This is a genomic window from Streptomyces muensis, assembly GCF_021474425.1.
Taxonomy (GTDB): Bacteria; Actinomycetota; Actinomycetes; order Streptomycetales; family Streptomycetaceae; genus Streptomyces; species Streptomyces muensis.
In genome coordinates, this window is record NZ_JAKEIP010000048.1 from 1 (window position 1) to 45107 (window position 45107).

35 protein-coding genes and 1 pseudogene are annotated in these 45107 nt (G+C 70.0%); 13 read left to right on the top strand and 23 right to left on the bottom strand.

Translation table 11 applies throughout. The annotated features are described in order from the left end of the window. Positions 1-77 precede the first annotated feature (77 nt). From L0P92_RS14860 to L0P92_RS14880, 5 genes are all read right to left on the bottom strand, one after another. Positions 78-917: a carbohydrate ABC transporter permease gene (locus L0P92_RS14860; RefSeq protein WP_234763145.1), complete on the bottom strand. Its 840-nt coding sequence runs from the start codon at positions 915-917 to the stop codon at positions 78-80. Next, positions 914-2278 carry an ABC transporter permease gene (locus tag L0P92_RS14865; protein ID WP_234763146.1) on the bottom strand — a complete coding sequence of 455 codons (1365 nt, stop codon included), beginning with the start codon at positions 2276-2278 and terminating at the stop codon, positions 914-916. The genes L0P92_RS14860 and L0P92_RS14865 overlap by 4 nt, the downstream gene beginning before the upstream one ends. Positions 2279-2284: 6 nt before the next feature. Further along, entirely contained in the window at positions 2285-3622 is a 1338-nt protein-coding gene (locus L0P92_RS14870) for an ABC transporter substrate-binding protein (RefSeq protein ID WP_234763153.1), read from the bottom strand. Positions 3623-3680: 58 nt separating this feature from the next. Beyond that, positions 3681-5315 carry a glycoside hydrolase family 13 protein gene (locus tag L0P92_RS14875; protein WP_234763155.1) on the bottom strand — a complete coding sequence of 545 codons (1635 nt, stop codon included), beginning with the start codon at positions 5313-5315 and terminating at the stop codon, positions 3681-3683. 135 nt (positions 5316-5450) lie between these two features. After that, positions 5451-6722 carry an ABC transporter substrate-binding protein gene (locus L0P92_RS14880; protein ID WP_234763157.1) on the bottom strand — a complete coding sequence of 424 codons (1272 nt, stop codon included), beginning with the start codon at positions 6720-6722 and terminating at the stop codon, positions 5451-5453. 126 nt (positions 6723-6848) lie between these two features. Here L0P92_RS14880 and L0P92_RS14885 point away from each other — a divergent pair, with 126 nt between their 5' ends. From L0P92_RS14885 to L0P92_RS14895, 3 genes are all read left to right on the top strand, one after another. Further along, positions 6849-7364 carry a PadR family transcriptional regulator gene (locus L0P92_RS14885; RefSeq protein ID WP_234763158.1) on the top strand — a complete coding sequence of 172 codons (516 nt, stop codon included), beginning with the start codon at positions 6849-6851 and terminating at the stop codon, positions 7362-7364. A 125-nt stretch (positions 7365-7489) separates the two neighbouring features. Continuing rightward, complete coding sequence (locus tag L0P92_RS14890) at positions 7490-8221, top strand: ABC transporter ATP-binding protein (RefSeq protein ID WP_234763200.1); 732 nt, start codon at positions 7490-7492, stop codon at positions 8219-8221. A gap of 1 nt (position 8222) precedes the next feature. Beyond that, positions 8223-10511 (top strand): FtsX-like permease family protein, encoded by a 2289-nt coding sequence (locus L0P92_RS14895; protein ID WP_234763160.1) that lies wholly within the window; start codon positions 8223-8225, stop codon positions 10509-10511. Positions 10512-10649: 138 nt separating this feature from the next. Here L0P92_RS14895 and pgi read toward each other — a convergent pair whose 3' ends face one another. From pgi to uvrC, 12 genes are all read right to left on the bottom strand, one after another. Then, positions 10650-12305 (bottom strand): glucose-6-phosphate isomerase, encoded by a 1656-nt coding sequence (gene pgi, locus L0P92_RS14900; RefSeq protein ID WP_234763161.1) that lies wholly within the window; start codon positions 12303-12305, stop codon positions 10650-10652. A 52-nt stretch (positions 12306-12357) separates the two neighbouring features. Further along, on the bottom strand, positions 12358-13644 hold the full coding sequence (locus L0P92_RS14905) for an MFS transporter (RefSeq protein ID WP_234763163.1): 1287 nt from the start codon (positions 13642-13644) through the stop codon (positions 12358-12360). Between the two features lie 137 nt (positions 13645-13781). Next, the gene (locus L0P92_RS14910; RefSeq protein ID WP_003976875.1) at positions 13782-14117 is read right to left on the bottom strand and encodes an RNA polymerase-binding protein RbpA; all 336 of its coding nucleotides are present in this window, start codon (positions 14115-14117) and stop codon (positions 13782-13784) included. A gap of 201 nt (positions 14118-14318) precedes the next feature. Beyond that, a complete protein-coding gene (gene secG, locus L0P92_RS14915) occupies positions 14319-14549 on the bottom strand; it encodes a preprotein translocase subunit SecG (protein WP_009300451.1) in 231 nt (76 codons plus the stop codon). A 102-nt stretch (positions 14550-14651) separates the two neighbouring features. Beyond that, positions 14652-15407 (bottom strand): triose-phosphate isomerase, encoded by a 756-nt coding sequence (gene tpiA, locus L0P92_RS14920; RefSeq protein ID WP_234763165.1) that lies wholly within the window; start codon positions 15405-15407, stop codon positions 14652-14654. Between the two features lie 42 nt (positions 15408-15449). Further along, positions 15450-16661, bottom strand: a complete 1212-nt coding sequence (locus L0P92_RS14925) for a phosphoglycerate kinase (protein WP_234763167.1) — start codon at positions 16659-16661, stop codon at positions 15450-15452. 155 nt (positions 16662-16816) lie between these two features. Further along, positions 16817-17827 (bottom strand): type I glyceraldehyde-3-phosphate dehydrogenase, encoded by a 1011-nt coding sequence (gap, locus tag L0P92_RS14930; protein WP_062713766.1) that lies wholly within the window; start codon positions 17825-17827, stop codon positions 16817-16819. Between the two features lie 229 nt (positions 17828-18056). After that, positions 18057-21011 carry a M14 family metallopeptidase gene (locus L0P92_RS14935; RefSeq protein ID WP_234763168.1) on the bottom strand — a complete coding sequence of 985 codons (2955 nt, stop codon included), beginning with the start codon at positions 21009-21011 and terminating at the stop codon, positions 18057-18059. A gap of 149 nt (positions 21012-21160) precedes the next feature. Further along, on the bottom strand, positions 21161-22150 hold the full coding sequence (whiA, locus tag L0P92_RS14940) for a DNA-binding protein WhiA (RefSeq protein WP_234763169.1): 990 nt from the start codon (positions 22148-22150) through the stop codon (positions 21161-21163). Further along, complete coding sequence (locus L0P92_RS14945) at positions 22141-23208, bottom strand: gluconeogenesis factor YvcK family protein (RefSeq protein WP_234763171.1); 1068 nt, start codon at positions 23206-23208, stop codon at positions 22141-22143. The genes whiA and L0P92_RS14945 overlap by 10 nt, the downstream gene beginning before the upstream one ends. After that, positions 23205-24221, bottom strand: a complete 1017-nt coding sequence (gene rapZ / locus L0P92_RS14950) for an RNase adapter RapZ (RefSeq protein WP_234763173.1) — start codon at positions 24219-24221, stop codon at positions 23205-23207. Before rapZ ends, L0P92_RS14945 begins: the two co-directional genes overlap by 4 nt. Beyond that, a complete protein-coding gene (gene uvrC, locus L0P92_RS14955) occupies positions 24218-26335 on the bottom strand; it encodes an excinuclease ABC subunit UvrC (RefSeq protein ID WP_234763174.1) in 2118 nt (705 codons plus the stop codon). Before uvrC ends, rapZ begins: the two co-directional genes overlap by 4 nt. Before the next feature lie 630 nt (positions 26336-26965). Here uvrC and L0P92_RS14960 point away from each other — a divergent pair. From L0P92_RS14960 to L0P92_RS14970, 3 genes are all read left to right on the top strand, one after another. Further along, entirely contained in the window at positions 26966-27922 is a 957-nt protein-coding gene (locus tag L0P92_RS14960) for a hypothetical protein (RefSeq protein WP_234763176.1), read from the top strand. 276 nt (positions 27923-28198) lie between these two features. Continuing rightward, positions 28199-29248, top strand: coding sequence for a LacI family DNA-binding transcriptional regulator (locus tag L0P92_RS14965; protein ID WP_234763178.1), 1050 nt, complete (start codon positions 28199-28201; stop codon positions 29246-29248). Beyond that, on the top strand, positions 29245-30156 hold the full coding sequence (locus tag L0P92_RS14970) for a carbohydrate kinase family protein (RefSeq protein ID WP_234763180.1): 912 nt from the start codon (positions 29245-29247) through the stop codon (positions 30154-30156). Before L0P92_RS14965 ends, L0P92_RS14970 begins: the two co-directional genes overlap by 4 nt. Positions 30157-30349: 193 nt before the next feature. Here the strand turns inward: L0P92_RS14970 and uvrA are convergent, their stop codons facing one another. Further along, on the bottom strand, positions 30350-33406 hold the full coding sequence (uvrA, locus tag L0P92_RS14975; RefSeq protein WP_234763182.1) for an excinuclease ABC subunit UvrA: 3057 nt from the start codon (positions 33404-33406) through the stop codon (positions 30350-30352). Positions 33407-33655: 249 nt separating this feature from the next. Here uvrA and L0P92_RS14980 point away from each other — a divergent pair, with 249 nt between their 5' ends. From L0P92_RS14980 to L0P92_RS15000, 5 genes are all read left to right on the top strand, one after another. Continuing rightward, entirely contained in the window at positions 33656-34342 is a 687-nt protein-coding gene (locus tag L0P92_RS14980) for a maleylpyruvate isomerase family mycothiol-dependent enzyme (protein WP_234763184.1), read from the top strand. 86 nt (positions 34343-34428) lie between these two features. Further along, positions 34429-35085, top strand: coding sequence for an MBL fold metallo-hydrolase (locus L0P92_RS14985; protein WP_234763185.1), 657 nt, complete (start codon positions 34429-34431; stop codon positions 35083-35085). 343 nt (positions 35086-35428) lie between these two features. Further along, a complete protein-coding gene (locus L0P92_RS14990) occupies positions 35429-36319 on the top strand; it encodes an ABC transporter substrate-binding protein (RefSeq protein WP_234763187.1) in 891 nt (296 codons plus the stop codon). Next, positions 36316-37233: an amino acid ABC transporter permease gene (locus L0P92_RS14995; protein WP_234763188.1), complete on the top strand. Its 918-nt coding sequence runs from the start codon at positions 36316-36318 to the stop codon at positions 37231-37233. Before L0P92_RS14990 ends, L0P92_RS14995 begins: the two co-directional genes overlap by 4 nt. A gap of 35 nt (positions 37234-37268) precedes the next feature. Then, positions 37269-37997: an amino acid ABC transporter ATP-binding protein gene (locus L0P92_RS15000; RefSeq protein WP_237695634.1), complete on the top strand. Its 729-nt coding sequence runs from the start codon at positions 37269-37271 to the stop codon at positions 37995-37997. 53 nt (positions 37998-38050) lie between these two features. Here the strand turns inward: L0P92_RS15000 and aroQ are convergent, their stop codons facing one another. Next, positions 38051-38524: a type II 3-dehydroquinate dehydratase gene (gene aroQ / locus L0P92_RS15005; protein ID WP_234763190.1), complete on the bottom strand. Its 474-nt coding sequence runs from the start codon at positions 38522-38524 to the stop codon at positions 38051-38053. Positions 38525-38627: 103 nt separating this feature from the next. Between aroQ and L0P92_RS15010 the strand changes: the two genes are divergently transcribed. Next, complete coding sequence (locus L0P92_RS15010) at positions 38628-39674, top strand: S66 family peptidase (RefSeq protein ID WP_234763192.1); 1047 nt, start codon at positions 38628-38630, stop codon at positions 39672-39674. 95 nt (positions 39675-39769) lie between these two features. After that, entirely contained in the window at positions 39770-41041 is a 1272-nt protein-coding gene (locus L0P92_RS15015) for an MFS transporter (protein ID WP_234763194.1), read from the top strand. A 26-nt stretch (positions 41042-41067) separates the two neighbouring features. Here the strand turns inward: L0P92_RS15015 and L0P92_RS15020 are convergent, their stop codons facing one another. From L0P92_RS15020 to L0P92_RS15035, 4 genes and pseudogenes are all read right to left on the bottom strand, one after another. Beyond that, positions 41068-42168, bottom strand: a complete 1101-nt coding sequence (locus tag L0P92_RS15020) for a calcium:cation antiporter (protein ID WP_234763196.1) — start codon at positions 42166-42168, stop codon at positions 41068-41070. A gap of 103 nt (positions 42169-42271) precedes the next feature. Continuing rightward, positions 42272-42574: a hypothetical protein gene (locus L0P92_RS15025; protein ID WP_234763202.1), complete on the bottom strand. Its 303-nt coding sequence runs from the start codon at positions 42572-42574 to the stop codon at positions 42272-42274. 141 nt (positions 42575-42715) lie between these two features. After that, positions 42716-43717 (bottom strand): TerC/Alx family metal homeostasis membrane protein, encoded by a 1002-nt coding sequence (locus L0P92_RS15030; RefSeq protein ID WP_234763199.1) that lies wholly within the window; start codon positions 43715-43717, stop codon positions 42716-42718. A 224-nt stretch (positions 43718-43941) separates the two neighbouring features. Then, positions 43942-45107: pseudogene (locus L0P92_RS15035) on the bottom strand (TerD family protein); the annotation flags it as partial.

A 45107-nucleotide genomic window follows, 5' to 3' on the forward strand; every position in this document is an offset into this window, starting at 1 on the left:
GAAGAACAACGCCCGGGGTCGAAGGGGCGGAGCCCCTGGGGATGGGACGGGTAGGGGCGGCGGGGGCGAGTAACCCTCTACTTGACCGAGCCCGCCATCATCCCCTGCACAAAATGCCGCTGGAACGCGAAGAACACGACCACCGGCACCACCAGCGACACGAACGCCCCCGGCGCCAGCACATCGATGTTGCTGCCGAACTGCCGTATCTGCGACTGGAGTTCAACGGTCAACGGCTGCGACGCACTGTCGGCGAACAGCAACGCCACCAGCATGTCGTTCCACACCCAAAGGAACTGGAAGATGGCCAGCGAGGCAATCGCGGGCCGCCCCACCGGAAGCACCAGCCGCGTGAAGATCCGCCACTCACTCCCCCCGTCCATCCGAGCCGCCTCCAGCATCTCCTTCGGCATCTCGGCAAAGTAGTTCCGCAACAGGAACACCGCGAACGGCAACCCGTACGCCACATGGAAGAGGACAACCCCGGGAATCGTGCCGAACAGCCCGAGCTGACCGAAGAGTTTGGCCACAGGAAGCAGCCCGATCTGCACGGGCACCACCAGCAACGCCACCACGACCAGGAAGATCGCCTCACGCCCGGGAAAGTCCAGCCACGCGAACGCGTACCCGGCGAGCGCCGCGAGGACGACGACCAGCACGGTCGCCGGCACCGAGATCAGCACGGTGTTCCAGAAGGCCTGACTGATCCCGGCGTTCCCCAGCAGTGCCGAGTAGTTGTCGAAGGACAGCTGCCCGGGACTGGTGAACACGGTCCACCAGCCACCCGTCGCCGTGTCCTCGGCGGACCGCAGCGACGACAGGAACAGCCCGGCGAGCGGCGTCAGCCACACCAGCCCGACCACCACGAGAAGCGCCTGGACGACCCCGTTGCCCAGCCCGCGCCTGACCGCGTTCATCGCTGACTCCCTCGGAAACGGCGGACGTTGAAGACCATGGCGGGGATCACCAGCAGCAGCAGAAGCACACCCAGCGCGCTGCCGAGCCCCTGGTTGTTGCCGCCGCCGAACGACACCAGCCACATCTGTGTCGCGAGCACGGTCGCGTCCTCCTGCACCGGCCCGGGCGCGATGATGTAGACGAGGTCGAAGACCTTCATCACGTTGATCACGAGGGTGACGAAGACGACCGTGAGGACGGGCGCCAGCAGCGGCACCGTGATCCGCCGGAAGATCTGCCACTCGTTGGCGCCGTCCATCCGCGCCGCCTCCAGCGCGTCCCTCGGCAGCGCCGCCAGCCCCGCGCCGATCAGGACCATCGCGAACCCGGTCCAGATCCACAGGTACGCCCCGATGATCGCCGGTGTCACGAGCGTGGGCCCGAGCCAGGAGACGCCCTCGTAGGGGGCGGCGAAGTTCGAGGCCGGCAGCTTCACCGTGTACGCGCCCTCGTCCAGCCCCTCGAAGCGGAAGGAACCGTCGGACGCCGTGGTCGTCGACGCGACCGCCTTCCCGGCCCGCACCGCCTCGACCTTCATCTCCGGCAGCCCGCTCTCCCGCCGGTCCACCTTGCCCTGCTTCCCTCCTCCACCGGGCGTGAAGTCCAGGTACACGACGCCCCGCAGCTCGCCGGGGCTCGCCTTCCGCTCCGCGGCCGCGGACGCCGGCTCGGTGCCCCCGGGCAGGTCGTCGGGCAGTACGCCGACCAGTCCCAGCGTGACCGACTCACCCGGCGAGACGGTGGCGCTCGTGCGGTACGAGCCGTCCGTTCCCTTCGCCAGCCCCTGCCCGTCACGTGCCCGGGCCGTCGGATACGTCGAGGTGCCCTGGAAGGCGTCGTGCACGGAGACGACGGCGGCGTTGAGCACGCCCTTGTCCGGGTCCTCGTCGTAGGCGAGGCGGAAGATGATGCCGGCGGCGAGGAAGGACACGGCCATCGGCATGAACAGCAGCAGCTTGAAGGCGGTGGCCCAGCGGATCTTCTCCACCAGCACGGCCAGGATCAGGCCGAGGCCGGTCAGCAGGGCCGGGGCCACCACCACCCAGATCGTGGTGTTGCGGATGGCCTTGAGGGTGGCCGGGTCGCGGAACATCTCGGCGTAGTTCTCGCCGCCCACGAAACGGGTGCCGGAGGCGTCGAAGAAGCTGCGGCCGATCGAGAACAGCACCGGATACACGACCAGCGCGCCCAGCAGGAGCAGCGCGGGGAAGACGAAGAGCAGGGCGATGATCCGCGCGCGCCGCCGCGAGCGCCGGGCACGTTCCCTGCCCGGGCTCACGGCGGCCCCGCGGCTCGCCTCTTTCAGGAGAGTGGCGGTCATGTCGGGTCAGCCCTGGCCCTCGTACGCCTTGGCCGCCGCGGCCTCCAGCTTGGCCGCGGTGCCCTTCGGGTCGGACGGGTCGCGCAGGAAGTCCTGGAGGAGCTTCCACTCGCCCGCGCCCTTGGTGCCGCCGAACGCGGCCGGGGCCTGGTCGGACATGTCGAAGCGGACCGAGTCGGAAGCACCCGCCGCGACAAGGGACTTGGCGGTCGCCCGGGTCACGTCGTCGCCGTACGAGGCGAGGTCGACGTTCTTGTTCGGGGACAGGAAGCCGCCCGCCTCCGCCCACACGGCCGCGGCCTCGGGTGTCGCCAGGTACTCCAGCAGGGCCATGCCGGCCTTCTGGTTCTTGCCGTCCTTCAGCACGACGGCCGCGTCGCCGCCGCTGACGACCGGCGCCTTGCCGCCGCCGACGGCCGGGAAGGGGAAGAAGTTCGCGTCCTCGCCGATCTTCTTGCCGAACTGGTCCTTGGCGACGCCCGCGACGAAGTCGCCCTCGTAGACCATGCCCGCCTCGGGCTTGGGCCCGAACACCTTCTCCACCGAACCCGGGAAGTCGGTGTTCAGGGCGCCCTTCTGGCCGCCCGCGATCAGCTGCTTGTCCTTGAACAGCTTGCCGAGGGTGGTGAGCGCCTCGACGACGGACGCGTCGGTCCACTTCAGCTCGTGCGCGGCGAGCGCGTCGTACTTCTCGGGTCCGGCCTGGGAGAGGTAGACGTTCTCGAACCAGTCGGTGAGGGTCCAGCCGTCCTGTCCGGCGACCGAGAAGGCGGCGAGGCCGGAGTCGGAGACCGTCTGTCCGGCCTTCAGCATGTCGTCGTACGACTTCGGCGGCTCGACGCCGGCCTGGGCGAGGGCGTCGGGGCTGTACCAGACGGTCGACTTGTGGGCGGCCTTGAAGTAGAGGCCGTAGAGGGTGTCGTCGACGCTGCCGTAGTCCTTCCACACGGGGGCGAAGTTGGCGTCGACAGACTGCTGGGCGGTCTTGGACAGCGGCTTGAGCCAGTCGTTCTTCGCGAACTGCTGGAGGACGCCGACCTGCGGGACCATCACCACGTCCGGGGCGTTGCCGCCCTCGATCTTGCTGCCGACGACGGTGGAGACGTTGTCCCCGGTGGACACGAACGTCGTCTTGGCGCCGGTCTTCTCGGTGAACGCGTCCAGGACCTTCTGGAAGTTCTTCTGCTCGGTGCCGGTCCACACGCCGGCCACGGTGACCGTCTGTCCGCTGAGCGCCTTGTCACCGCCACCGGCCGAGACCGGTCCGCCGCCGCAGGCGGTCGCGCCGAGTGCCAGGACGAGGGCGGTGCAGCCGGTGAGCAGGGTGGTACGTCGTCGCATCATCGTTGATGTCCCTTCGGGGAGGTGGGAGTTGACGGGAGCTCGGGGCTCCTGGGGGGCTTCAGAGGTCGGCGTCGTCGCCGATCCACCACGCGGCGGTGGAGCCGGGCAGCACCCCGGCCGGGCAGGGGCCGCTGGACAGCAGCGGGGTGCCGGAGACCGGCGCCGGGGTGGGTGCCGTACCGAAGTTGACGGCGCAGACGAGGCCGTCGCCGCGGACGAAGGCCAGGACGCCGGGCGGGCTGTCCAGCCAGCGCAGCGTGCCCTCGCCCAGCTGGGGCAGGGCGTCGCGGAGTTGGAGGCCGTCGCGGTACAGGTGCCAGAAGGAGCGGGTGTCGGCGAGGGCGCGGTCGGTGGCGTACTCGGCGAAGTACTCGGGCTGCGGCAGCCACGGCTTGGCGCTCTCGGCGCCGGAGGTGAAGCCGAACGGGGAGGCCTGGCCGGACCACGGCAGCGGCACCCGGCAGCCGTCGCGGATGCGGGCCCTGCTGCCGGTGCGGTGGAAGATCGGGTCGGTGAGGACGTCGTCGGGCAGGTCGACGACCTCGGGCAGGCCCAGCTCCTCGCCCTGGTAGATGTACGCGGCTCCGGGCAGCGCCAGCATCAGCAGCGCGGCGGCGCGGGCGCGGGCCGTGCCCAGGCCGCTGCCCTCCGGCGCGGGTTCGCCGTAGCGGGTGACGGTGCGGACCTGGTCGTGGTTGTTGAGGACCCAGGTGACCGTCGAGCCGGTGCCGGCGATGTCCTGCATGGCCTCGGTGATGACCTTGCGGAAGGCGTCGGCCTCCCAGGGGGCGCTGAGCAGGTCGAAGAAGAACGCCTGGTGGAGTTCGTCGTCGCGGACGTACAGGGCGTGTTCGCGCGCGGTCGGCACGGAGACCTCGCCGACGAGGAGGCGCTCGCGGCCGTCGCGGGCGGTGTACTCCTCGCATATGGAGCGCCACTTGCGCCACACGGCGTGCACCTCGGGCTGGTTCCAGGCGAGCGGGTTGACCGAGTCGCGGGTGCGGGCGTCGGCCTCCGGGTCGTCGGAGTCGGGCAGTTCCGGGTGCTTGAAGAGGCCGGCGGCGACGTCGATACGGAAGCCGTCGATGCCCCGGTCCAGCCAGAACCGGAGAATGCGGTCGAACTCGGCGCCGATCTCGGGGTTGCGCCAGTTCCAGTCGGGCTGCTCGGGCGCGAACATGTGCAGGTACCACTGGCCGGCCCGCCCGTCCGCCTCGGTCACCCGGCTCCAGGCCGGGCCGCCGAACATGGAGTGCCAGTTGTTGGGCGGCTCCTCGCCGGCGGCCCCCCGGCCGTCGGCGAAGTGGAAGCGGGCGCGGGCGGCGCTGCCGGGCTCGGCGGACAGCGCCTCCTCGAACCACGGGTGCTCGCTGGAGCAGTGGTTCGGGACGATGTCGAGCAGCACCTTGATCCCGAGCCGCCTGGCCGCGGCGACCAGCAGGTCGAACTCGGCGAGATCACCGAAGAGCGGGTCGACGTCGCAGTAGTCGGCGACGTCGTAGCCGTGGTCGTGCTGCGGCGAGGGATAGAAGGGGCTCAGCCAGATCCCGTCGACACCCAGCTTCTTCAGGTACGGCAGCCCGGCCCGGACCCCGGCGAGATCGCCGACACCGTCGCCGGTGCTGTCGAGGAAGCTGCGGACGTAGACCTGGTAGATCACCGCGTCACGCCACCAGTGGTACTTACTCAGCATGCATGCATGTTAAGTAGTGGTTTCAGGAGGGTGTCAATGAACTGGGCGTAAGCTACCGAGGAGTCGGGGCTTTATATCCGCCTATTTCAGGCCAGAGCGACCAGAGAAGAGACCTCGGCGTTACTTAACAAGTAACTAGCGAGAGGAGACGGCGGCGAGCTCTCTCGCCAGTCGTCGCACAGCTGCCGCGGGCGTCTCGTGCCCGGTCATCGCGTCGTGCACGACCGCCTGCACCACCAGGCTCACCTGGTCGTAGCGGGGGCTCTTGGGGCGCGGCGCGGCCGTGCGCACGCTCTCGCGCAGGGTCGGCAGATACGGGAACGCGCGCACGAGCTCACGGTCCTCGTACAGGTCGGCCCGTACCGGCGGCAGCGCGCCGCGCGTGAGGACCTGGCGCTGGACGCGCTCACTGGTCAGGTAGGCGATGAGCCGGGCGGCCGAGTCGGGATACCGGGCGTGGGTACTGACGGCCAGGTTGGAGCCGCCCAGCACGCTCCTGCCCGGTCCGTCCGGACCCGGCAGCGGCACGGCGCCGATCTTCCCGGACACCGGCGAGCCCTTGGCCGACGCGCCGACATAGGCGTACGGCCAGTTGCGGAGGAACAGCAGACGCCCGTCCTGGAAGGCCTGCTTGGACTCCTCCTCCTTGTACGTCAGCGCCTGCTTCGGGATCCAGCCCTCGCGCACGCCACGGGCGAGGAAGTCGATGCCCTCGCGGGCCGCCGTCGAGTTCACGGTGACGCGCTCGCCCTCGTCGCCGAGGATCGAGCCGCCCGCCGAGTAGACGGCCTCGGCGGCGTTCACGGTGAGGCCCTCGTAGGGCAGGAACTGGCCCGCGTAGCCGTCGAGGCCGTACTTGGGCGCGATGGTCTTGGCCTGTTTCTCCAGCTCGGCCCAGGTGCGCGGCGGGTCGAGGCCCTCCTTGGCGAGGACGTCCTTGCGGTAGAGGAGCAGGCCGGCGTTGGTGACGTACGGGACGGCGTAGAGCTGTCGGTCGTAGGTCGCCGTGTCCACGACCGGCGGCAGGAAGGCGTCCAGCGGGAAGCGGTCGCGGGCCAGCGGACGGATCCAGCCCTGCGCGGCGAACTCCGAGGTCCAGCTGACGTCGATGTTCAGGATGTCGAAGCGGCTGCGGTCGCCGGCGCGCAGGTCGGTGGTCATCTGCGCGTGTGTCTCGTCGGCGGAGTCGGGCAGCTCGACGAGGGTGACCTTCTCGTCGGGGTGGGTGCGATTCCAGCCGTCCAGTACGGACCCGAGATAGCCCGTGAGGTCTCCGGCGGTGGCGAGGGTCATCGGTCCCCTGCCGCTCGCGGGGCCCTCGTCGGCACGTGCGCCGGCGGCGACGTAACCGGTCAGGATCACAACGAGGACGAGAAGGCCCCTACCGGCGGCATGGATCCACCGCATAGGTTCCTCCCTGTACACCTGGCACCGAACTTCTTCGTCCGGGGTCAGAGGCCATGTATACCTGTTAGGTATGCGCGATACTAGGGCTCGCGGCACATTACCCAGGATGCGAGGAGGAGAGGTCGAGTGCGGCTGCCCCTCCTGGCCCTGCTGGCGCGCGGCCCGGCGCACGGCTACGAGCTGAAGCAGGACCTTGAGCAACTGCTGGGCTCCGCGTACCCTCAGCCGAACGTCGGCCAGATCTATGTGACCCTCGGCCGTCTCGAGAAATCGGGGCTGATAGAGGGCGAGGACGTCGAGCAGACGAGCCGGCCCAACAAGAAGGTCTACCACCTCACCGACGCCGGGCGTGAGGCGCTGCGCGCCTGGTTCGAGGAGCCCGAGGACGAGCCGCGGGTGCGCGACGAGTTCTTCATGAAGCTGGCCGTCGCCCCGCAGACCGGTCTCGCCGACCAGATCGCCCTCATCAACAAACAGCGGCGCCAGTACCTGAACACCATGCGTCAACTGTCGAAACTGGCCGCCGCCGAGGACCGGGACAACCGCATCGCGCATCTGCTGATCGAGGGCGCGATGCTGCACCTCCAGGCCGATCTCGACTGGCTGGAGCGGTGCCAGGAAGAGCTGGAGGAGCTGGAGTGAGCGACGATTCCACTCCTGGGCTGCGCGCCGCCGGTGCCGAGGCGGACGCGAGGAGCGCTGGGCCGGGGGCGCGAGAAAGTGCCGAGGCCGGGGCGAAGAGTGCCGAGGTCGGCGCCGAGAGCCCCGTGCTGCGTTCCGAGGGCCTGGTCAAGACGCATCGCGGCGAGGGCGCTCCGGCGCATGCCGTGCGGGGTGTGGACCTTTCCGTGCGGAAGGGCGAGTTCGTGGCCGTCACCGGTCCGTCCGGTGCCGGTAAGTCGACTCTGCTGCATCTGCTGGGCGGGCTGCAGCGCCCGGACAGCGGGAGCATCTGGCTGGACGGCGAGTGCGCGGACCGCTGGAGCGAGGCCCGCTGGGCGGTGGAGCGCAGGAAGCGCATCGGGATCGTCTTCCAGTTCTTCAACCTGGTCTCCGACCTGTCCGTCGCCGACAACGTCGAGCTGCCCGCGCTGCTGGCCGGCGTCCCGCCGAAGCGGGCGCGTGCCGAGCGGACGGAGCTGCTGGCCGAGCTGGGTCTCACGGGCAAGGAGCGGAGCATGCCGGGCGAGCTGTCCGGTGGCGAGCAGCAGCGGGTGGCGCTGGCCCGGGCGCTGGTCAACCGTCCGCCGCTGCTCCTGGCCGACGAGCCCGCGGGCAGCCTGGACAGCAAGGGCACGCGCGAGGTGATGCGGCTGCTGTCCCGCTTCCACCAGCGCGGCCAGACGATCGTGCTGGTCACGCATGACGCACGGCTGGCGAGCGCGGCGGACCGGGTGATCAGCTTCTTCGACGGCCGGATCGCCGACGACGCCGAGCTGGACGCGGGCACGCCGCCGCGCCGCACCGGGATATCCGGTGTGCTGGAGCTCCGGGACTGAGATGCGAGCCACCCTGCGCTGGGCGCACTCCGATCTGCGCACGCACCGCGGCGAGGCGCTGTTCCTGGTGCTCGCCACGGCCGGGATCGTCGTCTCCCTGCTCCTGGCCACGGCCCTCTTCGGCTACGCCACCAACCCCTGGCAGCGCGTCTTCACCCAGGCGCACGGCGCGCACGTCTGGCTGCACACCGGTTCCACGGCCGAAACCGGGAAGCTGGCTGCGCAGCTCGACGGCGTCGTCGAGTCCGTCGCGGGCCCCTACCCCACCGCCTCCACCACTCTCGCCGCCCGCGGAACCCGCGCCTCCGTCGAGCTACGCGGCACTCCCGAACGCCCCACCGTGGGCCGCCCGCTCCTCACCTCCGGCCACTGGCTGGACCCCGCGAACCCCGACGGAGTGGTCCTGGAGACCCGGCTGGCCCGCGCCCTGCTGGCCGCCCCCGGCGACACCCTCACCCTGCCCGGCTCCGACCGGAGCCTGACCGTGCTCGGCATCGCCGACAGCGCCGAGCCGCGCTACCGGCCGGGCGAGCAGCCGGGCCTCGTCTGGGCTCAGCCGTCCGCCGTGCGCGACCCGGGCGGGCAGGTGATCGGGCTACGGCTGACCGACCCCGACGACACGGACTACGCCGTCCAGCGCGCCGTGACCGTGCTCGGCGCGGGCGCGGTCAGCGAGGTCTCCACCTGGAAGCAGGGGCGCGCCGAGGCACAGGGCGACAACCGGCTGCTCGGGCAGGTGCTGGGCCTGTTCGGGCTGGGCGCGCTGGTCGCCGCCGGGCTCGCCGTGCACGGGGCGATCGGCACCCGGATCCGCGGGCATCTGCGGGACATCTCGGTGCTGAAGGCGATCGGCTTCACACCGGGCCAGGTGGTCCGCGTCTTCCTGCTGCAGCACCTGGCCTACGCCCTGCTGGGCGCGGTGGCCGCCGCTTCTCTCCTCCAAGCCCTCGGCAGCCGCATTCCGGGACGGCTCGGGGACGCGGTCGGGGTCTGGCAGGGGTTGCCCGGACACACCCTTGCGCTGGTCGTGGTGCCGGTCGGGGCGGTGCTGTTCATCGGCGCGACCACCGGGCTCGCGGCGTGGCGGGCGGGGCGGGTGCCGCCGGTACCGGTGCCGCGGCCGTCGGCTCCGCTCGGCGGACGGCTCACCGGTGTGGCCCGGCGCGCGCTCGGGCTGCGTCTGCCGCCCGCGCTCGTACTGGGCTGGCACCGGGCCTTCACCCGCCGCCCGCGGTCCCTGGCGACGGTGGCCCGGCTCGCGCTGCCGCTGCTGCTGATCGTGGTGGCGATGGGCGCGTGGACCACGATCGAGCGGTTCGACAGCCGGCCCGAGCAGATCGGCCTGCCGACCGCTCTCACCGTCCACGCCGACTCCGACCGCGCCGAACGCGACACCCGCGCCCTTCTGGAACGCGACCCACAGGTCGCCGCCGCCTACCCGGGCGTCGAGGTGGCCGCCCTGGTCCCGGGCCAGACGGCCACGATCGCCCTGCGCGGCCTCGGCACCCACACGGCCCCCTACCCGTACGCCCTGGCCGAGGGCCGCCCGGCAGAGGGCCGCGACGAGGCGGTGGCCGGGCAGGGCCTGCTGGAGCTGCTGGACGTGCGGGTCGGCGACTGGGTGCGGATGACCGTCGGCGACCAGCCGCAGATCCTGCACATCGTGGGCCGCAGCATCGAACCGGAGAACGCCGGCCGGGTCATCTCCACCTCCCTCGACACCCTCCGCGAGAACGACCCCGGCCTCGGCCCCACCCTCTACGAGCTACGGCTCACCCCGGGCGCGGACCCCGCCCGGGTCGCCGACCGGCTGGCCACCGCCGGACACGGCAGCCTGGACGTCCACGCCGTACCCAATCCGGCCGACGGGCTCTCGCCCCTGCGCGGAGTCGTCGTCGGCCTGATCGTCGTCCTGGCCCTCATCGGGCTCATCGAACTGCTCACCGCGATCGGCGGCACCGTCCGCGAGAGCGAACGTGACCTGCTGGCCCTGAAGGCCATCGGCCTGTCCCCACGGCAGATCACCGCGATCACGGTCACGTCCACCGCCTGCACCGCCCTGGCCGCGGCTCTCGTCGCCACGGCCCTCGGCGTGCCCCTCGCGCACTGGCTGATCGACGCCCAGGGCAGATCGAGCGGCATCGGCGCCGGGATCGCCCAGGGTCCACCCGGCACCCTCCTGCTGCTGCTCGGTGCGGCGGCGGTGCTCGGCGCCGCCGCGCTCGCCGCCCTCCCGGCATCCCGCGCGGCACGACGCCGACTGGCGGACACGCTGAGCGCGGTCGCCTGAGGGTGGCTGCAGCGGCGCAGCCGCCGCAGCCAAGGGGCGCGGGGAACAGCGCGAGCAACCACGCACCATCCCCGCAGCCGCCGTCCATCAGAAAGCACCGAGCTCATAGGCACCCCGCGCCACCCCCGGAGGGACCGGTCACCGCCGACCGCGCAGCTCCCGGTACTTGGCGACAAGGGCCTTCGTCGACGCGTCGAGACCCGGCACGTCCGCGCCCTCGGTCAGCGCGGGCTCGACCCGCTTGGCGAGGACCTTGCCGAGCTCGACGCCCCACTGGTCGAAGGAGTCGATGTTCCACACCGCGCCCTGTACGAACACCTTGTGCTCGTACAGCGCGATCAGCTGACCGAGCACGGACGGGGTCAGTTCACGCGCGAGGATCGTGGTCGTCGGGTGGTCGCCCTTGAACGTCTTGTGGGTCACCAGCTCCTCCGGCACCCCCTCGGCACGCACCTCCTCAGGCGTCTTGCCGAACGCCAAGGCCTGCGTCTGGGCGAAGAAGTTCGCCATCAACAGGTCGTGCTGCGCCCCCAGTTCCTCGCTCATCTCGGCGACCGGTTCGGCGAAGCCGATGAAGTCCGCCGGGATCAGCTTGGTGCCCTGGTGGATCAGCTGGTAGTACGCGTGCTGCCCGTTGGTGCCCGGCGTGCCCCACACGATCGGCCCGGTCTGCCAGTCGACCTCCCGCCCGTCCCGGCCGACGTACTTGCCGTTGGACTCCATGTCCAACTGCTGCAGATACGCCGTGAACTTCGACAGGTAGTGGCTGTACGGCAGCACCGCGTGCGACTGGGCGTCGTGGAAGTTGCCGTACCAGATGCCCAACAGGCCGAGCAGCAGCGGCACATTGGACTCGGCGGGCGCGGTGCGGAAGTGCTCGTCGACGATACGGAAGCCGTCGAGCATCTCCCGGAAGTTGTCCGGCCCGATGGCGATCATCAGGGACAGGCCGATCGCCGAGTCGTAGGAGTAGCGTCCGCCGACCCAGTCCCAGAACTCGAACATGTTGGCCGTGTCGATGCCGAAGTCGGCGACCTTCCCGGCGTTCGTCGACAGCGCGACGAAGTGCTTGGCCACGGCCTCCGGGCCGGCGTCCAGCTGAGTGAGGAGCCAGTTGCGGGCCGAGGTGGCGTTGGTGATCGTCTCGATGGTGGTGAAGGTCTTCGAGGCGATGATGAACAGCGTCTCCGCCGCGTCCAGGTCGTGCGTCGCCTCGTGCAGGTCGGCGCCGTCGACGTTCGACACGAAGCGGACGGTGAGGCCGCGGTCGGTGTAGCTGCGCAGCACCTCGTAGGCCATCGCCGGGCCGAGGTCGGAGCCGCCGATGCCGATGTTGACGACGTTCTTGATGCGCCTGCCGGTGTGGCCGGTCCAGGCGCCGGAGCGGACCCGCTCGGCGAAGTCGGCCATCTTGTCGAGCACGGCGTGCACATCCGGGACGACGTTCTCCCCGTCGACCTCGATCACCGCCTCCCGCGGTGCGCGCAGCGCGGTGTGCAGCACGGCGCGGTCCTCGGTGGTGTTGATCTTCTCGCCGCGGAACATGGCGTCCCGCAGTCCGAACACGTCCGTCGCGGCGGCCAGCTCGCGCAGCAGCCGCAGCGTCTCGTCGGTGACGAGGTGCTTGGAGTAGTCGATGTGCAGGTCGCCGACCTGCAGCGTGTACCCCGCACCGCGGCCCGGGTCGGCGGCGAACAGCTCCCGCAGCCGCACTTCGCCGAGCTCCTCGCGATGCTTGGCCAGCGCGGTCCACTCGGGCGTCTGGTTGAGCCTGGTACGGCCGTCTGCGTTCATGTCCGACTTCAGCCTTCTTTCGTGCCTGTCCCAGCTGTTCCAACCTAATTGATCAGCGCGCGGCGTGAGCCGTCGTGGCGTCGTCGTCCGGCGCAACAACAGGTACGTCCGGCTTGCGCACAGGTATCAGCGCGCCGAGGGCCAGCACGAAGAAGGCCGCTGTGAGCAGGGGCGGGGTGTTGAGTCCCCAGGCGGTGGCGACGGCTCCGCCCAGCAGGGCGCCGAGCGGCACCCCGGCGAAGGCCAGCGTCCGGAAGGCCGAGGCGACTCTGCCGAGCAGCTCGGCGGGGCTGCGCTGCTGCATGAGTGTCGTCGTGTTGACGTTCCACACCATGCCCATGAGCCCGAAGACGGCCAGGGCGGCCACCAGCACGGCCAGGCTGCGCACGGTGCCCATGACGACGAGTGCCGCGATCTGCACCGCACCGGCGATCAGCACGGCCGGGACGGCGCCCAGCCGCTTCACGATCCTGCCGTTCAGCACTCCCCCGGCCAGCCCTCCGACGGTGAACGCGGCACCCGCCGCCGCATATCCCACCGGGCCGGCGTCGAGCCAACCGGTCACCAGGACGACCAGGGTGGCGAGCTGGGCTCCCATGCCGATGTTGCACAGGGCGGTGGCGGCGCACAGGCCGCGCAGGGCCCGGTCGTGCCACAGGGTGCGCAGTCCCTCGGCGATCTCCCGGCGCAGGGTGCTGCCCGCCGGGGCCGGCTTTCGCTCGGGTGTCTCGATCCGCAGCGAGGCCACCAGCGCGGCCGCCACCACATAGGTGCCGGCGTCGGCAGCGAAGGGAACGGCTGCTCCCGCTGCCAGCAGCACCGGCACGACCGGCCCGCCGACCAGTCCGCCGGCGATGCGCTGCCCGGTCATCAGGCGGGCGTTCGCACTGCCGAGGGCGTCGCGGTCCACCAGGACCGGGAGCAGGGAGGTGGCCGCGTTGTCGAACAGTGTCTGGAGTGCGGTCAGTGTGAAGGCCAGCGCGATGAGCAGCCCGATCGAGGCGTGTCCGAGCGCCACGGCCACCGCGAACGCGCCGACCAGCAGGGCCCGTAACGCGTCCACCGTCCACATCGCGCTGCGCTGGTCCACCCGGTCGGCGACGGCGCCGCCGAGCAGCCCGAAGAGGATCCACGGCAGATAGCCACAGGCGGTGACCGCGGCGATCAGCAGCGGCCGGTCCGTCAGCGTCACGGCGAGGAGCGGCAGGGCTGCCGTACGCAGGGAGTCACCGAAGCTGGAGAGCACGGCGGCGCTCCACAGCCGTCCGAAACCGCCGCGCCACGCGGGCGCACGCACCCCCACCGTCCCAGCCGTCGTCACAACTCCCCCTCGGTCCATCGATGCGGAAGATCGATACACAAACCGTAGAGGGCGCCACTGACAATCGGCCTCGGAGCGGGAGTCCGCCGGCGGTGGGCCGGTGTGTCTTACAGGTCCGGCCGGACACCCATGGATGCCCGGCCGGTCCTCAACTCCTAGATTTCGCCCCGCAGTTTGGCGAGTGCCTCGGCGAGGATCGCCTCGCCGTCCGCGTCACTGCGTCGTTCCCGTACATACGCCAGGTGCGTCTTGTAGGGCTCGGTGCGCGGCGGGTCCGGCGGGTTGTCCCGGTCCTGTCCGGCGGGGAAGCCGCAGCGCGGGCAGTCCCAGGTCTCGGGAACCTGCGCGTCGCTGGCGAAGCTGGGCTGCGTCTCGTGCCCGTTGGAGCACCAGAAGGAGATGCGGAGACGCGGCGCGGACTCGCCGCGCTCGGCCTCGCCCATCGGCCCCGCCCCGACCCGGCTTCCTCGGATCGCGTTGCCACTTGCCACGGTCGTAACTCCCTGCGTGATGGTGCCGCAAAGCGAGTCGGCGTTTCGCTTCGCTGCGAGCGCCTCAGTCTACGTAAGGCCCAACGCGCGTCCAGTGATTGGAGTTACAGAGCCCTCACACCTAGACGCAAGCCCCATGATAGGCCGCGCTCAGCTGCGCGTACCGAACATGGGGCCTTACGTGCGGATTGTGCGTGCCGGTCAGTTGTTCACCTTCATCAGGATGCCGAGCACGACAATGCACGCGAACCACAGCAGACCGACCACTACGGTGATCCGGTCGAGGTTGCGCTCGGCGACCGAGGAGCCGCCGACGGACGACTGCATGCCGCCACCGAACATGTCGGAGAGGCCGCCGCCCTTCCCCTTGTGCATCAGCACCAGCAGCATCAGCAGCAGGCTGAAGACGATCAGGGCGATGGAGAACCCCATAACCACGGCTGGACCAACTTCCTCGGATTCGGATGGACGACGGGGGCACAGCACCGTGGCTGCGCCCCCGCAAGGGTACGACGGATCGCCGCTACCGCATACTCACTGGTCGCGGAACCGCACGATCTTGACGAACTCGTCGGCGTCCAGCGACGCGCCACCGACCAGGGCGCCGTCGATGTCGGCCTGGGCCATGATCTCGGCGACGTTGCCGGACTTGACCGAGCCGCCGTACTGGATGCGGACCTTGTCGGCCAGCTCCTGGGTGTAAAGCTCGGCGATCTTGCCGCGGATGGCGGCGCAGACCTCCTGGGCGTCCTCGGCGCCGCAGACCTTGCCGGTGCCGATGGCCCAGACGGGCTCGTAGGCGATCACCACGGTCTCGGCCTGCTCGGCCGGGAGGTCCTTCAGACCGCCCTCGACCTGGGCGAGGGTGTGGGAGACGTGGTTGCCCGCCTCGCGGACCTCCAGTTCCTCGCCGACGCACAGGATCGGGGTCAGGCCGTGCTTGTAGGCGGCCTTGACCTTGGCGTTGACGATCTCGTCGGTCTCGGCGTGGTACTGGCGGCGCTCGGAGTGGCCGATCGCCACGTACGTGCACTTCAGCTTGGCCAGCATCGGGCCGGAGATCTCGCCGGTGTAGGCGCCGGAGTCCTGGGCCGAGATGTCCTGGGCGCCGTACTTGATCTTCAGCTTGTCGCCGTCGACCAGGGTCTGCACGGAGCGCAGGTCGGTGAAGGGCGGAAGGACGGCGACCTCGACGGCCTCGTAGTCCTTGTCCGCGAGGGCGAAGGCGAGCTTCTGGACGTGGGCGATGGCCTCGAGGTGGTTGAGGTTCATCTTCCAGTTGCCCGCCATCAGCGGCGTGCGCCCAGAAAAATTAGAAGCAGCCATAAAGGGTCAGTCCTCCAGTGCGGCGAGGCCGGGGAGCGTCTTGCCCTCGAGGTATTCGAGGGAGGCGCCGCCACCGGTCGAGATGTGGCCGAACGCGTTCTCGTCGAAGCCGAGCGTGCGCACGGCCGCGGCGGAGTCACCGCCGCCGACGACGGTGAAACCGTCCGAGTCGATGAGTGCCTGGGCCACCGCGGCGGTGCCCTGGGCGTAGTCGGGGTGCTCGAAGACGCCCATGGGACCGTTCCAGAAGACGGTCGCGGCGTCGGTGAGCTTCGAGGCGTACAGCTTGCGGGTCTCCGGACCGATGTCCAGGCCCTCCTGGTCGGCGGGGATGGCGTCCGCGGCGACGGTCGTGGGGTTGGCCGGCGCCTTGGTCTTCAGGTCCGGGAACTCCCCGGCGACCAGGACGTCGACCGGGAGCACCAGTTCCACGCCCAGCTTCTCGGCGCGCTCCATGTACTCCGTGACGGCCGGGATCTGGTCCGCCTGGAGCAGGGAGATGCCGACCTCGTAGCCCTTGGCCTTGAGGAAGGTGTACGCCATGCCGCCGCCGATGAGCAGCCGGTCGGCCTTGCCGAGCAGCTGGTCGATGACGGCGAGCTTGTCGGAGACCTTGGCGCCGCCGAGGGCGACGACGTAGGGCCGCTTGACGTCCTCGGTGAGCTTCTTCAGGACGGCGACCTCGGTGGCGATGAGGTGGCCCGCGTAGTGCGGCAGCTTGGCCGGCAGGTCGTACACCGAGGCGTGCCCCCGGTGCACCGCGCCGAAGCCGTCACCGACGTAGACGTCGGCGAGGGCGGCGAGCTGCTCGGCGAAGGCGCCGCGCTCGGCGTCGTCCTTGCTGGTCTCACCGGCGTTGAAGCGGAGGTTCTCGACGACCGCGACCTGACCGTCGGCGAGGCCCGCGACCACGGCCTGGGCGGACTCGCCGACCGTGTCGGTCGCGAACGCCACGTCGGCGCCGAGGAGTTCCCCGAGGCGCGCGGCGGCCGGGGCGAGGGAGAAGGCGGGGTCCGGGGCGCCCTTGGGGCGGCCCAGGTGCGAGGCGACGACCACGCGGGCGCCCGCCTCGGCCAGCGCCTTGACGGTGGGCAGGACGGCGCGGATACGGCCGTCGTCGGTGATCGTGGTGCCGTCCAGCGGCACGTTCAGGTCGGCGCGGACGAAGACCCGCTTGCCGGCGACGCCTTCGGCGAGAAGTTCGTCGATCGTCTTCATGAAGGGGACTCCTGAGGAGGGCTCGTGATCTCTCGTGATCGCTCGGAAGCGCTCGTGATCCAACAGGTCTGTTCTGCACGCGCGTCAGGGCTCGGACGGCGCGTCCCTGCGCCGCCCGAGCCCTGACTCACATCAATGCGCCTGCTCTGGATATATCAGAGCTGGTTGCCGACGAAGACCGTGAGGTCGACGAGGCGGTTGGAGTAGCCCCACTCGTTGTCGTACCAGCCGAGGATCTTCACCGAGTTGCCCTCCTGGACCATGGTCAGGGAGGAGTCGAAGGTGCAGGAGGCCGGGTCGCTGACGATGTCCGAGGAGACGATCGGGTCCTCGGTGTACGACAGGTAGCCCGCCAGGTCGCCGTCCTCGGAGGCCTTCTTGAACGCGGCGTTGACCTCGTCCTTGGTGACCTCGCGCTGCAGCTGCACGACCAGGTCGGTGGCCGAGCCGGTCGGGACCGGGACGCGCATGGCGATGCCGTCCAGCTTGCCCTTGAGCTGCGGGAGGACCAGCGCGGTCGCCTTGGCGGCACCCGTGGTGGTCGGGATGATGTTCTCGGCGGCGGCGCGGGCGCGACGCAGGTCCGAGTGCGGGAAGTCCAGGATGCGCTGGTCGTTGGTGTACGCGTGGACCGTCGTCATCAGGCCCTTGACGATACCGAAGTTCTCGTCGAGGACCTTGGCCATCGGCGCCACACAGTTGGTGGTGCAGGAGGCGTTGGAGATGACGTGGTGGTTCGCCGGGTCGTACTTGTCCTGGTTGACGCCCATCACGATGGTGATGTCCTCGTCCTTGGCCGGAGCCGAGATGAGGACCTTCTTGGCGCCGCCGGCGAGGTGCTTGGCGGCGTCGGCCTTCTTCGTGAAGATGCCCGTCGACTCGATGACGATGTCGACGCCCAGCTCGCCCCACGGGATGTCGGCGGGGTTGCGCTCGGACAGGACCTTGATGGTGTGTCCGTCGACGGTGATGGTGTCGGCGGTGTGCGACACCTCGGCCTTGAGGCGGCCCAGGATGGTGTCGTACTTCAGCAGGTGGGCGGTGGTCGCGGTGTCACCCAGGTCGTTGACAGCCACGATCTCGATGTCAGCACCCTGCTCCAGCAGCGCGCGGAAGTAGTTGCGACCGATACGACCGAAGCCGTTGATGCCTACGCGGATCGTCACGAACCGATCTCCTCGTTGGTACGCCGGCCATGCGGTGCCGGCGAGCTCTGTTTGGGATGTCCCCGACCGCCTACGACCCTACCTCTCTGAAGCCGCCGTGGTGACATTCAGATGCCTCATACACGGCACGGCGGTCCGTACCCGCCAGTAGGGGTACGGACCGCCCCGGCTTGAAGGCCGGATCACTCGATTTGGTCACCCTGCGTCATACGCGGTTGACCTCGGCGTGTCAGTCGTCAAGTGAGTCCAGGGCCTTTCCGATGAGCGCCTTGCGGTCGGCCGCCGCGGTGACGTGTTCCAGGCCGAAGCCCAGCAGCACCGTGTCGTCCGTCGTGGTCGCGCCGTAGGTCTGGAACAGGGTTCCGGTGCGCGTCCAGTCCTTGAGGACGGCCGGGCTGCCCGCGGGCGGTCCGGTCACGCTCCAGGCGCCGAGCGAGGTCTCGAAGCCCTCGGTCTCGGTGGCGGTGCCGCCGACGACGAGCGCGGCCTCGTCGGCGAGGACGCCGTGGCCGCCGGTGCTCGGGTCGGTGACGTAGGCGAGCGAGATCTCGACCGACTTCCCGGCGTACGCGCTCAGGTCGAACTCGACCTGCTTCCAGCCCTCGGAGGCACCGGTGAGGGCGTTCCACTGGCCGCTGGTGCCGCTCGCGGTGCATCCGCTCGTGGCCACGGTGAGGTAGTGGTTCAGCCAGGGGTGCTCACCCGCGTAGAAGCCGGCCTCGCAGTCCGCGGGGACGGTGGTGCTGGTGGCGCCGCCCGCCTCGGGGAGGGTCGTCCAGTCCTCGGCCCCGGTGGTGTGGGCCTCGACCAGGACGTTGTCGTAGCCGGGTTCGAGGTCCCACAGCAGTTGGGTGCGCAGGGTGGGCTTCTGGGCCGCGGTCACTCCGGTGAGGTCGACGGTCCTGGTCAGCCGCTTGTAGGCGTCGTCGGTGTGGACGGCGGCCACCATGGAGGAACCGGCGTACGGGCCGTAGGGGTTGACGGTCCCGGCGAACTGGCCGGCGCCCGCGCTGGCGAACTGCGGGTACTGGTCGGCGGGGAGCTCGTCGGAAGTGACGCTGTAGGTCCCGGCCTTGTCGAGCGGGTTGCCGGTGGCGTCGCCGAGCGCGCCGGTGAAGCCGCCGAGCCCGCCGGAGCCGGTGAAGCCGGTGGCCCCGGGAATCGACGTACGGGAGTAGGCGCCCAGGTAGTACTGGCTGAAGTCGTCCGACAGGGTGCCGCCGCCGAGGTCGACGTTGCCGCCGGCCTGCTCGCCCGCCTCGATCAGCTTGCCGCCCTCGTTGAGGTAGGCGCGCAGCTGGAGCTGGGTGGCGTTGCCCGGGACGTTCGCGCCCGTGTAGTGGACGACGGTGTCGAAGTGGCCCAGCACGCCGAGCGCGTCGGGTGCGCCCTGCGTGGCGACGTCCCAGACGACCGCCCGGTGGCCGTTGGCCTTGAGCGCGTCGACGTACTTCTGCGCGTGCGTGGCGGTGGCGCCTTCCTCGGCGACGACGAGGACGTCCGCGCGCGGCCGTTCGGCAACCGTGTACGTGAAGTGCGCGCTGGAGACGGGCTTTCCGCTTCTCGTCTCGCCGGTGAACCACACCTCGACCTTGTCGCCCACGTCGCCGTCGGCGACCTTGGCCCGGTACTCGTCGAAGTAGAGGTTGTCCTCACCGCCGTACGTCTGGCCGCCCTTCCAGGGCCGCAGGGCCATGTCGTGCGTACGGCCGCCGTTGACGCGGTACTTGAGCTCCTTGTCGCGCACCGACTTGCGTACGACGACGGAGACCTCCTGGTCGGCGCCGCGGGAGTACGACGTGGTGAAGGGGTCCGTGGTGAAGTCGGCTGCCTTCAGGCCGACCGAGGACTTGGGCTGGTCGGGCCTGGCGGCGGACTCGGCGACCGAGAGCGCGAACGGGATGTTCTTGGCGAACTCGTCCTGGATCAGCTTCTCGTCGTCCGGGAAGTTGAAGACCGACTGGCAGTCCCTGGCGTTCCACTGGTCGTTCGGGTCGATGTTCGACGCGGTCTGGCAGGTCGACATCTCGGGCGTGAACATCGCCAGGCCGTTGACGTTCGACGCGTGGCCGTCCGCCTCGCCGTTGGTGGTGTACAGCTCCGAGGAGACCTGCGGGTGGTAGCCGGGGATCGCGGAGTTGTCGGGGGTGCCGGCGAGCGCCTTGTACATGACGTCGTCGGGCGTGTCGGTGGCCACCTGCCAGCCGACTCCGTAGAGGAGGAGTTCGGCGGCGGAGTGGTAGTTGATGCCGTAGGTGAAGTCGATGCGCTTCTGGAAGGCGTCGATCGCCTTGGTCTCGGGCTCGGAGGCCGGGGACGCGCCGCGGTAGGTCTCGCTGGTGGGGTTGGGGGACGAACCCTCGTCGTCGTAGCCCCACTTGTAGGCGAAGTTGCGGTTGAGGTCGACGCCGTCACCGGTGCTGATGGTGCCGTCGCCGTTGATGTCCCGCAGGTTCTTGCGCCACAGGCGGGTGCTGGAGTCCTGGAACGTGTAGTCGTAGCCGTCGGGGTTGGCCGAGAGGACGAACCACAGCTCGGTCGAGTCGACGATCTTCTTGATGCGTCTGTCCGTCTTGTAGTTGTCCAGGTAGTGGTGCATCAGGCGCCGGGTCATCTCCGGCGTGATCCACTCGCGCGCGTGCTGGTTGGACATGTAGAGGACGGCGGGCTTGGAGCCGTCCTTGGTCTTCTTGGCGTTCTTGGTGAGCTTGACGGCCAGGATGTCCTGTCCGCCGACCGTCTTGCCGATGGAGACGACCTTGGTGAGGCCGGGGTTCTCCTGTCCGGTGCGGACGATCTCCTCCTTGAGGCCGCCGCTTCCGCTGTACGGGCGGTACACGCCCTCGGCGGCCTTCGCGGTGCGGTCCTCGGCCTTGGCGGACAGGTCGTGCTCGGTGAGCTCGACGCCCTTCTTCTCCAACTTCTCGGCCTGGTCGTCGGTGAGGTAGACCTCGACGGTGGCCGTGCCCTTCTCGGGCGCCTGTTCACTGAGTTCGTGCCCGTCCTGGCCGGCCTCCAGCAGCAGGGGTATCTGCTTCTTGGTGACCTCGGCGCGGAAGACCTTGACCTCGTTCGGATCGGTCTCCTGCGAACTTCCTTGCTGGGCCTGGGCGATGGGTGCGATGCTCGCTCCGCCTATCAGGAGCGCGCCGACAGCGAGGATCGATCTCGCTCTGTGTCTCATGAACCCCCCTAGCAGTGATTCGCCACAGTGACGAATGACTGCCAGGCTCATGCCACTTCACGGCCCAGTCAAGAGTGCCGCAAAGACCGACAAACACCGGTGCCGACGCCCAAGTGGACGTCGGCACGGGCAGGTTGACGATCTTTCACTCAGCTCACGAGATTGTCCGCCAGCTCCTCGCTGAGGTTGGCCTCCGTGCCGGGAATGCCGAGGTCCTGGGCTCGCTTGTCGGCCATGGCCAGCAGTCGGCGGATCCGGCCGGCGACGGCGTCCTTGGTCAGCGGCGGGTCGGCGAGCGCGCCCAGCTCCTCGAGGGAGGCCTGCTTGTGCTCCATGCGCAGGCGTCCGGCGGCGGCGAGGTGCTCGGGGACCTCCTCGCCGAGGATCTCCAGGGCACGCTGGACGCGGGCGCCGGCGGCGACGGCCGCGCGCGCGGAACGCCGGAGGTTGGCGTCGTCGAAGTTGGCGAGACGGTTCGCCGTGGCGCGGACCTCGCGGCGCATCCGGCGCTCCTCCCAGGCCAGCACCGACTCGTGCGCGCCGAGGCGGGTGAGCAGTGCGCCGATCGCGTCGCCGTCCCGGACGACCACGCGGTCCACGCCGCGCACCTCGCGGGCCTTGGCGGCGATCGACAGCCGACGCGCCGCGCCGACCAGGGCGAGCGCGGCCTCGGGGCCCGGGCAGGTCACTTCGAGGGAGGAGGAGCGGCCGGGCTCGGTGAGCGAGCCGTGCGCCAGGAAGGCACCACGCCAGGCGGCCTCGGCATCACACGTGGCCCCGGAGACCACCTGCGGGGGCAGGCCGCGGATCGGGCGGCCGCGCCCGTCGACCAGGCCGGTCTGGCGGGCCAGCTGGTCACCGCCCGCGACCACGCGCACGACATAGCGCGAGCCGCGACGCAGCCCGCCCGGCGCCATCACGATCAGCTCGGAGCTGTGGCCGAAGATCTCCAGGATGTCCCGCTTGAGCCGGCGGGCCGCCATCGCGGTGTCCAGCTCCGCCTCGATCACGATGCGCCCGCTGACCAGGTGGAGGCCGCCGGCGAACCGCAGAATGGCGGAGACCTCCGCCTTCCTGCAGCAGGTCCGGGTGACGGGGAGCCGGGAGATCTCATCCTTCACCGCTGCCGTCATCGCCATGGGCCGATCCTTCCATGCATCCGAAAAATACGGTCGTACGCGGCGGCGAGCAGCTCCGGGTCGTGCCGGGGCGTCCCGTCCGGCCGGGCCACCGGGGCCAGCTCGACCGCGGCACCGAGCCGCTTGGCGGCCTCGGTGAGCACATCCCGGTCCGGCACGGCGGCCTCGTCGGCCAGCACCACGTCCAGGGCGAGTTTAGGGGCGTGTCGTCCCAAAACCTCCAAATGACGCTGCGGTGAGAAGCCTTCGGTTTCTCCCGGCTGCGGGGCGAGGTTCAGGGAGAGTACCCGGCGCGCCTTCGTCTCGGTGAGGGCGTCCAGGAGTTCCGGCACGAGCAGATGCGGGATGACGGAGGAGAACCAGGAGCCGGGGCCGAGCACCACCCAGTCCGCGTCCCGGACGGCGGCGACGGCCTCCGGCACGGCGGGCGGGTCGGACGGCACGACGTGCACCGACTGCACCTCACCGGGGGTGAGGGCGACGTTGGCCTGGCCGCGGACGGTGTCGACGGCCTCGGGCTGGTCCGGGTCGTGCCCCTTGACCAGGGCCTGGAGCTCCAGCGGTACGGCGGACATGGGCAGCACCCGCCCGTGCGCGCCGAGCAGCTTGCCGACCAGGTCGAGGGCCTGGACGTGGTCGCCGAGCTGCTCCCACAGGGCGACGATCAGCAGATTGCCGACCGCGTGGTCGTGCAGGTCGCCCTTGGAGTGGAAGCGGTGCTGGATGACGCGGGACCAGGTCTGCCCCCAGTCGTCGTCGCCGCACAGCGCGGCCAGCGCCTTGCGCAGGTCACCGGGCGGCAGCACGCCCAGTTCGTCGCGCAGGCGGCCGCTGGAGCCGCCGTCGTCGGCCACGGTGACGACGGCGGTGAGGTCACCGGTGATCCGGCGCAGCGCGGCGAGCGAGGCGGACAGGCCCATGCCGCCGCCGAGGGCGACGACCTTGGGCTGGGTGCCCCGGCGGCGGGGCCTGGCGCCCCGGGCCTCGACGGGCCGGGCGGCACGCGACTCGGGCACGGCCCGGCGCAGCCTGCTCAGCCGCGGAGTACGTCCGGTCATTCCCGTCCCATGTCCCGGTGCACGACCACCGTCTCCACGCCCTGGGAGGCCAGGCGCGCCGCGAGCTTCTCGGATGTGGCGACCGAGCGGTGCTTGCCGCCGGTGCAGCCGACCGCGATGGTCACGTACCGCTTGCCCTCGCGACGGTATCCGGCCGCGATGAGCTGGAGCAGTTCGGAGTAGCGGTCGATGAACTCCTTCGCGCCGGGCTGGTTGAAGACGTACGCCGACACCTCCTCGTTGAGGCCGGTGAAGGGGCGCAGCTCCGGGACCCAGTGCGGGTTGGGCAGGAACCGCATGTCCACGACCAGGTCGGCGTCGACCGGCAGGCCGTACTTGAAGCCGAAGGACATGACCGTCGCCCGCAGCTCGGGCTCCTCCTCGCCGGCGAACTGGGCGTCCATCTTGGCCCGCAGCTCGTGCACGTTGAGGCTGGAGGTGTCGATCACCAGGTCGGCGTCGCCGCGCAGCTCGCGCAGCAGCTCGCGCTCGGCCGCGATGCCGTCGACGATACGGCCGTCGCCCTGGAGGGGGTGCGGGCGGCGCACCGACTCGAAGCGGCGCACCAGGGCGTCGTCCGAGGACTCCAGGAACACGATCCGGCGCGTCACACCCCGGGTGTCGAGGTCGGAGAGGGACTCGCGGAGGTTGTCGAAGAAGCGCCGGCCACGGACATCGACGACCACCGCGATCCGCGCCACGTTGCCCTGGGAGCGGGCGCCGAGCTCCACCATGGTGGGGATCAGCGCGGGCGGGAGGTTGTCGACGACGAACCAGCCGAGGTCCTCCAGACACTTGGCGGCCGTCGAGCGGCCGGCCCCGGACATGCCGGAGATGATCACCAGCTCGGGGATGGCCGCTTCGGGGACCCCTGCTGAGTCGATACCCGTACTCACCTGTGCTCCGTCTTCCTGGCGTGCGTGCTGCTGGGTGAGATCCTCGCCGCCGTTCTTGTGGGTTTCCCGAGCCTGTCGATCTCGGTCGGCCGTGGGTTGTGTGTCGTGCTCGCTCATCTCTCCTGCCCCCGTCGTTCGTCCGGGGCGCCCGCGGACACGGACTCCCCCGAGGTCTCCGCCGTCGTATCGGATTCCTCGTCTTCCATGATCTCTCCAGTCGCCGTGTTGACGGCGGGTGCGGCCGGGGCCGCCTGGGCGAGGGCCACGGCGATCGTCTCGGCCGTCTTGCGGCCTATGCCCGGGACCTCGCAGATCTGGTCGATTGTCGCGGATCGCAGCTTCTTCACCGAACCGAAGTGCTTGATCAGCGCCTGCTTGCGAGTCTCACCGAGGCCGGGCACGTCGTCCAACGGGCTCGACCGGAAACGCTTGGCTCGCTTGGTGCGCTGGTAGGTGATCGCGAAGCGGTGGGCCTCGTCCCGGACCCGCTGGAGCAGATAGAGGCCCTCGCTGGTGCGGGGCAGGACGACCGGATCGTCCTCGCCGGGCAGCCAGACCTCCTCCAGCCGCTTGGCGAGACCGCAGACGGCGATGTCGTCGATACCGAGCTCGTCCAGGGCCCGCTGGGCGGCCGCGACCTGCGGCTGTCCGCCGTCGACGACGACGAGCTGGGGTGGGTAGGCGAAGCGCTTGGGGCGGCCCTCGTCGTCCTTGAAGCTGTCGGCGAGCGGGGCGGAGGCGGTGCCGGTGAGGGGATCGGAGGTGGTGAGGGGACCGTCACTTTCGGAGGGCGCGCCGGTGTCCTCGCCGTCGGCCCACTCGCCTGTCTTCTCCTTCTCGGCGAGGTAGCGCTTGAAGCGGCGGGTGATCACCTCGTGCATGGAGCGGACGTCGTCCTGGCCCTCGAAGCCCTTGATCTGGAAGCGGCGGTACTCGCTCTTGCGCTGCAGCCCGTCCTCGAAGACGACCATGGAGGCCACGACGTCGTCACCCTGGAGGTGGGAGATGTCGTAGCACTCGATCCTGAGCGGGGCGCTGTCGAGGTCGAGGGCGTCGGCGATCTCCTCCAGGGCACGCGAGCGCGTGGTCAGGTCGGAGGCGCGCTTGGTCTTGTGCAGGACGAGCGCCTGCTGGGCGTTGCGCTCGACGGTCTCCATGAGGGCTCGCTTGTCGCCGCGCTGGGGGATGCGCAGCGAGACGTTCGAGCCGCGGCGGCCCGTCAGCCACTCCTGCACCGGGTCCAGCGGGTCTGGCAGGGCCGGGACGAGGACCTCCTTGGGCACGGCGTCCCCGGTCTCCTCGCCGTAGAGCTGCTGGAGGGCGTGCTCGACGAGGGCGCCTGTGGTGATCTCCTCCACCTTGTCGGTGACCCAGCCGCGCTGGCCGCGCACCCGGCCGCCGCGGACGTGGAAGATCTGCACGGCCGCTTCGAGCTCGTCCTCGGCGACCGCGATGAGGTCGGCGTCGGTCGCGTCGGCGAGCACGACCGCGTTCTTCTCCATGGCCTTCTTCAGGGCCTCGATGTCGTCGCGCAGGCGGGCGGCCCGCTCGTACTCCATCTCATCAGCCGCCTCCATCATCTGCTTCTCCAGGCGGCGCAGATAGGTGCCCGTGCGGCCGGTCATGAAGTCGCAGAACTCCTCGGCCAGTTCACGGTGCTCCTCGTCGGAGACCCGTCCCACGCAGGGCGCGGAGCACTTGCCGATGTAGCCGAGCAGGCAGGGGCGGCCGGTGCGGGAGGCGTTCTTGAACACGCCGGCCGAGCAGGTGCGGACCGGGAAGACACGCAGGAGGAGGTCGACGGTGTCGCGGATCGCCCACGCGTGCGCGTACGGCCCGAAGTACCTCACGCCCTTCTTCTTGTGACCGCGCATCACCTGCACCCGCGGGAACTCCTCGTTCATCGTCACCGCGAGGTACGGGTAGCTCTTGTCGTCGCGGTACTTGACGTTGAACCGGGGGTCGTACTCCTTGATCCAGGAGTACTCCAGCTGAAGGGCCTCGACCTCCGTGGACACCACGGTCCACTCCACGGACGCCGCCGTGGTGACCATCGAGCGGGTGCGCGGGTGCAGGCCCGCCAGGTCCTGGAAGTAGTTCGCCAGGCGCTGGCGCAGGCTCTTCGCCTTTCCGACGTAGATCACCCGGCGGTGCTCGTCACGGAACCTGTACACCCCGGGAGAGTCGGGGATCTGTCCCGGCTTGGGGCGGTAGCTGGAGGGGTCGGCCATGTCTCACACCCTACTGGCGAGCAGTGACAGTCCGACGAGGCTGTGGACAACGGCCCGGCCATCGGGCTCGGCGGCCTGGGTCCGGGGCACGTGGGGTGGCGGGTGTCCCGGAATCCAGCAGGTGGCGGGGGATCCGCAGCGCTTCCGCCGGCGGCCACGCGGTCCGCGGCCGCACTCGTCACGCTGCCCGATCGTGAGCGCTCAGCCCCTGCCCGACAGGTCGCTCCTCCCCGCGAGCAGGTGGCCCCAACCGCGGCCCTCGGCGCCGGCGGGTCGGTGGCGTGGACGCCGGGGTCACCCGCCTCCTCCCGCCGCAGATGATCAGCTCGGCAGTGGAACCACTCCGCGGCTGCGTGTGGCGATCTGTAGTGACCATCCGGATCTTCACGCACAACGCCCGGAAGAACAACGTGACTTGAGGCAGACGCGTCGTGACTCGGCCAGGGTGCGGTGCTGTTGGGCATCAGGTGTTGTCGGGACTTGGTCAACACGCTTCAATGCGGGGGAACTCAGGGCCCTGAACGACGGCGTACGGATGTGAAGACCCCCGCCGCGCCGACGAAGTGGCCCGGACCAGCTGCGCGACCCGGTCTGACCAGCCGTTGTGAACAACCACAGAAAGGCCCCTGCATGCCGCACGCAACACAGCACGTGGACATCCCCGCCATCGTCACCGCGGAACTGGACACGGCCCTGCGAGGCGGCCCCTTCCATGTCGCCCTGCGCGCCGCGATAGCCGCCCGGGGACTGCCGCTGCAACGCGTGCAGCACCATCTGTCCCGTCGCGGTGTGAAGGTCGGCGTCACCAGCCTGAGCTACTGGCAGCAGGGCGCCCGCAGGCCGCAGCGCCCCGAGTCGCTGCGTGCGGTACGCGCGCTGGAGGAGATCCTCCAGCTGCCGGAGGAGTCACTGATCCGACTGCTCGCCGAGGTCGACGACCACTCCGGCCTCCAGCGGCCGGCGGCGCGTTCCTATCGCTCCCTGGTGGAGGCCTCGGGTGTCCTGGAGCGTTTGCTGGCCGAGCTGGACTGGCCGATGGACGGTGGTCTGCACACCCTCGCCCACCATGAGCGGGTACGGATCGGGGCCCGCCGCGAGCTGGCGGGCCGCGAGTCGCACCACATCGTGCGTGCCCACAAGGACGGTGTGGACCGCTACGTCGCCGTCCACCACGGCGACCCCGGATGCGCGCCGGAGCGCATGACGGTGCACGCCCTGGAGAATTGTCGCACCGGCCGGGTCCGGTGGCACGAGGAAACCGGTGTCCTCGTGGCCGAGCTGCTCTTCGGCACTCGGCTGCGGGCGGGCGAGACCCACCTCTTCCGGCACGGCGTCGAGGACGGGACGGCCGGCGTGTCCCGCGAGTACGCCCGTGGGTTCCCGCTCGCGGGCGGCCAGTACGCCCTCCAGGTCCGCTTCGCCGAGAACACCCTCCCCGTCCACTGCCACCGCTTCTCCCAGCACTCGGCGGCGGCTCCGCGTAGTGGCCGCCAGGGACTCGCCCTCAGCGGTCTGCACCGGTCCGTCCATCTGGTCGAGCCCCGGGTGCGGACGGGGATCGTGGGCATCGGGTGGGAGTGGGAGTGAGCGGGCGCCTCCAGCCGCGCCTGTGCTGCCCCGGTGTTCCCACGGCTCGGCACAGCCGACGGTTCCAGCCACCTCGGCACGGCTGACCACCGCTTTCTGAGCCGCATGCCCCTGGCCATGCCTCCCTGGCCATGGCCCCTTGCCCTCCCCGCACCGGTCGAGCTCCGGCACGTAAACGATTGCGCAAGCGTTTACGTCCGGCGCTGGATGGGATACCTTCCCGGCCAGAGGAACCGCGGCTGCCCAGGGAGGGGCGCGGCACAGGAGGGGATCTCGATGGCCACCATGGCGGACGTCGCGCGGAGCGCAGGTGTGTCCGTGGCGACCGTCTCGCATGTGCTGAACGGCACCCGGCCGGTGCTGCCCCACACCCGGCAGGCGGTGCTGGAGGCCATGGACGAGCTGGGCTACACGCCCAACACCCTCGCCCGCTCCCTGGTGACATCCCGCACCCGGTCCATCGGGCTCGCGGTCTCGGCGATCAGCAACCCGTACTTCACGGAGATACTCCAGGGCGTCGAGGCCGGCGCCCTGGAACACGGCTACAGCCTGCTCATCGCGGACCCGCACGACGATCCGGAGCATGAACGCAAGGTCGTCCAGCTCCTGCACGAACGCCGCGTGGACGGCATGATCGTCGCGCCCTCGGCCGACCCGCGCGAGCTCCTCGCCTACCTCGGGCGTCACAAGGTGCCGACCGTCCTCCTCGACCGCGTGGTCGACGCCCCGGCGGACGGCACGACGCGGTTCGACCAGGTCTGCGCCGACAGCGCCGGGCCCATGGCCCAGTTGGTGACCCATCTCGCCGGCCTCGGTCACCGTCGGATCGCCCTGGTCGCCGGTCTGCCGGGACTCAGCACCACCGGCGAGCGGCTCACCGGATACCGGGACGGCCTGGCGACGGCCGGGCTCGGGTACGACGACCGCCTCGTCGTCCACGGCGACTCCGAGTCCGCCGGTGCCGAGCGTGCCACCGCCGCGCTGCTGTCACTCGCCTCGCCTCCCACCGCGCTGGTCACCGCCAACAACGCCATGACCATCGGCGCCCTGCGCGCCCTGCGCGGCCACGGCATGTCCGTGCCCGACGACATCGCGTTGTGCTGCTTCGACGACTTCGCCTGGGCCGACCTGTTCTCGCCCAGGCTCACCGCGATAGCCCAGCCCAGCAGGGAGATCGGCGCCCAGGCTGTCCGCGTGCTCCTGGACCGCCTCGCCGCACCGGACCTGCCCGCCCGGACCTTGCGGCTCCCTTGCGCCTTTGTGCACCGCACCTCATGTGGGTGCCCCGAACAGCCCCTGACGTCCGTGAAAGGAACCATCTCGTGATCGTCGTCGCCGGTGAGGCCCTGATCGACCTGGTACCGCAGGGCACGGGCGCCCTCGCGGGCCTGAAGCCGGCGCTCGGCGGCGGCCCCTACAACACCGCCGTGGCCCTCGGTCGCCTCGGCTCCCCCACCGCGTTCTGCTCGCGCACCTCCTACGACGCCTTCGGTGAGGCCCTGCTCGACGGGCTGCGGGAGGCCGGGGTGGACGTGTCGGCCGTGCAGCGCGGCATGGAGCCGACGACCCTCGCGGTCGCCACCATCGACGCGCACGGCTCGGCCGCCTACTCCTTCTACGTCGAGGGCACCGCCGACCGGCTCTTCACGGCACCTTCGGAGCTGCCCGCGGCGACACGCGCGGTCTCCTTCGGTACCTGCTCGCTCGTCCTGGAACCGGGGGCGAGCGCCTATGAGGAGCTGATGCGGAGCGCGGCCGCGCAAGGGGTGTTCACCGCGCTCGACCCGAACATCCGGGCCGGACTCATTCCCGACCCGGACGGCTACCGGGCACGGTTCAAGAGCTGGCTTCCCTCGGTGTCGCTGCTCAAGCTCTCCGAGGAGGACGCGCTGTGGCTGGGCGGCACGCCGCGTGAATGGCTGGCCGCGGGACCTGCGGCCGTTGTGATCACCCACGGCGGCGACGGGCTGACGGCCTTCACACGGGACGGCGCCGTGCACTCCGTTCCGGGCGAGGAGGTGGACGTCGTGGACACGATCGGTGCGGGCGACACCGTGAACGCGGCCCTGCTGCACGGCCTGGCCGCCCAGGACCGCCTGTCCGCCGAGGCGCTCGCGGGACTGGGCGCCGACGGCTGGACACGGCTGCTGCGGTTCGCGGCGCGGGCTGCCGCGATCACCTGTTCCCGGGCGGGCGCCGAGCCGCCGTACGCCTCCGAACTGGGGGACTTCTAGGAGGCGTTCCGCTCTCTTCCGTTCCACTGTTGAGCAGTCAAGGTTCGTCATGGCCGCAGCGATCGGGCCGCTGATGATCCAACGCGCGGCGCCCCGCGGGGAGTTCCCACGGGGCGCCGCGCTTTTCTGGAATTGTTCGGACTCGTGGCCCGTGGCCTGACGTTCGTGACCTGTGGCTCGTGGCTCGCGGACGTCAGGCCTTGCGGGCCCGCGTCGTCTTCTTCGCGGGCGTCGCCTTGGTCGCCGCTGCCGCCTTCTTGGTGACTCCGGCGGCCTTGCCGGTGGCCTTGTTGTTGGCCGTCTTCGTGGTCCTGGCCGTCGCCGTCTTCTTCGCCGTCGACGCCGCCGCGACGGTCTTCTTGGCCGCCGCCTTGCGCGGGGCCTTCACCGAGGCCGCGTCGCTGATCCGGTCGGCGCCGAGGATCTCGCGCAGGAACTTGCCGGTGTGGCTGGTCGGGACCGCTGCGACCTCCTCGGGTGTGCCCTCGGCGATGACGAGGCCACCGCCGGCGCCGCCCTCGGGACCCATGTCCACGACCCAGTCGGCCGTCTTGATCACATCGAGGTTGTGCTCGATGACGATGACCGTGTTGCCCTTGTCGACGAGGCCGGCCAGAACCGTCAGCAGCTTGCTGATGTCCTCGAAGTGCAGACCGGTGGTCGGCTCGTCGAGGACGTAGACCGTGCGGCCTGTGGAGCGCTTCTGGAGCTCGCTGGCGAGCTTCACTCGCTGGGCCTCACCGCCGGACAGGGTGGTCGCGGACTGGCCGAGCCGGACGTAGCCGAGACCGACGTCGTTCAGCGTCTTGAGGTGACGGTTGATCGCCGGGACGGCCTCGAAGAAGTCCATAGCCTCCTCGATCGGCATGTTCAGGACCTCGGAGATGGACTTGCCCTTGTAGTGGACCTCCAGGGTCTCCCGGTTGTACCGGGCACCGTGGCAGACCTCGCACGGGACGTAGACGTCCGGGAGGAAGTTCATCTCGATCTTGATCGTGCCGTCGCCCGCGCAGTTCTCGCAGCGGCCGCCCTTGACGTTGAAGGAGAACCGGCCCGGCATGTAGCCGCGGACCTTCGCCTCGGTCGTCTCGGCGAACAGCTTGCGGATGTGGTCGAAGACACCGGTGTAGGTCGCCGGGTTCGAGCGCGGGGTGCGGCCGATGGGCGACTGGTCGACGTGTACGACCTTGTCGACGAGGTCGTCGCCGTCCACGCGCGTGTGCCGCCCGGGGACGTTGCGCGCGCCGTTGAGCTCGCGCGCCAGGTGCGTGTACAGGATGTCGTTGACCAGCGTCGACTTGCCGGATCCGGACACGCCCGTGACCGCGGTGAACACACCCAGCGGGAACGAGACGTCGATGTCCTGGAGGTTGTTCTCCCGCGCTCCGTGCACGGTGAGCCGCCGGGTCGGGTCCTGCGGGCGGCGGATGTCGGGCAGCGGGATGGCCTTCTTGCCGGACAGGTACTGGCCGGTCTGCGACTCGGCGTTGGCGAGCAGCTCCTTCAGGGAGCCGCTGTGGACGACCTTGCCGCCGTGCTCACCGGCGCCGGGGCCGATGTCGACGATCCAGTCGGCGACCTTGATGGTGTCCTCGTCGTGCTCGACGACGATGAGCGTGTTGCCCATGTCGCGCAGCCGGACGAGGGTCTCGATCAGCCGGTGGTTGTCGCGCTGGTGCAGACCGATGGACGGCTCGTCGAGGACGTACAGCACACCCACGAGTCCGGAGCCGATCTGGGTGGCGAGGCGGATGCGCTGGGCCTCGCCGCCGGAGAGGGTGCCCGCCGCGCGGTTCAGCGAGAGGTAGTCCAGGCCGACGTCGACCAGGAACCGCAGCCGCTCGTTGACCTCCTTCAGCACGCGTTCGGCGATCTTCTTGTCGCGGGCGTTGAGCTTCAGCTTGCCCAGGAAGTCCGCGCAGTCGCTGATGGACATCGCCGAGACCTCGGCGATCGACTTCTCCATGATCGTGACCGCGAGGACGATCGGCTTCAGGCGCGTGCCCTCACAGGTGGGGCAGGGCACCTCGCGCATATAGCCCTCGAAGCGCTCGCGGCTGGCGTCGCTCTCGGCCTCGCTGTGCCGGCGCTTGACGAAGGGGACGGCCCCTTCGAACGGCGTCGTGTAGACACGCTCGCGGCCGTACCGGTTGCGGTACCGGACCTCGATCTGCGTCTTGTGGCCGTGGAGCAGGGCCTTCTTGGCGCGCTGCGGCAGGCCCGCGAAGGGGATGTCCGTCCGGAATCCCAGCGCGTCGGCGAGGGCGCCGATCAGGCGGCCGAAGTAGTCCTTGGTGTGGCCGTGCGACCAGGGGTGGATGGCGCCCTCGTCGAGGGACTTGTCCTCGTCCGGGACGATCAGCTCGGGGTCGACCTCCATGCGCGTGCCGATACCGGTGCACTCGGGGCAGGCGCCGAAGGGCGAGTTGAAGGAGAAGGAGCGCGGCTCCAGCTCCTCGAAGGACAGGTCGTCGTACGCGCAGTACAGGTGCTCCGAGTACATGCGCTCGCGCTCGGGGTCGTCCGCGGGGAGGTCGACGAAGTCGAGCACGACCATGCCGCCGGACAGGCCGAGGGCGGTCTCCACGGAGTCGGTGAGCCGGCGCTTGGCGGAGTCCTTCACCGTGAGACGGTCGACGACCACCTCGATGGTGTGCTTCTCCTGCTTCTTCAGCGTCGGCGGGCTGGACAGCTGGATCGTCTCGCCGTCCACGCGCGCGCGGGAGTAGCCCTTGGTCTGGAGGTCGGCGAAGAGATCGACGAACTCGCCCTTGCGCTCGCGCACCAGCGGCGACAGCACCTGGAAGCGGCTCCCCTCCGGCAGCTCCAGGACCTTGTCGACGATGGCCTGCGGCGACTGGCGCGAGATCGGGCGGCCGCACTGGGGGCAGTGGGGCTTGCCGATGCGCGCGAAGAGCAGCCGCAGATAGTCGTAGACCTCGGTGATGGTGCCGACTGTCGAGCGCGGGTTGCGCGAGGTCGACTTCTGGTCGATGGAGACCGCCGGGGACAGTCCCTCGATGAAGTCGACATCGGGCTTGTCCATCTGGCCGAGGAACTGCCGGGCGTACGAGGACAGTGACTCCACGTAGCGCCGCTGTCCCTCGGCGAAGATGGTGTCGAAGGCCAGCGAGGACTTGCCCGACCCTGACAGGCCCGTGAAGACGATGAGCGAGTCGCGCGGCAGGTCGAGCGAGACATTCTTGAGGTTGTGCTCGCGCGCGCCACGGACGATGAGACGGTCGGCCACGCCGGTCCGCACCTTTCTTGAGAGAAGTGACAGGGGGCGAGGCCCCCGTGTGTTCTCGGCTTCGAGGCCCCCGTGGTTTTCAGACTAGGGGGAGCCACTGACAACGCCGGTCGGTTTCCCGGATGCGACAACAATCCCCGGCCATCCAGCATGCCCGACGTCAGGACCGACCCTATAGCACGCGCATTCGATTTACGGCACTCGTTCACCACCTTCACCCAAAGGTGTGGCGGGACTAATGTCAGCACCATGATTGATCACGCTCGTGACCTGGTGTCTGTACGTGAAGCGACGGAACGGCTGCTCACCGCAGCGGCCAAGATGGACAACGTGTCGGTGGCCGAGCCGTCACGGCTTCCGGGCTGGAGCCGTGGCCATGTCCTCGCCCATGTCGCCCGTAACGCGGACGCCCTCGTGAACGTCCTCGACGGGCGCCCCATGTACGCCTCGGCCACGGCGAGGGACGCCGACATCGAGCGGGACGCCCCGCGACCTCTCGGCGTCCAGCTCACCGACGTACGAGAGAGCGCGGCCCGTTTCCAGGAGACGGGGGCGGCGCCCGCGGACTGGTCCCGCACCGTGGAGCTGCGCAACGGGGTCACCGACGCGGCGGCCCGGGTGCCGTTCCGGCGGTGGGTCGAGGTGGAGCTGCACCATGTGGATCTCGGGATCGGGTACGAGCTGGAGGATCTGCCGGCGGAGTTCGTGGAGCGGGAGATCGACTTCCTCGCCGAGCGGTTCTCCGGACACCCCGATGTCCCGCCGACCCGTCTGACGGACGGCACGCGTGCGTGGAGCACGGGCCGGGAGGCGGGCGCTGCGGAGATCACCGTCCGAGGTCCCGGCCCGGATCTGCTCGGCTGGCTCGCCGGGCGCCGCGACGGGGCCGGGCTGACCGTGGAAGGCGGCACCCTGCCGTCGCTGCCCCCGCTGTAGTCGCCCGGCGCTCCTTCCAGGGGGCCGTGCTGTCGCCGTAGCGGCTGGACAGCCCCTGGGCCGCTCCGCCGCTATAGGCTGCCGACATGACGTACAGCGGACAGGTGACGGTCGGTGGCCCCGCCGACGTGCATGAGCTCAAGGACCTGATGATCACCAAGATCGCGGTCGGCCCGATGAACAACAACGCCTATCTGCTGCGCTGCCGGGCCACGGACGAGCAACTGCTCATCGATGCCGCCAACGACGCGGACACGCTGATCGGCATGATCGGTGACGACGGCATCGCGTCCGTCGTCACCACGCACCAGCACGGCGACCACTGGCAGGCGCTCGCCGCGGTCGTCGAGGCCAGCGGCGCGCGCACGTACGCCGGCCGGGAGGACGCCGACGGCATCCCGGTGCCGACCGACGTCCTGGTCGACGACGGCGACGTCATCCGGGTGGGGCACGTGGAACTCACCGCGCGCCATCTGGTCGGGCACACGCCCGGCTCCATCGCGCTGGTCTACGACGACCCGCACGGACATCCCCATGTGTTCACCGGGGACTGTCTGTTCCCGGGCGGTGTGGGCAACACCCGCAAGGACCCGAAGGCGTTCGCCAGTCTGATCCACGACGTGGAGACGAAGATCTTCGACGTCCTGCCGGACGAGACATGGGTCTACCCCGGGCACGGCAACGACACGTCGCTGGGCGCGGAGCGGCCGCATCTGCCGGAGTGGCACGCGCGGGGCTGGTGACCGCGGAGCTGGTGAACCGCGGGCTCGGTGAGCACGCGCGCCGTGCGTGCCCCGCGCACGCGCCCCGTGTGAATCCTTCACACGCGCCGGTGCCATGCGCGCGCTCCCGGCGTACGTAGTTGCGCAGTCAACTGGAAGGAGCCCCGCACAGGATGACGGCTCCTGAGCGGTACGGGCCGCCGGCCTTCAATCCCCGCCCTCGGCCGGCGGCCCCGGCGGCTGCCGAGGGAAGTGTTCACAGGCAGAGGGAAGTGTTCACAAGAACGCAACACCCGTTCCCACTATGCGGAAACCGGCCGTCGTGACCTCGACAAACACGACGCTGTCCTGACAATCTCCCGCCATGCCTCTCGCCGCTCGCACGCTGCGCCACACCGTTGCCGTCGCCGTCGCCACGACCTCCCTGCTCGCCACCGCTGTCGGCTGTGCTCCACAGCCGGACGAGAAGGCCGCCGACACACCGTCGGGGTCCGGCGGGAACACCTGCGCCAAGGGCGAGTTGGCCACCAAGACCTCCGGCAAGCTGACGATCGCCACCGACGAGCCGGCGTACGAACCCTGGTTCAAGGACGACAAGCCGGCCAACGGTGAAGGCTTCGAGTCGGCCGTGGCGTACGCCGTGGCGAAGCAGCTCGGCTACGACAGGAGTGCCGTCGTCTGGCAGAGCGTGCCGTTCAACAAGGCCTTCGCGCCCGGCGAGAAGACCTTCGACTTCGACATCAACCAGGTGTCGATCAGCGACGAGCGCAAGAAGGCCGTGGACTTCTCCTCCGGCTACTACGACGTCCGCCAGGCCGTCATCGCGCTGAAGGACAGCAAGGCCGCCAAGGCGAAGAGCGTGGCGGACCTGAAGGGCCTCAAGCTGGGCGCCCAGGTCGGCACCACCAGCCTCGGCTACATCGACGACGTGGTGAAGCCGACGCGGGAACCCGCCGCGTACGCCAAGAACGACCAGGCCAAGTCCGCGCTGAAGAACGGCCAGGTCGACGCCATCGTGGTCGACCTGCCGACCGCCTTCTACATCACCGCCGCCGAGGTGACGGACGCGACGATCGTCGGCCAGTTCGAGAACCAGGGCGGCGCCGCGGAGCAGTTCGGGCTCGTGCTCGACAAGGGCAGCGCCCTGACCTCTTGTGTGACGGACGCCGTGGACACCCTGCGCGACGACGGCACCCTGGCCGAGCTGGAGCAGAAGTGGTTGTCGGACGCCGTAGACGCCCCGGTGCTCAAGTGACGGTCACCAAGGAGGAGTCCGGCCAGGAGGGCGCGGACGACAACGGCGGCAGGTCCGGCGAGGGCGACGGCTACGTCCCCTCGCAGCGACGTCTCGACCGCGAGCGCCACAAGCGTGCCCGGGCGCGGCGCGCCACGGCGATAGCGGCCCTGTCCACCCTGGTCACGGCCGTCGTCCTCTACCTGGTCGTGGTCAACGCTCCGGGCTGGCCGCGCACCAAGGAGACGTTCTTCAACGGGCAGTACGCGCGCGAGGCGTTCCCCAAGGTCCTCGAAGGGCTCTGGCTCAACGTCCGGCTGCTGCTGGTCTGTGGCGCTGCCGTGCTGGTCCTCGGGATGCTCATCGCCGTCGCCCGCACACTGCGCGGCCCGGTGTTCTTCCCGCTACGGGCGCTGGCGGCCGCCTACACGGACTTCTTCCGGGGCCTGCCGCTCATCATTAACCTCATGATCGTCGTGCTCGGAGTACCCGCGCTGCGCTTGCAGGGCGTGACGGTCGACCCGGTGCTGCTGGGCGGTACGGCGCTGACGCTGACGTACTCGGCGTACGTCGCCGAGGTGTTCCGCGCGGGTATCGAGTCCGTCCATCCGTCCCAGCGGGCCGCGGCGCGCTCGCTCGGACTGACGAACCGGCAGGCGCTGCGGCACGTCGTCCTGCCCCAGGCCGTCCGCCGCCAGGTGCCGCCGCTGCTGAACGACCTGGTGTCGTTGCAGAAGGACACCGGTCTGGTGTCCATCGGCGGTGCGGTGGACGCCGTACGGGCCGCGGACATCATCGTGGGGCGCAGCCTCAACTACACGCCGTACATCGTCGCGGGCCTCATCTTCGTGGCACTGACCATTCCCATGACCCGCTTCACCGACTGGGTGACGGCCCGGATGGACCGTAGACGTGCCCAAGGAGGGGCCCTGTGAGCGAGGCGGCAGTGAACACCGCACCTGTGCTGCGGATGGAGTCCGTCCGCAAGACCTTCGGCGACTCGGTGGTACTGCGGGACGTCGACCTGGAGGTCGCCCCGCACACGGTGACCGCGCTGATCGGCGCCTCCGGCTCCGGCAAGTCGACGCTGCTGCGGTGCGCGAACCTCCTGGAGGACGTCGACGACGGTGCGATCTGGCTCGACGGCGAGGAGATCACCGATCCGCGCGTCGACCAGGACGCCGTACGGCGCCGTATCGGCGTGGTGTTCCAGGCGTACAACCTCTTCCCGCACATGACGGTGCTGGAGAACATCACCCTCGCCCCGCGCCGGGTGCACGGTGTGTCCCGGGCAGAGGCCGAGGCACGCGCGCGTGAGCTGCTGGAGCGGCTCGGGCTGGTCGGCAAGGCCGACGAGTACCCGGACCGGCTGAGCGGCGGCCAGCAGCAGCGGGTGGCGATCGTGCGCGCCCTGGCCGTACGGCCCCGGCTGCTGCTGCTCGACGAGGTCACCGCGGCTCTCGACCCGGAGCTCGTGGGCGAAGTCCTCGCCGTCGTCCGTGACTTGAAGGCGGACGGGATGACGATGGTGCTGGCCACGCACGAGATGGGGTTCGCGCGGGAGGTCGCCGACCAGGTTTGTTTTCTGGACGGAGGGGTGGTGTTGGAGCGCGGTACGGCCGAGCAGATCTTCGGGGATCCGCAGCAGGAACGTACACAGCGTTTCCTGCGGCGGATCGTGGAGGCCGGTCGCCTGTAAGGACCGCTTGCCATGGCGAGGCGGTCCTTACATCTCAGGCCCTCACCGCCATGTCACGTGTCCGCCTGCCCCGCCCCTGCCAGCGCCGCGACCCGCTCCACGCCGAACGCGTACCCCTGCACACCGCACCCCGCGATGACCCCGTCGGCGCGCAAGGAGACGTACGAGTGGTGCCGGAACGACTCGCGCTTGTGGATGTTGGAGATGTGGACCTCCAACACCGGAAGGCCGTCACAGGTGTTGAGCGCATCCAGGATCGCCACGGAGGTGTGCGAGTAGGCGCCGGGGTTGATCACGATCCCGCAGTGGTTCAGCCGTGCCTCGTGGATCCAGTCGACCAGCTCACCCTCGTGGTTGGACTGCCGGAAGTCGATCGTGCCGCCGTGCGCGGCCGCCGTCTTGGCGCACAGTGCCTCCACGTCGGCCAGGGTCTCGGAGCCGTAGATCTCCGGCTGGCGCTGGCCGAGCAGGTTCAGGTTGGGGCCGTTGAGGATCATGATGGGGGCGTGAGCCAGGCTGCGGGGCACGGTTCCTCCGGTCCGTTCGGGGTGCGGCGGCCCGTCCATGACCGCTGCGCAGACCCGGTTTATCACGGTGCGCGGGTCATGACGCGCGCCCTACCCTCGCGGTATGACCGTGATCTCGTATCCTCCCAAGCCCTCCCCCGGCGACCGCGTCGCCGTCATCTCGCCCGGCGCGGGCTTGCCCGGCCTCTTCCCTCGCCCGTTCGAACTGGGCCTGGAGCGGCTGCGCAAGGACTACGAGCTCGAACCGGTCGAGTACCCGGCGACCCGCAAGATGGGCGCGACGCCCCAGGAGCGGGCCGACGACATCCACGCCGCGTTCGCCGATCCGGACATCAAGGCCGTCATGGCGTCCATCGGCGGCGACGACCAGATCACCGTGCTGCCCTTGCTGGACCGGGAGTTGATCCGGGCGAACCCGAAGCCGTTCTTCGGGATGAGCGACAACACGAACCTGCTCATGTTCCTGCGCAACACCGGCGTGGTCGGCTACCACGGTGCGACCGTCATGACCGCGCTGGGCCGTCCCGTCGCCATGGATCAGCTGACCGCCGAGTCACTACGGGCGGCGCTGTTCACCTCGGGCGAGTACGAACTCAGGCCCGCCGAGCGCTGGAACGACGTCAACCGCGACTGGGCCGACCCGGCGACCTTCGACGCCGAGCCGGAGACGCGGCCCGCCGACGGTTGGACGTGGGTGAACGCCGACCGGGTGGTGGAGGGTCGCAGTTGGGGAGGCTGCCTCGAGATCCTGGGCTGGCTGCTGATGGCCGACCGGGAGATCGCGCGCGACCTCTCGGAGTACGACGGCGGGGTGCTGTTCCTGGAGACCTCCGAGGAGATGCCGAGCGGTGAGGAGGTCTTCCGCACCCTGCGGAACATGGGCGAGCGCGGGCTGCTGCACCGTTTCTCCGCGCTGCTGATGGGCCGCGCGAAGACCTGGTCCTTCGAGCGCCCCAACAGCCCCGAGGAGGCCGCCCGTTACGCGGCCGAGCAGCGCGAGGCCGTTCTGCGCGCCATGCGCGCCTACGCGCCCGACACCACGATCGTCTTCGACGTCGACTTCGGGCACACCGACCCACAGCTGGTGATCCCTTACGGCGGCGTCGTGCGCGTCGACGGTCCCTCCCGGCGCGTCACCGTCACATACTGACGGGGCCCGACCGCCCCCGCGCGCCCCCGTAACCCACGATCACTGTGGGTAGTTGACGCGGCATGCACGACGTACGCACCGTAAGGGCGCCCTCCATGTTGCGGCTCGCGGCCGCCTCGCTCGCCGGGACGGCCATCGAGTTCTACGACTTCTTCGTCTACGGGACCGCGGCGGCACTGGTCCTGGGACCGCTGTTCTTCCCGACGTTCTCGCCGGTGGCGGGAACCCTGGCCGCCTTCGGAACGTTCGGCGTGGGCTTTGTGGCGCGGCCCCTGGGGTCGGTGCTGTTCGGGCACATCGGGGACCGGCACGGACGCCGGCCGGTCCTCGTCGCCTCGCTGCTGCTGACCGGCGCCTCCACGGTCGCGGTCGGCTGCGTACCGACGTACGACACGATCGGGGTGGCCGCTCCCCTGCTGCTGCTCGTGCTGCGCTTCCTTCAGGGGCTGGGGCTCGGCGGCGAGTGGGGCGGGGCCGTGCTGCTGACGGTGGAGCACGCGCCCGCCGGGCGGCGCGGTCTGTGGTCGAGTTTTCCGCAGGTCGGGCCCGCGCTGGGCTTTCTGCTCGCCAACGGTGTGGTGCTGGGGCTGTCGGCGACGCTGTCCGAGGCGCAGTTCGCCGCCTGGGGATGGCGGGTGCCGTTCTGGGCGGCGGGGGTGCTCGCGCTGGTGGGGCTGTGGCTGCGGTCGTCGCTCGTCGAAAGCCCTCGCTTCCTCGAGCTCGACGACCACGCGCGCGTGCCGCTCGCCGAGGTCGTACGCGACCACTGGCGGCTCGTGCTGCTGACGGCCGGGGCGCTGTCGATCGGCTACGCGGTCTTCTACGCCGTGACGACCTGGTCCCTCGCGTACGCCACGGAGCGACTGGGTGTGAGCCGCAGCGTCATGCTGACCTGCATCATGGGCGCGGTGCTGGTCAAGGGCTCGCTCACCCCGCTGGTGGCGTGGCTCGGCGACCTCCACGGGCGGCGGCCGCTGTGTCTGCTGGGGTGCACCGCCACGGCTCTGTGGATGTTCCCGATGGTCGCGCTGCTCGCCACGGGAGAGCCGCTGCTGATGTTCCTCGGGTTTCTCGGGGCGATGCTCGCGTTCATCACGATGTTCGCGGTGATCGCCGCGTATCTGCCGGAGCTGTACGAGCCCCGGGTGCGCTGCACGGGCGCCGCGGTGGGCTACAACCTCGGCGGTGTCCTCGGGGGCGCGCTCACGCCGATCGTGGCGACCGCGCTCGCCGACCAGGGCGGTCGGGTGCCCTGGGGCGTGGGGGCGTACATGACCGGGCTCGCGCTGCTCAGCCTGGGGTGCTTCGCGCTGCTGCCCGAGACGCGTCCGGTGCCGGCCGCGGCGGCGGAGCCCGCCACCGGGTGACGGGCTCCGGAACATCTCCGCGTCGGCTACGGGTTGATCGCGAGCTCCAGGTAGGCCGCGAACAGCACCAGGTGGACGCCGCCTTGGAGCGGCGTCGCCCGCCCCGGCACCACCGTCAGCGAGCTCACCACCACCGTCAGGGCGAGCAGCACCATGTGGGTGGGGCCCAGACCGAGGACGAGCGGGCCGGAGAGCCAGACGGAGGCCAGGGCGACCGCGGGGATGGTCAGGCCGATGCTGGCCATCGCCGAGCCGAGCGCCAGGTTCAGACTGGTCTGGACGCGGTCACGGCGCGCGGAGCGCAGCGCCGCGATCGTCTCGGGGAGCAGCACCAGCAGGGCGATGACCACGCCGACGGCCGCATGCGGCAGGTCGGCGGCCGCCACCCCGGACTCGATGGTCGGCGACACTCCCTTGGCCAGGCCGACCACGCCGATCAGGGCCAGACCCAGCAACGCCAGGCTGATCAAGGCCGTGCGGAGGGAGGGCGCGTGGGCGTGGTCGTCGACGGTGATGACCTCGCCCTGCCGGGTGATGGGGAGGAAGTAGTCACGGTGGCGCACGGTCTGGGTCGTCACGAACAGGCCGTAGAGGATCAGCGAGGAGACCGCGGCGAACGTCAGCTGCACGGTGGAGAACTCCGGGCCCGGCTTGCTCGTGGTGAACGTCGGCAGCACCAGGCTGAGCGTGGCCAGGGTGGCGACGGTCGCGAGGGCGGCTCCGGTGCCCTCGGGGTTGAAGACCGCCGTCCCGTGCCGCAGCGAGGCGACCAGCAGGGACAGGCCGACGATTCCGTTGCAGGTGATCATCACGGCCGCGAAGACGGTGTCCCGCGCGAGGGTGGAGCTCTTGTCGCCGCCGTCGGCCATCAGGGTCACGATCAGGGCGACCTCGATGATCGTGACGGCGACCGCGAGGACGAGGGAGCCGAAGGGTTCGCCGACCCGGTGTGCGACCACTTCGGCGTGGTGCACTGCGGCCAGGACGGCGCCCGCGAGGACCAGGGTCACCAGCGCGACGACCGCGCCGGGCAGGTCTCGTCCCCAGGTGAAGACCAGCAGGACGACCGCGAGCACCGGCACGACATACGTCCACCGGGTCATGAGCGGCCTGAGCCTGGCGATCATGGAGCGATCGTCGCAGAGGGGCGGGGGGTTCGCATTCCGGTCGGTGTGGCGGTCAGGCGGCCCCGCGCCCTCGGGATGCGGGGCCCCTGTGGGTCGTATGTCGCTACGCGAAATCGGTCGTCTCCTGTACGTCGCAGTCCGTGAAGGACGGCGGCCTGGTGCACAGCGCGGCCATCTGCTCCGCGAACTTGGTCGTCTCGGGGTCGTCGCTGTTGCGCATGGCGTCCTCGTAGGAGTCGAACTCGATCACTACGAGGTAGCGGTTGGCCTGGCCCCGGTCCTTGAGGACGAGACGGCGCGTGGGACCGCCGCTGCGGCCCGCCAGGCGCTGTTCCGTCTCCTGGGCCAGCTCCCGCATCTCGTCGATGCGCTCGGTCTCGAAGTCGATGATCTGCACGAACTTCATGGGTGCGTCCACAGGTGCCTCCACCCCCGGCCGTGGTGTCCCCGGCCGGGAACACCCAGCACCCAACGAAGCACCGGGAGCGGTGCTCGGCAATTCGCTGGGCACCACCCCCGGTGTTGGTTCTTTCTACGTCCGACGCGGTCAGACGTCGATGCTGTCCTTCGGAGCGCCTTCGCTCTTCTCCTGCGCCGCCTCGGCCGCCTCCTGCTTCTTGGAGGCCCTCAGGCTGGTGATCGTGGTGACGATCAGGACCGAGCAGATCACACCGAGCGAGACCGGGATGCTGATCTCGGGGACATGGACGCCGGATTCGTGCAGCGCGTGCAGGACGAGCTTGACGCCGATGAAGCCCAGGATGATCGACAGGCCGTAGCTGAGGTGGACCAGCTTCTTCAGCAGGCCACCGATGAGGAAGTACAGCTGCCGAAGACCCATCAGCGCGAAGGCGTTGGCGGTGAAGACGATGTACGGGTCCTGCGTCAGGCCGAAGATCGCCGGGATGGAGTCGAGGGCGAAGAGCACGTCCGTGGTACCGATCGCCAGCATCACGACCAGCATCGGGGTCATGACCCGCTTGCCGTTCTCCTGGATCCACAGCTTGGTGCCGTGGTACCGGTCGGCGACACCGAACCTGCGCTCGGCCGCCTTCAGCAGCTTGTTCTCCTCGAACTCCTCGTCCTCCTCGTCCGCCCGGGCCTCCTGGATGAGCTTCCAGGCGGTCCAGATCAGGAAGGCGCCGAAGAGGTAGAACACCCAGGCGAAGCTGGCGAGGATGGCAGCACCCGCGGCGATGAAGATGGCTCGCAGGACCAGGGCTATGAGGACACCGACGAGCAGCACTCGCTGCTGGTACTGGGTCGGCACCGCGAACTTCGCCATGATCAGGACGAAGACGAAGAGGTTGTCGACGCTCAGCGACTTCTCGGTGATGAAGCCGGCGAAGAACTCACCGCCGGCCTGTCCGCCGCCGAAGATGAGCAGGCCGAGCCCGAAGAGGCCCGCCAGGACGATCCAGACGATCGTCCAGATTCCGGCTTCCTTGATCGATACGTCATGCGGCTTACGGCCGATGAAGAAATCGACCGCGATCAGGGCGGCAAGGCCCACGATGGTCAGGACCCAAAGGGTCGTCGAGACTTCCACTGCGCCTCCGGCAGTCGTAACGGCAAATGTCAGCGTCGTCGCGCGCCGGAGGTCTCTTCCACCCACGATGGGCCGACGCCCCGGGATCTGGCCTGATCCGTATTGACGGGTACGCCGCAGCAGACAGGGAGTACTCCCCTCCGTGGGACAAACAGTACCTCAATCACCAAGGAAAGGTAAAGTGCTTGGCAAAAAAAGTACCAAGTTCGCTGGTCAGAGTGGCTTTACCGGTACTTGGTCCGGGCCGCCGCCACCTGGCTGAGCACCTGGTGGAGGACCTGACTGCCGGGCGGCACGAGCGAGGGCTCATAGGTCCAGGCGTGCCCCACCCACGGGTCGGCGAGGTGATCGTCCGGCACGGGGGTCAGTCGCAGCAGCGAACGCCACAGCGGGTCGAGCAACGGGCCGTAGGCGGCCGCTTCCTCCCGGTCGGCGACCATCATCAGGTGAACGCCGACGGCCGGACCCTCGTCCGCGAGGTAGCGCAGCTGGTTGACGGCCCGGTCGTCGAAGCCGTGCGGGAAGTCGTTGACGATCAGCAGTTGCTGTGCGGTGTCGAACCCCGGCGGCAGCGAGTCGGGTGCTCCGCCGCGCAGCGCCATCTGCACGAGGTCGACGCGCTCGATGAGCCGCGCGAGGACGTCCGCGACACCGGCCGCGCCCAGGGCGGGCGGGGCCGCGAGTACGCCGGACTGCACCAGCGGCACCAGTGCCTGTGCGCCGGAACCGGCCGGGTCGATGACCTGCACGGCGAACTCGCCCGCCGGATAGACCGCGAGCAGCCGCGCCGCGTGTGCCACCGCCGTCTCCATCGCGAGGCGCCGCAGGTCGTGGGAGTCCGTGAACGATCCGTCGAGCGATGCGCCGCGTCCGCTGTCGATCCACAGGCCGCGCTCCAACGGCAGCCTGACCAGCATCGGGATCCGCAACCGGTCGCTCTCGGGCAGATGCAGGTCGCCCAGGCGCAGGGCCATGGGGATCTCCATCGGTACGCGGTAGCCGTGCCAGACGGGGTTGTCCCACCCCGCGTAGGCGGGCGGCAGCGCGGGCTCGACGACCTCGACTTCGGCGGTGAGCTGGGCGAGGTCGCGGTCGAGGGTCGCCCGGGCCTGGTTGACGAGCTGGGCGTGCTTCGTCTGGGCGGCCTCGCGCGCTGCGTCGCCCTGTCCGCCGATCCTGCTGCGCGGGTCCGACAGGACCTGGTCGAGCTCCTTCTCCATCCGGGAGTCGGCGAAGTCGACCGCGCTGCGATAGGCGGCCGTGCTGCGGGCCAGGTCCTCGAACATGCCCCAGACCTGGTTGTAGAGCCGCTCGTCCATGGACCAGCCGGTGGCGTCGCCCGCGACGGGCTGGGCGGGTTGGCCGGGCTGGGCCGGGGGCGCGGTCGGCG

Excerpts from the sequence above, each read along its gene's own strand:
- pgi (WP_234763161.1), bottom strand. The coding sequence starts at position 12,305 with ATGAACGCAGACGGCCGTACCAGGCTCAACCAGACGCCCGAGTGGACC.
- L0P92_RS14895 (WP_234763160.1), top strand. The coding sequence starts at position 8,223 with ATGCGAGCCACCCTGCGCTGGGCGCACTCCGATCTGCGCACGCACCGC.
- secG (WP_009300451.1), bottom strand. The coding sequence starts at position 14,549 with ATGGGGTTCTCCATCGCCCTGATCGTCTTCAGCCTGCTGCTGATGCTG.
- L0P92_RS14870 (WP_234763153.1), bottom strand. The coding sequence starts at position 3,622 with ATGATGCGACGACGTACCACCCTGCTCACCGGCTGCACCGCCCTCGTC.
- L0P92_RS14880 (WP_234763157.1), bottom strand. The coding sequence starts at position 6,722 with ATGCGGTGGATCCATGCCGCCGGTAGGGGCCTTCTCGTCCTCGTTGTG.
- L0P92_RS14875 (WP_234763155.1), bottom strand. The coding sequence starts at position 5,315 with ATGCTGAGTAAGTACCACTGGTGGCGTGACGCGGTGATCTACCAGGTC.
- L0P92_RS14925 (WP_234763167.1), bottom strand. The coding sequence starts at position 16,661 with ATGAAGACGATCGACGAACTTCTCGCCGAAGGCGTCGCCGGCAAGCGG.
- L0P92_RS14980 (WP_234763184.1), top strand. The coding sequence starts at position 33,656 with ATGATTGATCACGCTCGTGACCTGGTGTCTGTACGTGAAGCGACGGAA.
- L0P92_RS14945 (WP_234763171.1), bottom strand. The coding sequence starts at position 23,208 with ATGACCGGACGTACTCCGCGGCTGAGCAGGCTGCGCCGGGCCGTGCCC.
- L0P92_RS14935 (WP_234763168.1), bottom strand. The coding sequence starts at position 21,011 with ATGAGACACAGAGCGAGATCGATCCTCGCTGTCGGCGCGCTCCTGATA.
- uvrC (WP_234763174.1), bottom strand. The coding sequence starts at position 26,335 with ATGGCCGACCCCTCCAGCTACCGCCCCAAGCCGGGACAGATCCCCGAC.
- L0P92_RS14905 (WP_234763163.1), bottom strand. The coding sequence starts at position 13,644 with ATGGACCGAGGGGGAGTTGTGACGACGGCTGGGACGGTGGGGGTGCGT.
- L0P92_RS14990 (WP_234763187.1), top strand. The coding sequence starts at position 35,429 with ATGCCTCTCGCCGCTCGCACGCTGCGCCACACCGTTGCCGTCGCCGTC.
- L0P92_RS14985 (WP_234763185.1), top strand. The coding sequence starts at position 34,429 with ATGACGTACAGCGGACAGGTGACGGTCGGTGGCCCCGCCGACGTGCAT.
- tpiA (WP_234763165.1), bottom strand. The coding sequence starts at position 15,407 with ATGGCGGGCAACTGGAAGATGAACCTCAACCACCTCGAGGCCATCGCC.
- L0P92_RS14965 (WP_234763178.1), top strand. The coding sequence starts at position 28,199 with ATGGCCACCATGGCGGACGTCGCGCGGAGCGCAGGTGTGTCCGTGGCG.
- L0P92_RS14860 (WP_234763145.1), bottom strand. The coding sequence starts at position 917 with ATGAACGCGGTCAGGCGCGGGCTGGGCAACGGGGTCGTCCAGGCGCTT.
- L0P92_RS15015 (WP_234763194.1), top strand. The coding sequence starts at position 39,770 with ATGTTGCGGCTCGCGGCCGCCTCGCTCGCCGGGACGGCCATCGAGTTC.
- L0P92_RS15020 (WP_234763196.1), bottom strand. The coding sequence starts at position 42,168 with ATGATCGCCAGGCTCAGGCCGCTCATGACCCGGTGGACGTATGTCGTG.
- L0P92_RS15010 (WP_234763192.1), top strand. The coding sequence starts at position 38,628 with ATGACCGTGATCTCGTATCCTCCCAAGCCCTCCCCCGGCGACCGCGTC.
- L0P92_RS14960 (WP_234763176.1), top strand. The coding sequence starts at position 26,966 with ATGCCGCACGCAACACAGCACGTGGACATCCCCGCCATCGTCACCGCG.
- whiA (WP_234763169.1), bottom strand. The coding sequence starts at position 22,150 with ATGGCGATGACGGCAGCGGTGAAGGATGAGATCTCCCGGCTCCCCGTC.
- L0P92_RS15000 (WP_237695634.1), top strand. The coding sequence starts at position 37,269 with ATGGAGTCCGTCCGCAAGACCTTCGGCGACTCGGTGGTACTGCGGGAC.
- L0P92_RS14865 (WP_234763146.1), bottom strand. The coding sequence starts at position 2,278 with ATGACCGCCACTCTCCTGAAAGAGGCGAGCCGCGGGGCCGCCGTGAGC.
- rapZ (WP_234763173.1), bottom strand. The coding sequence starts at position 24,221 with ATGAGCGAGCACGACACACAACCCACGGCCGACCGAGATCGACAGGCT.
- L0P92_RS15025 (WP_234763202.1), bottom strand. The coding sequence starts at position 42,574 with ATGAAGTTCGTGCAGATCATCGACTTCGAGACCGAGCGCATCGACGAG.